At 59.3% G+C, this 56,341-nt stretch carries 52 protein-coding genes (1 of these 52 cut by a window edge); 26 read left to right on the forward strand and 26 right to left on the reverse strand.

The window, feature by feature from the left end:
• From folE2 to Q0Y02_RS14515, 6 genes are all read left to right on the forward strand, one after another.
• On the forward strand, positions 1-22 hold the final stretch of the coding sequence (folE2, locus tag Q0Y02_RS14490) for a GTP cyclohydrolase FolE2 (protein WP_232221982.1). 938 nt of this gene lie to the left of the window's left edge; the window shows 22 of its 960 coding nt (coding positions 939-960); its start codon lies beyond the left edge, outside the window; it ends in the stop codon at positions 20-22.
• Between the two features lie 294 nt (positions 23-316).
• Positions 317-2,947 carry a LuxR C-terminal-related transcriptional regulator gene (locus Q0Y02_RS14495; protein ID WP_297769968.1) on the forward strand — a complete coding sequence of 877 codons (2,631 nt, stop codon included), beginning with the start codon at positions 317-319 and terminating at the stop codon, positions 2,945-2,947.
• A 287-nt stretch (positions 2,948-3,234) separates the two neighbouring features.
• Positions 3,235-5,982 (forward strand): peroxidase family protein, encoded by a 2,748-nt coding sequence (locus Q0Y02_RS14500; RefSeq protein ID WP_297769970.1) that lies wholly within the window; start codon positions 3,235-3,237, stop codon positions 5,980-5,982.
• Positions 5,983-6,579: 597 nt separating this feature from the next.
• Positions 6,580-7,236, forward strand: coding sequence for a HEPN domain-containing protein (locus Q0Y02_RS14505; protein ID WP_297770830.1), 657 nt, complete (start codon positions 6,580-6,582; stop codon positions 7,234-7,236).
• Positions 7,237-7,294: 58 nt separating this feature from the next.
• Entirely contained in the window at positions 7,295-7,795 is a 501-nt protein-coding gene (locus Q0Y02_RS14510) for a hypothetical protein (protein ID WP_297769973.1), read from the forward strand.
• Positions 7,796-7,861: 66 nt separating this feature from the next.
• Complete coding sequence (locus tag Q0Y02_RS14515; protein WP_297769976.1) at positions 7,862-8,191, forward strand: Fis family transcriptional regulator; 330 nt, start codon at positions 7,862-7,864, stop codon at positions 8,189-8,191.
• Positions 8,192-8,342: 151 nt separating this feature from the next.
• Here Q0Y02_RS14515 and Q0Y02_RS14520 read toward each other — a convergent pair whose 3' ends face one another.
• From Q0Y02_RS14520 to yidD, 6 genes are all read right to left on the reverse strand, one after another.
• On the reverse strand, positions 8,343-8,864 hold the full coding sequence (locus tag Q0Y02_RS14520) for an outer membrane beta-barrel protein (RefSeq protein ID WP_297769978.1): 522 nt from the start codon (positions 8,862-8,864) through the stop codon (positions 8,343-8,345).
• Between the two features lie 51 nt (positions 8,865-8,915).
• Positions 8,916-9,650, reverse strand: a complete 735-nt coding sequence (locus tag Q0Y02_RS14525) for a metal ABC transporter permease (RefSeq protein ID WP_297769981.1) — start codon at positions 9,648-9,650, stop codon at positions 8,916-8,918.
• Complete coding sequence (locus Q0Y02_RS14530) at positions 9,647-10,582, reverse strand: zinc ABC transporter substrate-binding protein (RefSeq protein ID WP_297769983.1); 936 nt, start codon at positions 10,580-10,582, stop codon at positions 9,647-9,649. Before Q0Y02_RS14530 ends, Q0Y02_RS14525 begins: the two co-directional genes overlap by 4 nt.
• A gap of 10 nt (positions 10,583-10,592) precedes the next feature.
• Positions 10,593-11,894 (reverse strand): hypothetical protein, encoded by a 1,302-nt coding sequence (locus Q0Y02_RS14535; protein WP_297769985.1) that lies wholly within the window; start codon positions 11,892-11,894, stop codon positions 10,593-10,595.
• 127 nt (positions 11,895-12,021) lie between these two features.
• The gene (locus tag Q0Y02_RS14540) at positions 12,022-12,315 is read right to left on the reverse strand and encodes a hypothetical protein (RefSeq protein ID WP_297769987.1); all 294 of its coding nucleotides are present in this window, start codon (positions 12,313-12,315) and stop codon (positions 12,022-12,024) included.
• A complete protein-coding gene (gene yidD, locus Q0Y02_RS14545) occupies positions 12,312-12,557 on the reverse strand; it encodes a membrane protein insertion efficiency factor YidD (protein ID WP_290539378.1) in 246 nt (81 codons plus the stop codon). The genes Q0Y02_RS14540 and yidD overlap by 4 nt, the downstream gene beginning before the upstream one ends.
• A 260-nt stretch (positions 12,558-12,817) precedes the next feature.
• Here yidD and Q0Y02_RS14550 point away from each other — a divergent pair, with 260 nt between their 5' ends.
• The gene (locus Q0Y02_RS14550; protein WP_297769990.1) at positions 12,818-13,477 is read left to right on the forward strand and encodes a hypothetical protein; all 660 of its coding nucleotides are present in this window, start codon (positions 12,818-12,820) and stop codon (positions 13,475-13,477) included.
• A gap of 208 nt (positions 13,478-13,685) precedes the next feature.
• On the opposite strand, the gene cysS is transcribed toward Q0Y02_RS14550, so the two are convergent.
• From cysS to thrS, 3 genes are all read right to left on the reverse strand, one after another.
• Positions 13,686-15,068: a cysteine--tRNA ligase gene (cysS, locus tag Q0Y02_RS14555; protein ID WP_297769991.1), complete on the reverse strand. Its 1,383-nt coding sequence runs from the start codon at positions 15,066-15,068 to the stop codon at positions 13,686-13,688.
• Positions 15,065-15,493: a phosphoribosyl-AMP cyclohydrolase gene (gene hisI, locus Q0Y02_RS14560; protein WP_297769993.1), complete on the reverse strand. Its 429-nt coding sequence runs from the start codon at positions 15,491-15,493 to the stop codon at positions 15,065-15,067. Before hisI ends, cysS begins: the two co-directional genes overlap by 4 nt.
• Before the next feature lie 120 nt (positions 15,494-15,613).
• Positions 15,614-17,530, reverse strand: coding sequence for a threonine--tRNA ligase (gene thrS / locus Q0Y02_RS14565; RefSeq protein ID WP_297769994.1), 1,917 nt, complete (start codon positions 17,528-17,530; stop codon positions 15,614-15,616).
• A gap of 204 nt (positions 17,531-17,734) precedes the next feature.
• Here thrS and Q0Y02_RS14570 point away from each other — a divergent pair, with 204 nt between their 5' ends.
• Together Q0Y02_RS14570 and Q0Y02_RS14575 are read left to right on the forward strand one after the other, a co-directional pair.
• Positions 17,735-19,306: an HD domain-containing phosphohydrolase gene (locus tag Q0Y02_RS14570; RefSeq protein WP_297769995.1), complete on the forward strand. Its 1,572-nt coding sequence runs from the start codon at positions 17,735-17,737 to the stop codon at positions 19,304-19,306.
• Between the two features lie 211 nt (positions 19,307-19,517).
• Positions 19,518-20,330: a M23 family metallopeptidase gene (locus Q0Y02_RS14575; RefSeq protein ID WP_297769996.1), complete on the forward strand. Its 813-nt coding sequence runs from the start codon at positions 19,518-19,520 to the stop codon at positions 20,328-20,330.
• Positions 20,331-20,484: 154 nt separating this feature from the next.
• Here Q0Y02_RS14575 and Q0Y02_RS14580 read toward each other — a convergent pair whose 3' ends face one another.
• Positions 20,485-21,714: a GGDEF domain-containing protein gene (locus Q0Y02_RS14580; protein WP_297769997.1), complete on the reverse strand. Its 1,230-nt coding sequence runs from the start codon at positions 21,712-21,714 to the stop codon at positions 20,485-20,487.
• A 125-nt stretch (positions 21,715-21,839) separates the two neighbouring features.
• Positions 21,840-22,112 (reverse strand): Arc family DNA-binding protein, encoded by a 273-nt coding sequence (locus tag Q0Y02_RS14585; RefSeq protein ID WP_297769999.1) that lies wholly within the window; start codon positions 22,110-22,112, stop codon positions 21,840-21,842.
• Between the two features lie 351 nt (positions 22,113-22,463).
• Here Q0Y02_RS14585 and Q0Y02_RS14590 point away from each other — a divergent pair, with 351 nt between their 5' ends.
• Positions 22,464-23,411: a LysR family transcriptional regulator gene (locus Q0Y02_RS14590; RefSeq protein WP_297770000.1), complete on the forward strand. Its 948-nt coding sequence runs from the start codon at positions 22,464-22,466 to the stop codon at positions 23,409-23,411.
• Positions 23,412-23,655: 244 nt separating this feature from the next.
• Here the strand turns inward: Q0Y02_RS14590 and Q0Y02_RS14595 are convergent, their stop codons facing one another.
• On the reverse strand, positions 23,656-24,564 hold the full coding sequence (locus Q0Y02_RS14595) for a 6-carboxytetrahydropterin synthase (RefSeq protein WP_297770003.1): 909 nt from the start codon (positions 24,562-24,564) through the stop codon (positions 23,656-23,658).
• Between the two features lie 186 nt (positions 24,565-24,750).
• Here Q0Y02_RS14595 and Q0Y02_RS14600 point away from each other — a divergent pair, with 186 nt between their 5' ends.
• From Q0Y02_RS14600 to Q0Y02_RS14610, 3 genes are read left to right on the forward strand one after another with little or no spacing between them, the layout of a single operon-like run.
• Positions 24,751-25,089 carry a histidine triad nucleotide-binding protein gene (locus Q0Y02_RS14600; protein WP_297770006.1) on the forward strand — a complete coding sequence of 113 codons (339 nt, stop codon included), beginning with the start codon at positions 24,751-24,753 and terminating at the stop codon, positions 25,087-25,089.
• Positions 25,090-25,091: 2 nt separating this feature from the next.
• Positions 25,092-25,694, forward strand: coding sequence for a GNAT family protein (locus Q0Y02_RS14605; RefSeq protein ID WP_297770009.1), 603 nt, complete (start codon positions 25,092-25,094; stop codon positions 25,692-25,694).
• The gene (locus Q0Y02_RS14610) at positions 25,691-26,281 is read left to right on the forward strand and encodes an ACP phosphodiesterase (RefSeq protein WP_297770011.1); all 591 of its coding nucleotides are present in this window, start codon (positions 25,691-25,693) and stop codon (positions 26,279-26,281) included. The genes Q0Y02_RS14605 and Q0Y02_RS14610 overlap by 4 nt, the downstream gene beginning before the upstream one ends.
• A 2-nt stretch (positions 26,282-26,283) precedes the next feature.
• Here the strand turns inward: Q0Y02_RS14610 and Q0Y02_RS14615 are convergent, their stop codons facing one another.
• Positions 26,284-27,588 carry a sigma-54 dependent transcriptional regulator gene (locus Q0Y02_RS14615; protein WP_297770013.1) on the reverse strand — a complete coding sequence of 435 codons (1,305 nt, stop codon included), beginning with the start codon at positions 27,586-27,588 and terminating at the stop codon, positions 26,284-26,286.
• Positions 27,589-27,995: 407 nt separating this feature from the next.
• Here Q0Y02_RS14615 and Q0Y02_RS14620 point away from each other — a divergent pair, with 407 nt between their 5' ends.
• Complete coding sequence (locus Q0Y02_RS14620) at positions 27,996-29,705, forward strand: hypothetical protein (protein WP_297770015.1); 1,710 nt, start codon at positions 27,996-27,998, stop codon at positions 29,703-29,705.
• Positions 29,706-29,774: 69 nt separating this feature from the next.
• Here the strand turns inward: Q0Y02_RS14620 and Q0Y02_RS14625 are convergent, their stop codons facing one another.
• Both Q0Y02_RS14625 and Q0Y02_RS14630 read right to left on the reverse strand, forming a co-directional pair.
• The gene (locus Q0Y02_RS14625; protein WP_297770017.1) at positions 29,775-30,608 is read right to left on the reverse strand and encodes an SDR family oxidoreductase; all 834 of its coding nucleotides are present in this window, start codon (positions 30,606-30,608) and stop codon (positions 29,775-29,777) included.
• Positions 30,609-30,669: 61 nt separating this feature from the next.
• Positions 30,670-31,560: an alpha/beta fold hydrolase gene (locus Q0Y02_RS14630; protein ID WP_297770019.1), complete on the reverse strand. Its 891-nt coding sequence runs from the start codon at positions 31,558-31,560 to the stop codon at positions 30,670-30,672.
• Between the two features lie 3 nt (positions 31,561-31,563).
• Here Q0Y02_RS14630 and Q0Y02_RS14635 point away from each other — a divergent pair, with 3 nt between their 5' ends.
• Positions 31,564-32,016: a hypothetical protein gene (locus Q0Y02_RS14635; protein ID WP_297770021.1), complete on the forward strand. Its 453-nt coding sequence runs from the start codon at positions 31,564-31,566 to the stop codon at positions 32,014-32,016.
• Positions 32,017-32,079: 63 nt separating this feature from the next.
• Here the strand turns inward: Q0Y02_RS14635 and Q0Y02_RS14640 are convergent, their stop codons facing one another.
• Genes Q0Y02_RS14640 through Q0Y02_RS14650 form a run of 3 tightly spaced genes read right to left on the reverse strand, consistent with a single transcriptional unit; the run spans position 32,080 to position 35,208 of the window.
• Entirely contained in the window at positions 32,080-32,838 is a 759-nt protein-coding gene (locus Q0Y02_RS14640) for an SDR family oxidoreductase (RefSeq protein ID WP_297770023.1), read from the reverse strand.
• Positions 32,835-33,767 (reverse strand): alpha/beta hydrolase, encoded by a 933-nt coding sequence (locus tag Q0Y02_RS14645; RefSeq protein ID WP_297770026.1) that lies wholly within the window; start codon positions 33,765-33,767, stop codon positions 32,835-32,837. Before Q0Y02_RS14645 ends, Q0Y02_RS14640 begins: the two co-directional genes overlap by 4 nt.
• The gene (locus Q0Y02_RS14650) at positions 33,751-35,208 is read right to left on the reverse strand and encodes an NAD(P)/FAD-dependent oxidoreductase (RefSeq protein ID WP_297770028.1); all 1,458 of its coding nucleotides are present in this window, start codon (positions 35,206-35,208) and stop codon (positions 33,751-33,753) included. The genes Q0Y02_RS14645 and Q0Y02_RS14650 overlap by 17 nt, the downstream gene beginning before the upstream one ends.
• Before the next feature lie 102 nt (positions 35,209-35,310).
• On the opposite strand from Q0Y02_RS14650, the gene Q0Y02_RS14655 reads away from it, so the two are divergent.
• Positions 35,311-36,318, forward strand: a complete 1,008-nt coding sequence (locus tag Q0Y02_RS14655) for an AraC family transcriptional regulator (RefSeq protein ID WP_297770030.1) — start codon at positions 35,311-35,313, stop codon at positions 36,316-36,318.
• 90 nt (positions 36,319-36,408) lie between these two features.
• On the opposite strand, the gene Q0Y02_RS14660 is transcribed toward Q0Y02_RS14655, so the two are convergent.
• Both Q0Y02_RS14660 and Q0Y02_RS14665 read right to left on the reverse strand, forming a co-directional pair.
• Complete coding sequence (locus Q0Y02_RS14660; protein WP_297770032.1) at positions 36,409-36,870, reverse strand: LEA type 2 family protein; 462 nt, start codon at positions 36,868-36,870, stop codon at positions 36,409-36,411.
• Between the two features lie 279 nt (positions 36,871-37,149).
• Positions 37,150-37,905, reverse strand: coding sequence for an SDR family NAD(P)-dependent oxidoreductase (locus Q0Y02_RS14665; RefSeq protein WP_297770035.1), 756 nt, complete (start codon positions 37,903-37,905; stop codon positions 37,150-37,152).
• 125 nt (positions 37,906-38,030) lie between these two features.
• Here Q0Y02_RS14665 and Q0Y02_RS14670 point away from each other — a divergent pair, with 125 nt between their 5' ends.
• From Q0Y02_RS14670 to Q0Y02_RS14685, 4 genes are all read left to right on the forward strand, one after another.
• The gene (locus tag Q0Y02_RS14670) at positions 38,031-38,528 is read left to right on the forward strand and encodes a hypothetical protein (RefSeq protein ID WP_290510768.1); all 498 of its coding nucleotides are present in this window, start codon (positions 38,031-38,033) and stop codon (positions 38,526-38,528) included.
• 7 nt (positions 38,529-38,535) lie between these two features.
• Positions 38,536-40,404 (forward strand): tetratricopeptide repeat protein, encoded by a 1,869-nt coding sequence (locus Q0Y02_RS14675; protein WP_297770038.1) that lies wholly within the window; start codon positions 38,536-38,538, stop codon positions 40,402-40,404.
• Positions 40,405-40,517: 113 nt separating this feature from the next.
• Complete coding sequence (locus Q0Y02_RS14680) at positions 40,518-41,129, forward strand: LysE family translocator (protein ID WP_297770040.1); 612 nt, start codon at positions 40,518-40,520, stop codon at positions 41,127-41,129.
• A 70-nt stretch (positions 41,130-41,199) separates the two neighbouring features.
• Positions 41,200-41,727, forward strand: a complete 528-nt coding sequence (locus Q0Y02_RS14685; protein ID WP_297770043.1) for a transposase — start codon at positions 41,200-41,202, stop codon at positions 41,725-41,727.
• A 110-nt stretch (positions 41,728-41,837) separates the two neighbouring features.
• Here Q0Y02_RS14685 and Q0Y02_RS14690 read toward each other — a convergent pair whose 3' ends face one another.
• From Q0Y02_RS14690 to Q0Y02_RS14705, 4 genes are all read right to left on the reverse strand, one after another.
• Positions 41,838-42,812 (reverse strand): FAD:protein FMN transferase, encoded by a 975-nt coding sequence (locus tag Q0Y02_RS14690; RefSeq protein WP_297770045.1) that lies wholly within the window; start codon positions 42,810-42,812, stop codon positions 41,838-41,840.
• Positions 42,813-42,931: 119 nt separating this feature from the next.
• The gene (locus Q0Y02_RS14695; RefSeq protein WP_297770048.1) at positions 42,932-44,512 is read right to left on the reverse strand and encodes a general secretion pathway protein GspF; all 1,581 of its coding nucleotides are present in this window, start codon (positions 44,510-44,512) and stop codon (positions 42,932-42,934) included.
• Positions 44,513-44,533: 21 nt separating this feature from the next.
• The gene (locus Q0Y02_RS14700; RefSeq protein WP_297770050.1) at positions 44,534-46,984 is read right to left on the reverse strand and encodes a LamG domain-containing protein; all 2,451 of its coding nucleotides are present in this window, start codon (positions 46,982-46,984) and stop codon (positions 44,534-44,536) included.
• Positions 46,985-46,988: 4 nt separating this feature from the next.
• Complete coding sequence (locus tag Q0Y02_RS14705) at positions 46,989-48,173, reverse strand: hypothetical protein (protein WP_297770054.1); 1,185 nt, start codon at positions 48,171-48,173, stop codon at positions 46,989-46,991.
• A gap of 203 nt (positions 48,174-48,376) precedes the next feature.
• Here Q0Y02_RS14705 and Q0Y02_RS14710 point away from each other — a divergent pair, with 203 nt between their 5' ends.
• The 6 genes from Q0Y02_RS14710 to Q0Y02_RS14735 all read left to right on the forward strand — a co-directional run bounded on the left by Q0Y02_RS14710 (position 48,377) and on the right by Q0Y02_RS14735 (position 54,373).
• Positions 48,377-50,986: a hypothetical protein gene (locus tag Q0Y02_RS14710; RefSeq protein ID WP_297770056.1), complete on the forward strand. Its 2,610-nt coding sequence runs from the start codon at positions 48,377-48,379 to the stop codon at positions 50,984-50,986.
• Positions 50,987-51,131: 145 nt separating this feature from the next.
• Positions 51,132-51,875, forward strand: coding sequence for an outer membrane beta-barrel protein (locus Q0Y02_RS14715; protein ID WP_297770058.1), 744 nt, complete (start codon positions 51,132-51,134; stop codon positions 51,873-51,875).
• A 29-nt stretch (positions 51,876-51,904) separates the two neighbouring features.
• Positions 51,905-52,507: an outer membrane beta-barrel domain-containing protein gene (locus tag Q0Y02_RS14720; protein WP_290510777.1), complete on the forward strand. Its 603-nt coding sequence runs from the start codon at positions 51,905-51,907 to the stop codon at positions 52,505-52,507.
• 23 nt (positions 52,508-52,530) lie between these two features.
• Positions 52,531-53,022, forward strand: coding sequence for a TlpA disulfide reductase family protein (locus Q0Y02_RS14725; RefSeq protein ID WP_290510778.1), 492 nt, complete (start codon positions 52,531-52,533; stop codon positions 53,020-53,022).
• An 11-nt stretch (positions 53,023-53,033) separates the two neighbouring features.
• Positions 53,034-53,255 carry a DUF4266 domain-containing protein gene (locus tag Q0Y02_RS14730; protein WP_297770064.1) on the forward strand — a complete coding sequence of 74 codons (222 nt, stop codon included), beginning with the start codon at positions 53,034-53,036 and terminating at the stop codon, positions 53,253-53,255.
• The gene (locus Q0Y02_RS14735; RefSeq protein WP_290510780.1) at positions 53,246-54,373 is read left to right on the forward strand and encodes a DUF3570 domain-containing protein; all 1,128 of its coding nucleotides are present in this window, start codon (positions 53,246-53,248) and stop codon (positions 54,371-54,373) included. The genes Q0Y02_RS14730 and Q0Y02_RS14735 overlap by 10 nt, the downstream gene beginning before the upstream one ends.
• 366 nt (positions 54,374-54,739) lie before the next feature.
• Here Q0Y02_RS14735 and Q0Y02_RS14740 read toward each other — a convergent pair whose 3' ends face one another.
• Together Q0Y02_RS14740 and Q0Y02_RS14745 are read right to left on the reverse strand one after the other, a co-directional pair.
• Positions 54,740-55,834 (reverse strand): phospholipase A, encoded by a 1,095-nt coding sequence (locus tag Q0Y02_RS14740; protein ID WP_297770066.1) that lies wholly within the window; start codon positions 55,832-55,834, stop codon positions 54,740-54,742.
• Between the two features lie 53 nt (positions 55,835-55,887).
• Positions 55,888-56,076, reverse strand: a complete 189-nt coding sequence (locus tag Q0Y02_RS14745; RefSeq protein WP_290510782.1) for a Trm112 family protein — start codon at positions 56,074-56,076, stop codon at positions 55,888-55,890.
• Positions 56,077-56,341 lie beyond the last annotated feature (265 nt).

A 56,341-nucleotide genomic window follows, 5' to 3' on the forward strand; every position in this document is an offset into this window, starting at 1 on the left:
TGGCTACCTGCCGATTCCCTGATCCACCCAGGGAATGTTGAAAAAGCCTCCTTCCTTAACGGGAAGGGGGCTTTTTTTATGGTGAATGATCCGCGCTCTTCTCCGTTGGCGCCGCGCTCGTAAGGCGAAAGCGGGGCGTTCCCGTTGCCTTTTCCCCCTCAGCAAACGGCGTTGTGATTTGCGGCCATGGGGCTACCCGGTTGCTCAAGTTGTGATCAAATGCCGGGCCGGTCGTACCGATATCCGCTAGTTTGCATATCGGCACTGGCGTCCCAGCCCGGCCGACAACAATAAAAACACGCTAGGCAGACCAGAAATGAGTACGACTGATGCGTCCCGGCCCGCTGCGGGTCGGTTCTACCGGAAGGAACTGGTGGCATTGCTGGATCATTGCGCCCGGGTTCCACTGACCCTGTTGCTGGCCCCGGCCGGGGCCGGCAAATCCACCTTGCTCAGCCAGTGGCAGACCGGGGCCGAGCCCCGTGGGGTGGTGTCCCTGAACCTGCGCCCGGCGGATGATGATCCGGTGCGCTTTCTGCGCCGTTTCGCCGAGCAGACCCGGGCAGTGGTGCCGGCGTTTGATACCTCCTGGTTCATGCCCTTCGATGTGGCCGAGTTGCCACCATCGTCCATTGCCGATGCCCTGTTTGATGCTCTCGAGCAGGTCAGTGAGCCCCTGTTCATTGTCTTTGATGACTTCCAGCATATTCGCAGCCCGGAAACCCTCAGCGTCATCAGCACCCTGCTGGACCAGCCACCGGCAGACGTCCATCTGATTATTGCCAGTCGTACCCAGCCGTCCTTTGATGTCAGTCGTCTGCGGCTGGACGATGCTGTGGTGGAGATCGGCGCCGCCGACCTGAAGATACGTCGCGAGGAAGTTACCGCGCTTAATGAAGGCCTGGGTGGCACGGCCCTGGATGAGGACGAGCTGGCTCACCTGCTTACCATCACCGAAGGCTGGATGGCGGGGGTCAAGATTGCCCTGCTTGCGGCCATGCGTTCCGGTATGCAGACCCTGCAGGACTTTGATGCCAGCCAGCCGGAGTTGATGGAGTACTTCGGCCATGCAGTCTTGAAAGGCCTGCCCGATACCGCCCGCACCCTGTTCATGCAGAGCTCGCTGCTGGACAGTTTCAATGCCGAGCTGTGCGACCAGGTGCTGCACAGCGATCGCGCCGCCCGCCTGATTGAGGAGCTGACCTCCCGGGAGCTGTTTCTGATCCCGGTGCCCGGCAAGCCCGGCTGGTATCGTTACCATGCATTGCTCAAGGATTTCCTGCGCGCCCGGGTGGCCATCGACATGCCCGACTGCATCGCGCCGATTCATCGCCGGGCCACCCGCTATTTCGTGCGTCAGCAGAATTTTCGCCAAGCGGTGTGGCACGCTAAACGGGCCGGGGACGACACTCTGTTCATTCATTGCCTGGAGCAGGCCTTCGACTACTGGCTGCGCGAAGGCTACACCGCCCACATTCTCGACTGGGCGGAAACCCTGCCCGATAGCGTGATTCTCAGTCGCGACGAATTGTCCGCCCCCCTGATCAGCACCCTGACCCTGTCGCGCCGTTTTTTTCGTGCCCGCTATTACCTGGATGCCTTGAAAGAGGCGCCACGCAGTGGTGACGCGGCCTGGGGAAATCATGCCCGGGTGATCGATTTTCTGGAAATGCACCTGCAACTGTTCCAGCACGACACCGACTTCATGGAAGGCGCCAATCTGTCGCTACTGATGGAAAGCAGCGGGCACCGGGATATCCGCGCCTTCTCCCTGGCCATGGTGGCCTACTACCATTTGCAGCATGGCCGGCTGGAATCCGCGCTGGCGTTTTCCTGCCAGGCCCGGGACGTGCTGCTGCGGCTGGGGCATCATTTTACCGCCGGTTATGCCGGGTTGATTACCGCCCTGGCCAATCACCAGCTTGGCCACATCGGCGAAGCGGTCGCCTTTATCAACGAACACTTTCACGGCACCTCGCGGGATTGCCCCACCTGGTCCCTGTGGGCGACGGGCATGGTGGTAGTACTGTACGACCAGAACCGGCTGGAAGAAGCCCAGCAACTGTGCGAAGACTTGTTGCCCATGGTGTCGTCTGCCTCGGCCACGGAAGTGATCTCCACCGTCTACCTGACGCTGTCTCGGCTGCAGCACTTGCAGGGCAAGCAAAAGCCCTCCGAACGCATGCTGGAAAAACTGCTCGGCATCTTGCAGCTGGGAAATTACCAACGCTTCGTCAACATGGCGGTGCTGGAAATGATGCGCCAGGCGTTCACGACCGGCCACTGGGCCCGACTGGATGCGGTAGCGGAACGCTTCGACCTGGCCGGCTGGGTGGCTGACAACGCCACGCGTACCCCGGCCACCTACAGCCAGAGCTGGGAACGCAAAGGGCTTGCCGCGGCCTACTGGCTGATCGCCAATGGCCGTCTTGCCGAAGCGGAAGCCGTGTTGCAGCGGCTGCTGGCGGTAGTGAAGGCGGCGGGCATCATGACTCGGGCTTCCATCATCGAGGCCAACCTGTTGGTGATCACCGGCAAGGGGCTTTCTGCCAGCGAGCAGGCCAAGCGGGTGGATGAACTGATCACCCGTTACGGTTTGCTGAACATCAACCGATCCGTGTTTGACGAAGCGCCGGGGCTGGCCAGCCTGATGCAGGGGCTATGGGGCAGCGGTGCCCTGATGTTGCCGGATTTCTATACCCAGCTGTTCCCCACTGTGTTCGATGCCGCACCCGCCAACGATCCCCTGGCAGTGGATCCGGATTCGGTACTCACGCCGAAAGAACTGGAGATCTTCGAGCTGCTGCAGGGTGGCCTGAGCAATGCGGGCATCAGCGAAAAGACCGGCACCTCCATCACCACCACCAAGTGGCACCTGAAAAACATCTACAGCAAACTCGGCGTCTCCAGCCGCACCGAAGCCGTCCTGCGCGCCGCGCCGAGATGAGTTGAAAGTTCAAAGTTTAAAGTTGAAAAGCGCGACTGATCGCGGAGTGTTGTTGTTGGCCGTGCCCGCGTCTTGCCATTAAACGCGGGCACGGCCTGGTCGGTTGCAAGGTCCTGCCCGCGTTTCAACTTTAAACTTTCAACTTGTAACTGCTTTCCCCAAACCATGACCCGGTTCGCGATTTCCGCTTACCCCCTCCCGCAGGAGGGGGTGGAGGGGTCGACCCCGTTGCTAGAGTCCGGGCGTTGTCATCCGACATACCCGAGAACAAAAGACGGAGGCTTATCATGGCTATGACCCCCTGGGTTACCTGGCCGGCCCTCACCAAATTCGGCACCCTGGGCGTTATGGGTGCGTTGCTGGTACTGGCTGGGCAGCGGGAAGACCTGCTCGAAAACAACATGTTCGACATGGAAAGCTGGGACGAAAAGAACGCCAGCATTGTCTGCGACGAACGCAGTCTCACCGCCCGTACCGAAGACGGCACCTGTAATATTCTCGACAATCCGGCGGAAGGCTCCGCCCACGCCAACTTCGGCCGTAACGTAGACCCCGCGTCGGTGTATGCGGAAAACGCCAGTGGCAACCTGCTGACCCCCAACCCCCGGGAAGTCAGTAACCTGATCATGTCCCGTGGCGGTGATTTCAAGCCTGCCACCACCCTGAATTTTATCGCCACCTCCTGGATTCAGTTCATGGTGCACGACTGGTTCGACCACGGTCCGCGCACCGAGGCCAACCCGATTGAATTCCCGCTGCCGCCGGGCGATGTGCTGGGCGATGGCACCATGTCCGTGCAGCGTACCCGCCCGGACCCGGATGTCAGTGGCGATGAATCCATCGTCACCTACGAGAACATCAACACCCACTGGTGGGATGGCTCCCAGCTCTACGGTAGCGATAAGGACACCAACGACGAAGTGCGCTCGTTCGTGGACGGCAAGCTGAAAGTGGACGGCAACGGCCGCCTGCCCACGGAATTTCTCAGCGGCAAACCCATCACCGGCTTCAATGAAAACTGGTGGGTGGGGCTGAGCATGATGCATCATCTGTTCACCTTGGAGCACAATGCCATCGCCGACATGCTCAAGGCCAACAATCCGGGCAAGTCTGATCAGTGGCTGTTCGACAAGGCGCGCCTGATCAACTCCGCGCTGATGGCCAAGATCCACACCGTGGAATGGACCCCGGCGATTCTGGCCAACCCGGTGCTCGAGCGGGCCATGTACGCCAACTGGTGGGGCCTGGGCGGCGATCGCGACACCCGCGACAAATTCCAGGAAGACCTGGACGTGCTCAACAACAACCTGGGTCAACTGGGCAGCCTGTTTGATCTGGTCGGTATCGACACCGGCCTGGGCGACAGCCCCACCAGTTCCATCGAGCATGCCCTGGCCGGCCTGGTCGGCTCGCGCACCCCGAACAACTACGGCGTCCCTTACACCCTGACCGAAGAATTTGTCTCCGTGTACCGCATGCACCCGTTGCTGCGCGACGAGATCAAGGTGTACGACATCGGTTCCAACATCGTCGATCAGGAAATTCCTATTGAGGACACCCGTAACGGCGACGCGGAAGACCTGCTCGGCGACGTGGGCCAGGATCGCCTGTGGTATTCCTTCGGCATCACCCATCCGGGCTCACTGACCCTGAACAACTACCCGGACTTCCTGCGTAACCTGTCCATGCCGCTGATCGGTGACATCGACATGGCCGCCATCGACGTACTGCGTGACCGGGAACGTGGCGTGCCGCGCTACAACGAATTCCGTCGTCAGATCGGCCTCAAGCCCATCACCCAGTTCGAAGATCTCACCAGCGATCCCCAGCTGCTGGCAGACCTGAAGTCGCTCTACAACAACGACATCGAAATGATCGATACCCTGGTGGGGCAGCTGGCGGAAGAAACCCGTCCGGAAGGCTTCGGCTTCGGCGAAACCTCCTTCCAGATCTTCATCCTCAATGCCTCCCGTCGTCTGATGACCGACCGCTTCTTTACCACCGACTACACCGACGAGGTCTACACCGCCGGCGGGATCGACTGGGTGGAAGATCACACCATGGTGGACGTGATTCGTCGTCACTTCCCGGCGCTGGCTACCAGCCTGGTAGGCATGGACAACGCCTTCAAACCCTGGGGCCTGAACATGCCCGACGACTATCAGGACTGGTCCGCCCAGGCGAAACAGGACCACCTGTGGGTCAACGGCGCCCTGCGCACCAGCTACGAAGAAAGCGAAGTGCCCGCCATCGAACCCATCGACATCGGCGGCCTGATCAACTCGGTACTGTGGAAGAAAGTCCAGGATGTCACCGACGTGGCGCCCCCGGGCTACAGCAAGCCGATCCACCCGCGCGGTGCCCTGGCCAAGGTGCAGTTCCAGTCTGCCGCCGGCCATGATTACAGCGGCCTGTTCCAGGGCGCCGACCACGGCTTGCTGCGCCTGTCCGTCACCGGCGACCCGTCCGACCGTGGTTTCGCCCCCGGCCTGGCGCTGAAACTGCTGGTGGATGGCAAACGCTCCGAAAACGTGTCGGCGCTCTATACCCTCAGCGGGCAGGGCGACAACCACAACATTTTCGCCAACGAACTGTCCAACTACGTGCAGGCGGAAGTGAACGAAACCCTGGGCACCACCGCGCTGTTCTCGCTGGTATCCACCAAGCCGACGCTGCTGGTGATGAGCGACATGGCAAAAGTGAACCAGGACGGTAGCGCCGCAGGCAGCGTCAAAACCCCGACGCAGATCTACTTCGTGCCCAACCCGGATCTGAGAAACACCATCAGCACCGCCCCTCACGATTTCCGTGATGACCTCACGGCCATCCCGGCGGGCACCAAGGTGTACGACGTCTACGGCACCGACATGCAGATCCGCAAATCCATCTGGCCCTGGGTCACCGCCCGCTATGCCCGCGAGCGTCGCAACAGCGCCGTCAAAATCGGCGAACTGGTCACCCAGTCTGAGTTCACTCTGTCCCAATTCGGTGACACCGGCATCTTCTTCAAGCACCAGCGTTACGAAGACCGTTAAGGGAGAGCGGCGCTAACACCGCCACCACCGGCCCGGGCAGCCACAAGCTGCCCGGGCTTTTTTTATGCCCGCCACATCACCACTCAGTGGGAGCGGTCGTTCGACCGCGAAACCTAGTTGGCACTGCCGCCCCGGCACTTGGTAAACACTCTCCCTCCGTTGGAGCCATGCTCGCATGGCGAACCCTTATCCACAGGCAGCAACCCTCCAAAACCATCCGTGCTCAACAGAACGAACGATAAATTTGTAGGATATGGCTTACAGAAAAAAATAAACGGTTGAGATAAGGTGTTTTTCAGAAAGGGGCGATATCGGGAAAATCCAGGAAATAGGCCGCTCTTTCGAGTTTTTTCAGGTGAGAATGACTCCCATTTTTTTATAAGGCCCTAGCCTGGCGGCGCTTTTCTGTGCTTTGTGCGGGTGCCAGAAAATAATTATGTCCAGCCGTAAAAAGGAAATATTGTACCAATATCACCAAAAGATACTTTTGATTTCGCTTTCATGAGGGCTGAACATTTCTTAACTCTCTATGACATTGTCCACAATAGCAGGCAAAGGAATGGTAGGAGTGATTGGCTATCCTCGTTTAAGCGCTTTATGCACTGGCCTCGGCGGGAAAATATTGTCCGAATTGATGGGAAGGACAAGAATAGCCTTCTGATTCTTCGTGAGACACTTGGCATCAGCCGCGAACACTTTTCTCATGAGTACGCTTCGGAGTTGTTGAGGTCATCGATAGTCTGCTCAATTTCTGCTCTTGATAGATATATGCACGATGTTGTTGTTGATCGATGTTGGGCGCTTCTTTCTCAGGCAGAAAAAGATGTACCGAAAGAACTAAAGAAAGTCCGGCTTCCAGTGTTGGCAACAAAAAAAGCTTTGGAGAAGCTCAAATCTAACCCTAACTCAAGGCCTGGGACTCTTGTAAAAAAAGAAATTCAAAAAGCTATCCATATCGATTTTACTTTCCAGAAAAAAAGTGATATTGAAAAAGGCGCTAAACTATTAGGGGTTTCTGATTTTTGGAGAAAAATGGCTGCGGAAATGCCCGGTGGTCCCAGTCCAGGAGAGGTTCAAGAGGAGCTCACAAGAATCACTAAAAGAAGAAATCAGATAGTTCATGAGTCAGATTTGATTCTAAAGACAAGTGCGAAAGAAATATCGCAAAGAGAGATTTCTGGGTCTGATGCTCAGGATGCGGTTATGTGGATATCATCATTTGTCGAGGCTCTTGATAGTGTCTTCTACCCGTAACTGCATGCTAAAAGCGGATTATGGCGCGCGTTAGGCAGCTTCAGGATTAGGAGATTAAATGATAGATCAGCTATCTCAATGGATTGAGTCGCATCAGCTTCTCGTTATTTCAATATTTGTTCCGTTACTTAGTGCATTTTTTGCAGCGGCATCATCTTGGTATACAGCTCGTAAGGCGCTTAAAAAAGAACATCTAAAGATGAAATTTGATGGTGTTATGAAAATAGCTAATTACCGTCAAGCCTGGATAAACACCTTGCGTGACGAGATGGCTGAGTTTCAGAGTTATGGGGTGCTGCCTGATAGCGATCCAACTAGGGAAAGAGATTTTTACCGTCTAGGAACAAAAATTGAATTGCTTATGAATCCTGGCGATCCTGATTATGAAGAATTGCAGAATTATATGTATAACTTCCTTTTGGTCTCTGATGGGGGTGTCATTGATAAATATAGTAAAAACGCAGAGTTTGTTGAGTTGTGCCAAAAAATCCTCAAACGAGAGTGGGATAGGCTCAAGCTAGATATAGAAAAGGCGGTTAATCCCGGGGTGCTAAATTAATAAAGAATTAGCTGATCGCATCCGGCGATGGTTGTTTTAATCGCGCCGTTTATTGAGGTTATTAAAGTGAGAAAGACCGACAAAAAAATAGAAAAATCCCTGAGGGAGGCGCTGACCGAAGCTTGCGAGACAGCATTGGAGAGATACGAAGGATTCCAGTGGCTTACGCACTTCGTGAGCTATGACGATTTCCCTGCGTCACTATCGATTGTCTGTGTGTATGACACTAATGCCCATCTCGCCAAGACGAATAATGAAAGCATGCGTGCGCTTATCAAAGAAAAACTGGCGTCAATTGGTATCAAGATGAAAGATTGTCGCCAGCAGGTGCGCTTCGATACGGAAGAGGACTGCGACAATGACAATGATGGAAGATGGAATGAGCGTTTCAGATAGTCGTAGCCTGAAAAGTCAGAGCTGGGCCCGGCCTCGTTTTAGCCTGCTGACCTATTGCTAGTTCACTAGCGCGGGGCGATGCACAGGCCCAAACCAAAACGCCCACCTTCCGGTGGGCGTTTCTCGTTCAGCCTTCAGCCATCAACAGACCTCAGAACCGCCCGTTAATCCCGAAACCAAGGTTCGACACTTCATCACCGCTGCGATCCACTGCGCGCAGGTATTCCACGCTGAGGAAGATCTGGTTGGTGATGGTGATGTCGGCGCCCAGTCCCAGGGACAAGTCCTTGTAGTTTTCACCGTCGGAACCGCCGCCGGGGAAGTTGGCGGTGGTTTCGATGTAGGACACGCCGATCAGGCCGTAGGGGCGTACCGGCAGGGTGTTGGGGAACTGGCCGCGGAAGTAGGCGCCGTACATGCGGTCAATTTCCAGGTCCACGTTGTTGCTCAGTTCGTCATCGCCGACACCCAGGCCCAGGCGCAGTTCGCCGCCGAGGGTTTCATCCTTGTTGATCCAGGTGCCGAATTTGAATTGCAGGGCGTTCGGCTTGGCGGAGGAGCTGGTGTTGTCCGGCTCGATCTTGCTGCTGACAATTTCCAGACCGGCGTAGCCGCTGGCATTGGCCAATAGGGGTAGGCTGACAAGTGCAGCGATGAGTGTTTTTTTCAGCATTATTGAAGTGGTCCTTTCGCAGAGAGACATCTTGCTTTGATTGTAGCCAATTCACTGCCTGGCTGCGATGACTCGGATCACGGCGGCAAGAATGGCCGCTACGGCGAGGGTGGTGACGATGGCGGGACCGCTGGGCCAGTCCAGCCACAGGCTAGCGGCCAGGCCGCTGAGGTAGCCGGCGATGCCGACGGCACCGGCAATCAGCAATGGGCGCTGGCTGTGCCAGGCCGACAGGGCCGGGAAGATCAGTGAAGCAAACACCAGGTACACGCCCACGGCTTGTACCGAGGCGGTAATAGCGATGGCGAAGGGCAGGTAGAAGGCCAGTAATGGGTGGCGGAACAGGGCCATTGCGGCGCTGGCGGCGATGGCGCTGGCGGCCAGACCCTGCAGTTGCGAGGTGTCTACCCAGAGGATTTGTCCGGCCAGGCTGGCGCTGAGGTGTTCGCCGCCGTGGGGGTCGTTGGCAAGCATGAGTACGCTGGCGCTGGCCAGTACCACGAAGGTGGCGCCGATCAGGGCTTCCTGCACCCGGTGGCCGAGTTTTTCCAGCTGGTGCAGCAGCAGGGCAAAGCCCAGCGCGGTGGCGATGGCCACCAGCTGAAGCTGCCAGTCGCTTTCCACATGGGCGAAGTGACGCACGGCCAGCAGACCGGTGGCGGCGGCTTGCGCCACCGCCAGGTCGATAAAGATGATACCCCGTGCCAGTACCTGCCGGCCCAGAGGGATGTGGCTGGCGAGGACCAGCATGCCGGCGATGAACGCCGGCAGCAGGATATCAATCATGCATTCCCCTGCTTGCAGGTCTGATGGGCGCCAATCAGCCGCTGAATCAGGGTGTCATAGAGGCTGGCCAAGGTGTCGGTGCCTTCCTCTCCGGGAGACAGTGGCAGCTCCACGGCACAGGCCGGGGTGCGGCTGGCCAGCCAGTTGGCGGCGTCGTCTCCGTTGATGGGCCGGTAGAGGATCAGCTTCACCTGCTGCTTTTCTGTCTTGCTGACCAGCTTGGCCAGGTGCCCCGGTGTTGGCGGCAGGCCAGGCTTGGGCTCCAGTTCATCCGCACGGTGCATGCCCAGCCAGTCCAGCAGGTAGATCCAGGAACGGTGATGGGTAATCACGTTCAGTCCTTTCAGGCTGGACGCCTGTTGCTCCCATTCACCGATCTTCGGTTCGAAGTCAGCCTGCCAGACCTGTTGCTGCTGCCGGTACTGATCCGCGTTGTTTGGGTCCAGTGTGGCAAAGCGTTCGGCAAGCTGGCCCGAGAGGGTCAGCATTCGGCGCGGGTCCAGATGCACATGGGGGTTGCCCATCGCATGGACGTCACCGTCGGCCCGGTCCAGGGTGGTGGGGATTTCCAGGCGATCTACCTGTTCGGCGGCCATGAACAGGCCGGGGGCCTGGCGGACATCCGGGTTGCCTCCGCGGTTGAGCAGTACCGGCAACCAGCCGGCTTCCAGCCCGGCGCCGTTACACAACACCAGGTCGGCACGGCGTACTTGGGCGAGCAGGCTGGGGCGGGCCTGGATGTGGTGGGCATCCTGTCCTGGGGCGCTGGCGGTCTTGACGGTGACCAGGTCGCCGCCAATTTCCGTGGCCAGCTGGCCCCATTCCGGTTCACAAGCAAGAATGCGCAGGTCGGCCCGGGCGCTGAATGACGCCGCGCAAAGCGCGGCGACCAGCAGACGGAGGATCACTAGTGAGAGTGTCTGCAATTTCATGATGGCTTCCTCAGAATGAGTGCGCGCCGTGGGCGCCCAGGCTCAGGTTGTACTGCAGGAACACCTGGTTGTATTCCTCGTTGCCGTCTTCCCCGTGCACGTCGTTACGATTGAATTGCAGGCGTAATTTGGAGAACTCGGTGGCATACCAGGTAAGGGCGGCGCTGTGCTGGCGTGACAGGCGTACTTCCTCGGTTTCGTTGCCTTCGCTAAATTCGCCGCCAATGCCACTGGCGGCGGTGCGCAGGCCGATCTGCCAGCGTGGGGCAAATCCGTAGGTGGCTTCTACATAGGCGGCGCCCTGTTTGCTCTCCACAGGCAGACCCAGCTCCGCTGCGTCGCTGTGGAAGACCGCTTTCTGGTCGGAGTCGGCATGGAAGTACTCGCCGGTGACGCTCCAGCCGCCTTTGCCGTACTGACCGCTGGGGAAGTGTTTGTAGATTGCCTGGGCACCGAAGATATCGGTGTCGCCCTGGGTAACGAACAGTTCGCCGCCGCCTTCCTCGTGGAAGGCCTGGCTATCCTGGTGGCGTGCTGCAGATAAACCCAGCTGCACGGCACGGTGGGCGCCCAGGTCCGGCGCGTAGCGCAGGGTGAAGACGCCCAGTTGAGGCCCGTTCTGGTCGGCCAGGTTCAGATCTTCGGCGGTGACGTTGGCGCCCAGTTCCTCGCTGATGTCAGCAGCCACATCGTCGGCATCAATGATGCTGCCTACCGGCTCCAGATTGTCGCCCTGGACCACTTCCAGACCCAGTTGCAGGTAGCTGTCGGTGGGCGCCAGCCAGGTTAGCTGAACGCCGTCGCCGGCAACGCCGTGGTCGCCGAACAGGCTCAGGTAGGCCAGGTTCTGGTCGGCGAAGTTCCAGCTGTGAGGGTGCTTTTCGTTGTGGTAGCCGATGGCGCTGAGGAAGCGACCGGCTTTCACCTGCAGGCCGGCAGGGAGGGATTGGCTTCGGATCCAGGCCTCTTCCAGCTCGAATTCGCCGCCACTGCTGATGGCGGCGGAGAGCCAGGCATCAAAGTAACTGTCCACGCTGCCGCTCATGGTCAGCTCGGTTTCGTTCAGGTTGAAACCGCGTTTGATGTCTTCGTGGCCATGTTCTTCGTGACCGCCATGGCTATGAAAGGCGCTGTCGGCATCTTCCAGAAGAGCAGTGCCTTCTCCGTCTGCATTGTCGTGGTAGTACATGCCGTTGAATATCACCGAGAAGGCCGGGTTAAAGGCGGCCATGGGGTTACTGGCATTGTCGTCGGCAGCAAGCGCTGAAGAGGAGGCGGCCAGCATCGCGCTGGCGAGGTAGAACTTTTTCATGTCAGGTCCTGAATGTTTTGTCTCTATCGGCGACGGGCATGGGAAACGGGCGCACGGACCTCTTAAAAGGGAAAGAGGGCTGGGCGCTCACCACGACCGTTCATGGTCAAATCAGTGGATAGGGTATTCAGGCGTAATGCGGGGGAGCCCGGGCTTGTGCCGGCAGGGCGAAACAGGGGGGCAGGAAAGGTTGTGCGTGTGCCTGGCCGATTACCGGGGCGCTTGCCGGCATGGCCGGTACACCGTTGCTGGGCAGGGCGACAAAGCCGCCGTGGCCACACAGATCGCAGTCTGCCGCCTGCAGGGCCAGTTCATGGGGGCTGCTGGCCGGGTCGATGTGGCTGGGGGCGTGCCAGGAAAGGAACAGCTGGGCACACAGCAGCGACAGCACCAGGGTGAACGACAGGCGAGCTCGGATCATTTCGATGCCTCTGCGCTGTCATTGGGCTCGGTGCCCGGCACATAGTCAAAACCGCCGGGGTGCCAGGGGTGACACTTGCACAGGCGCTTCGCCGCCAGCGCGCTGCCGCGCAGGCTGCCATGGACTTCCACCGCCTGTCGGGCGTATTCCGAGCAGGTGGGGTAGAAGCGGCATTGGTTGCCGATCCAGGGGCTCAGCAGCTTCTGGTACAACCAGAGCATGCCGAGCAGAAGCGATTTCACGGTATCAAGACCTGTGTAGTGTCAACTCAACGGGGCATGATACGGCTAATTTGGTGGCGGATGCCACCTTGATGCGGGGGCGGGCTGATTCTGTCCCTGTAGGAGCTATGCTTGCATGGCGAACCGGTGGGGTGGTTCGCCATGCAAGCATAGCTCCTACAAGAAACGTTGGCCGGTTGTGCCAATCTGCGGGAGGGGCCTTGTTTGGCGGCAAGCGCGGTGCATACTGCGCCACGGAGATGATTGTGAGGAGTGTGTTTGTGAAAGCCATTGTTCTGGCGATGTTGATGTTGGCGGCACCCACCTGGGCGGCCGATTGGGAGCTGAACCACGAGGGGGCGCAGCGGGGTGAGGTGACCACCTATGTGCGTGAGGTGTCCGACAGCCCGGTGAAGGCCTTCAAGGGCGTGGTGGAGCTGCAGACCAGCGCCACCTCGGTGCTGGCGGTGCTCACCGCCGTGGATACTTTCCCGGAGTGGATATTCCAGAGCCAGGGTGCGGAGCGGCTCAGCATGGCAGAAAAAGAGCGTATTCACATGCGCTTCAATGGCATCTGGCCGGTGGCGGACCGGGATGTGGTGCTGGCCAATACGCTGACCCAGACCGCCGATGGCGAGATTCACCTGCACAGCGAGAACGCCGAGGGCTTCAAGGACAAGCAGCAGGGCTTCGTGCGCATCCCGGCCCTGGATAACCAGTTCGTGATCACGCCGCTGGCGGACGGCTGGGTACGGGTGAAATTCGAGACCTTCGTGGACCCGGGCGGCAACGTGCCGGTATGGCTGGCCAACCTGGTGTCTACCAGGGCGCCACTGGTGACTCTGGAAGGGTTGAAGGAGCAGTTGCAGCAGCCGCGGTTTGCCAACGCCACGCGGGAGGATCTGCCGGGGTTGCCGGGGATGGATGCGTTGAGGCTTTGAGTTGAAAGTTTAAAGTTCAAAGTTGAAACGCGAGTAGAGGCCAGAAGTGCTCAAGCAAAAGAGGCCGCGCCCAAACCATGGACGCGGCCTCTTGCGTTTTCGGTCATGAACACTTTCTGCCGGACTGCGGCTTGTGGCTGCAAGCTTGCCGCTATGGCGGCCGTTATCGCTAGCAGGTTCGCCATGCGAGCATGGCTCCTACAGGGGGTTAGCGACTCCAGCGGGTGCCTTCGCGGGTGTCTTCCAGCTGGATGCCGGCGTCGGTGAGTTGCTGGCGGATCTCGTCGGCGCGGGCGAAGTTCTTGTCTTTCTTGGCCTGGGTCCGCTCGGCGACCAGGGCGTCGATCTCTTCGTTGCTGAGGCCGTCTTCGCTCACGTTCTTGTTCTGGAACCAGGCGGTGGGCTCGACCGTCAGCAGGCCGAGCAGGTCGGCGGCAGCCAGCAGTTCGGCTTTCAGGGCTGGTTTGTCGGCCAGCTCGGCCTTGTTCAGTTCACCGGCGATGGCGTGCAGGGCGCTGACCGCTTCTGAGGTGTTCAGGTCGTCCTTGAGGGCTTCCAGTACCGGGTGGTTGTCCGGCAGTTGGTAATCCGCCTGCGGTGCCACGGTTTCGCCGCGACCCAGCAGGGCGTAGTAGAGGGTATCCAGGCCTTTCTCGGCATTCTCCAGCACGTCGGCGGAGAAATTCAGCGGCGAGCGGTAGTGGCTGGAGAGCAGGGCGAAGCGCAGGATTTCGCCGTGGTACTGGGTGAGCAGGTCACGGACCAGACGGAAGTTGCCCAGGGACTTGGACATCTTCTCGCCGTCGATATTGATGTAGCCGTTGTGCAGCCAGTAGCGCACGTAGTCGGTGCCGTGGGCGCAGCAGCCCTGGGCGATTTCGTTTTCGTGGTGCGGGAAGATCAGGTCCTGGCCGCCACCGTGGATGTCGATCACGTCACCCAGGTGCTTGTGGATCATGGCGGAGCACTCGATGTGCCAGCCCGGGCGGCCACGGCCCCAGGGCGACTCCCAGCCCGGTTGCTCGTCGGTGGATGGCTTCCAGAGGATGAAGTCGCCGGGGTGGCGTTTGTAGTCGGCCACTTCCACCCGGGCGCCGGCGAGCATGTCTTCCAGCTTGCGACCGGACAGCTTGCCGTAATCGGGCATGGATTCCACTGCGAACAGCACCTGGCCGTCGGCCTCGTAGGCGTGGCCCTTTTTCACCAGGGTCTCGATCATGGCGATCATTTCGCTGATGTGATCGGTGGCCTTGGGGATGATGTTCGGGGTTTTCGCGTTCAGGGACGCCATGTCCTCGGCGAAGGCAGCGGTGAAACGCTCGGTGAGCTCGCCGATGTCTTCGTTGTTTTCCGCCGCAGCCTTGATGATCTTGTCATCAATGTCGGTAATGTTGCGGGCGTAGACCACTTCCGGGTAGAGCCGTTGCAGTAGCCGGTACAGCACATCAAAGACCACCACCGGGCGGGCGTTACCGATATGGACGAAGTTGTAGACCGTGGGGCCGCACACGTAGAGGGTGATGCGGTTGGGATCCAGCGGAATGAAGTCGTCCTTTTGCCCGGTGAGGGTGTTGTGCAGTTTCAGGCTCATTTTTTGTAAAGCTCTTTCGGATCGATGATCGGCGTTTTGTCGATGGTTACGCTGTCGGCGTCGGCTTTCCAGTAGAAGCAGTCGCGGCGGCCGGTGTGGCAGGCGGGGCCGGTCTGGTCCACTTTCACCAGCACGGTGTCGGCGTCGCAGTCGATGCGCAGTTCTTTCAGCATCTGCACCTGGCCGGAAGATTCGCCTTTGCGCCAGAGTGTTTTCCGGGAGCGGGAAAAGTAGCAGACGCGACCGGTGGCCAGGGTTTCCTCCAGGGCTTCCCGGTTCATCCAGGCCATCATCAGCACTTCGCCGGTGTCATGCTGCTGGGCGATGGCGGCGATCAGGCCGTCGTCGGTAAGCTTCAGGTTGTCCAGGGCCTCCTGCAGAGGTACCTGGAAGCCTTCGGGCTGTTGTTCGTTGTCTTTGAACATGACGCCTCCGGGGCGGAGATTAAATCCGCTGTAGGAGCTCCTCTTGAGGGGCGAACTGTGCCTGGCAAAATTGTCGCAAGCAGGTTCGCCCCTCGAGAGGGGCTCCTACAGGTGCTTCGTTCAGATCGGCAGGCGGGTGGCGTTGGCCAGGGCGGTGACGGCGGCGTCCAGGCTGGTCGTATCGGTGGCCTGGGAGCCCAGGGTCCGGATGGCCACCAGTTGCTCGTCCGCTTCTTTCTCACCGATTACCCAGATCTGCGGCACCTTGGCGCGGGAATGTTCGCGCACCTTGAAGCCGATCTTTTCGTTACGCAGGTCCAGTTCCGCCGGGATACCAGCGGCTTCCAGCTTTTCCTTCACGCTGCGGGCGTAATCATCCGCCGCATTGGTGATGGTGCACACCGCCACCGGTACCGGTGCCAGCCACAGGGGCAGGTGGCCGGCGGTGGATTCGATCAGGATGCCCAGGAAGCGCTCCAGGGACCCCAGCACCGCGCGGTGCAGCATCACCGGACGCTGGCGGGAGCCGTCTTCGGCCACGTATTCCGCATCCAGACGCTCGGGCAGCACGAAGTCCACCTGCAGGGTGCCGCACTGCCAGTCACGGCCAATGGCGTCGCGCAGGACAAATTCCAGTTTCGGGCCGTAGAAGGCCCCTTCACCCGGGTTCAATTCGCATTCCAGGCCCAGGGATTCCACCGCTTCGCGCAAAGCGCCTTCCGCCTTGTCCCAGGTCTCGTCGGCACCGGCACGTTTTTCCGGGCGGTCGGAGAACTTGATGCGGAAGCTCTCGAAGCCGAAGTCCTTGTAGACCTCACGCAGCATGGTGATGAAAGCGGCGGTTTCCTCGTTGATCTGCCCTTCGGTACAGAAGATGTGGGCATCGTCCTGGCTGAAGGAGCGGGCACGCATCAGGCCGTGCAGGGCGCCGTGAGCTTCGTTACGGAACAGGGTGGTGAACTCGCCCAGGCGAATGGGCAGGTCCCGGTAGCTCTTGATGCCCTGGTTGAAGATCTGCACGTGGCCCGGGCAGTTCATGGGCTTGACCGCCATTTCCCGATGATCGTGGGTGCAGACGGTGAACATGTCATCGCCGTACTTGTCCCAGTGACCGGACTTTTCCCAGAGGATGCGGTCCATCATCTGCGGGGTGGCTACTTCCTGATAGCCGCCTTTTTCCATCTTGCCGCGGATGTAGTTTTCCAGGTTCTTGCGCATGCGCCAGCCTTTCGGGTGCCAGAACATGCTGCCCACCGCTTCCTGCTGGATATGGAACAGGCCCATTTCCTTGGCCAGTTTGCGGTGGTCGCGCTTTTCCGCTTCCTCAAGCTGTTTGAGGTAGGCGTTGAGTTCTTTCTTGTCGCGCCAGGCGGTGCCGTAGATACGCTGCAGCTGGGCCTTGCTGGCATCGCCGCGCCAGTAGGCGCCGGCCACTTTCATCAGCTTGAAGCCGTCGCCCAGCTTGCTGGTGCTGGGCAGGTGGGGGCCACGGCACAGGTCGATGAAATCGCCCTGGCGGTAGAGGCTCACTTCCTGGTCGGCGGGCAGGTCACGGATGATTTCCGCCTTGAATTCCTCGCCTTCTTTCAGGAAGAAGCTGACGGCTTCGTCCCGGTCCCAGACTTCACGCCGTATATCCTCGTTGCGGCGTACGATTTCCATCATGCGCTTTTCGATGGCCTTGAGGTCTTCCGGGGTGAAGGAATCTTCCCGGTAGAAGTCGTAGTAAAAGCCGTTTTCGATAGTCGGGCCAATGGTGACCTGGGTTCCCGGAAACAGCTCCTGCACCGCTTCTGCCATGACATGGGCAGCATCGTGGCGGATCAGATCCAGGCCGTCGTCAGTGTCGCGGGTGATGATTTCCACCGTGGCGCCATCGTCGATGGGCAAGTAAACATCGATCAACTTGCCGTCCACTTTGGCGGCAAGGGCCTGTTTGGCGAGTTTTTTACTGATACGCTCGGCGATGTCCAGGGCGGACGCCGGCTGATCAAACGCCATGGTTGCCCCGTCGGGCAGTTGATAGCTGACACTCATGAGAGGTAGGAATCCAGATTGGCTCGGAACCGGCAGATGGTAGGCAATCGCGCCCCCGGCTTCAACCGGAACCGGCGGTATATGCGCCGGTCGGAAGGAAATAGACGTATAGCGGTGTGTTTTGCCTGAAATCCCGGCTCAGCCTATGCTTGCTGGGTAAATACACGATTTTGTTACGGATGATCATTGGGAGCTGGATTGCTCATGAACTCCTCTTTGCCCGACACCGCACCGGTGGCGGATGAAAACCTGATGCCGCGACTGTTGCGGGTAGCGCAACATCTCAGCGAGCAGCGCGACGTGCCACGTCTGCTACAGGTGTTGCTGGATGAGGCCCTGTATCTGTGTGAGGCCGATACCGGCTGGGTGTGGCTGTATGCGGATGGCAAGCCCGAGCCGGGCCTGAGCTGCCTGTGCCGCCGGTCCGGTGATGCTTCCCTGCACGAGGAGGCCAGCCTGTTCTGCCCCATGGCGCGCAAAAGCGGTCTGCCCGAGCAGTGTTATGAAGACGGCAAGCCGCTGGCGGTAGATCTGTCGGAAAACGCCCTCAGCGAGGAGGACCAGCATTTACTGGATGCGCTGGCCCCGGATGCTGGCGGCTTACGACTGTGGCCCCTGCGCAACCACGAAGGGGTGGTCATCGGTGTGCTGCAGCTGGCCTATAACCGCGCGCTGCCGGCCCGGTTGCACCGGCTGGGCAAGCACAGCGACCTGATCTTCCAGTCCCTGCTCACCTATGCGGGCATTGCCCTGAGCAACCTGAGCCAGGTGCAGGAACTCAAGGAACTGCTGGATGCCTTTATCAAGGTGCTGGCCCAGGCCATTGATGCCAAGAGCCCGCACACCAGTGCCCACTGTCAGCGGGTGCCGGTGATCACCGAGATGCTGGCCCAGGCGGCCTGTGAGGATAATTCGGACTTTGCGGACTTTTCCCTGGATGAGGATGGCTGGTACGAGTTGCACGTGGCGGCCTGGTTGCACGATTGCGGCAAGTTGGCCACGCCGGACTCGGTACTGGACAAGTCCACCAAGCTGCACACCCTGCATGATCGCATCGATGAGGTGGCCAGTCGCTTTGCCGCCCTGCGTGCAGAGATCCAGTTCCGTTACGAAAAGGCCTGCCTGCTTGATCCCGCTGACGAGCCCGCCAGCCGGGAGCGCATGGAAGCGGAAATCGGCCAGTTGAAGGAAGATCTGGCGTTTCTGGAGCGGATCAACCGGGGCGGTGAAGCCATGGCTCAGGTGGATCAGCAACGGGTACGTGACATCGCTGCGCGGCGCTGGACCGATGCCTGGGGCCAGAAAAAGCCCCTGCTCACTGACGACGAGGTCTACAACCTGTGCATTCCCCGGGGCACCCTGACTCCGGAGGAGCGGCAAATCATCAATGGCCACATGGATGTGACCCTGGACATGCTCGGCTCCCTGCCGTTCCCGCCCAAGCTGCGCCAGGTGCCGGAATATGCGGGCGGCCACCATGAAAAAATGGACGGCACCGGCTTTCCGCTGGGGCTGACCCGCGACCAGATGTCGATTCCGGCGCGCATCATGGCCATCGCCGACGTGTTCGAGGCCCTGACTGCCAAGGAACGACCCTACAAGACGCCACTGAAACTCAGCGAAGCGCTTGGCATCCTGCAACGCATGCGCGACAACGATCACCTGGACCCGGATCTGTACCGGCTGTTCATCCGTTCCCGGGTGTGGCGCCAGTACGCCGAGAAACATCTGGATCCGGTGCAGCTGGATGTGGAGGATGGCAGCGCGTTTTTGTGACGGGTTTTCTGTAGGAGCGTCGCTAGCGAGGCGATAAGTCAGTCACGAGTCACGAGTCACGAGAAGCGAAAATCATCAGGCTTTACCGCGTTTTGGGGTTTGCCTTTCGAAACTCGCTTCTCGCAACTCGAAACTCTGGCTATCGCGCTGCCAACGACGTTATTCGCTACGCTCCTACAACAAGATTGCTGACTTTTTCTTGAGGTTTCCTGTGCGTATTTATTTTTTTGTAGTGCTCTGTCTGCTGTCACCTCTGTCGCTTGCCAGCGACTGGCTGCTATCCCTGGAAGGGGAGCGTACCCAGGGGGCGCTGTTGCGTGGGCAGGTGGCGCCGGAGGTGACGGTCAAACTGGGCGACCGGGCCGTGCGGACCACGCCGGAAGGTTTTTTTGCCGTTGGTTTCGGCCGTGATGACGCCCTTGAGCAGGTGTTGGTACTGGAAAGGCAGGGTGAGGCACAGCAGGTACCTGTGACGCTTAGCAAACGGGAATACGACATCCAGCGAATTGAGGGCGTGCCCAAGCGTACCGTGGAGCCGCCGCCGGAAGCGGTGCTGAAGCGGATCCGGCATGAAGTGGCCGAGATCAAGACAGCGCGGGATACCGACTCTGCCTTGCTGGCCTTCCTCAGTGATTTTCAGTGGCCTCTCACCGGGCGTATCAGCGGTGTTTACGGCAGCCAGCGGGTCTACAACGGCAAGCCGGGCCGCCCCCACTATGGTGTGGACGTGGCACGGCCCACCGGTACCGTGGTGGTGGCCCCGGCGGATGCGGTGGTGACCCTGGTGCAGGACGATAACTATTATTCCGGCGGCACCCTGATCATGGATCACGGCTACGGCGTATCCTCCACCATGATCCACCTCAGCGAGGTACTGGTGGAAAAAGGCCAGACCGTGAAGCAGGGCGACCCGGTGGCCAAAGTCGGCGCCTCCGGCCGCGCCACCGGCCCGCACCTGGACTGGCGGTTGAACTGGTTTGAGGTGAAGCTGGATCCGGTGACGGTGGTGGGGGAGATGCAGTGAACAGTTAATAGTGAATAGTTAACAGCTGCGCGATCCAGGGTTTTCATGTTTGAAACGCAAGAGGCCGCGCCCATTCTCTGGGCGCGGCCTCTTGCGTTTCAAAACCTATAGTCCGCAACCGCGTCGCTGTTAGCTATTCACTATTAACTGTTAACTAACTCAACATCTCCACCAACCCCTGACTGTTCATCAACGCCACCCGATTACGCCCGGCGCCCTTGGCCTGATAGAGGGCTTCGTCGGCCTGTTTGAGCAATTCGGCACTATTGCTGGCGCCGTGGTCGGAGCAGGAGACGCCCACACTGATGGTGACCACCTGGCTGACCCGGGAGCCGCTATGGGGCAGGCCCAGCTGCTCCACCCGATTGCGCATCCGTTCGGCAAACACCAGGGCGTCGTTGAAGCTGGAATCGGTAAGCACGATGACAAATTCCTCGCCGCCATAGCGCGCGACGAAATCGGTCTCTGCCTGAACCATGGAAAGGGGGACGTTGGATATTTTCTTCAGGCATTCATCCCCGGCCGGGTGGCCGTAGGTATCGTTGTACTGTTTGAAAAAATCGATATCGAACAGCAGCAGGCTGATGCGTTCCGGTGCATCCGGGTTACCCTGCTTGTGCAGATGGAACAGGTGATTGAGCCGGGACTCCATGCCGCGCCGGTTGATGCAACCGGTGAGGCCATCCACGGTGGCCTGGTTTTCCAGAACCAGGTTGGCGGAATGCAGTTCGTTACGATGCTGGTAAAGCACGTGTTCGGAGAGGAAGTGCTGGCGCAACAGCCGCTCGTACACATACTGGCCAAACAGGCTCATGCTGGCAAAGGCCATAGCCACCATAGTCAGAGTAGTAGCCTCGAAGGGGGTTCGTTCCGGGTTGGCGATCAGCGTGGCGACCATGGCGCTGATCATCACCGTGGAGCTGAGCAGAGCGGAGTAGAACGGCACACGAACCAGGATGCAGATCATGATGATCGACATCGGGGTGTGCAGGAAAAAGGTATAGGCAAGCGGGTGCTCGACATGCACGCCGAGATAATTGCCGGTCAGTGCGATGGCGAAAGCCAGGGCCAGCGTGGCCGGGTGAAGCCACTCTCGCCACTGGAGTGTGCGGGCGAGAATAACGCAGCCGCCGGCGAGCATCAGGGTGAATAACCGGGGGCGCCAGGAATTGGTGATCACATCCGCGCCGATCCAGGATTCGATCAGCATGGCGGTGGCGATCAGAATGGCGACCAGTCCCAGCGCCCAGGGTGCCACCTTCGACACGCTGGCCAGAAAATAAAGGCGAAAATCTTTTTCCAGCGGCTTTGGCAGACGCAGGTGCCACGGCAAACTGATGTCATTGCCGGTGGGAAGTGGGTTGTGGTTCTGGGGAGCTGTCACGGCCGATAAGGCTCCTTTCTGTCCGTGAGTCGGTGGCGGCCATGTTCCATCATAGAGTATGCCCGTTATTGAAAAAAATCACAGGCGGCCAACGGCACATTGTAAGGACAGAAGGTCGTCAGCGCTCAGTCCAGCAGGGCCAGAAGTGCCTGTTGTTTCCCTGCTGGCAGGCGCCGGAAGCGTTCCAGCAGGTACGCTTCTTCGTTGCCGTCAGGAATTGCTGTTTCGCCATGGGGCAAGGTAGCTGGCCAATTGCTGAGACTGTGCTGCAAGCGGGCAATGATCTCCGCATTCATGCTGCGATGGCTGAGGCCGGCGGTTTCCGCGACACTGGCCCGCATGCCATTGGGAAATCTAACCACGAACTTCTCGGCTCGCGTGGTTGCGCTGCTTGTCATAGTAACCTCTGAATCACACCTGCGAACGATAAATCAGCCTCTATATACAGGGCGGCTGTTCCAGACAACACGACAGGGTGTAGCGTTAACAGTGCATTAGACCTTACGCATTTTTTTGCCTTTAGGCGATACTGGCAGCTTGCCATTAAGCCTCAAACAGCGACCCGGTTAACACCGAAAACGGTAAAAATTGCTTTTACATTGCAATGTTTTCACGCAAATCTCACGCAGTGGCGGGATTTGCCCGGATATTGTCTGCTTTTGGAGGCGTAACTCATTGCCATGTGACACCTCGCATCCCGCGCTATAGAATCCATTTCGGTGATGTTTTCTTAGGTGGCGATTCATATCATGAATATTGGCGCGGCTGACCTGAACCTGCTCAAGTACCTGGACGTGCTGTTGCGCGAGCAGAATGTGACCCGGGCGGCGGAGCAACTGGGTATCACCCAGCCCGCCATGAGCAATTCACTCAAGCGATTGCGCGAACTGTTCGGCGATCCGTTGCTGATTCGTACCAGTGACGGCATGACTGCCACCGAGCGTGCTCAGGAGTTGCGCCCGCTGGTACGCCAGATCCTGTCTCAGGCCGAGCAGTTGTTTACCCCGGAAGATGTGTTCAAGCCCGCAGAAAGTCGCCGGGTGTTTCGCATCATGACCAGCGACTATGCGGAAGCTACCCTGGTGCCACATATCGTGCGGCGCTTGCGTGCAGAAGCGCCCAATGTGGTACTGGATTTTCTGACGCCGTCGGATGTGAGTTACCAGGACATGGAACAGGGCCGGGTAGACATGGCGGTGAACCGCTTCAACGAAATTCCCGGCTCCTTCCACCAGGTGAGCCTGTGGAAGGACTCCTTTTCCTGCCTGTTGAATCGGGATAACCCCATTGCCAAGGGGTTCAACCTGGACAGCTACCTGTCGGCACAGCACATCTGGGTATCGAAAACCGGTTTCGGGGTGGGGTTCGGCATGAACCCGGAAAAACTCGGCGGGCTGGGCTGGATTGATCATGCCCTGGAGCAGTTGGGCAAGAGCCGCAAGATCAGCATCTTTACCCGTCATTACCAGATGCCCGCGTTGCTTGCCATGAACAACGACCTGGTCGCCACCCTGCCCAGCCGCGTGGCGCGCATGCAGGCACAGAATGAACGCTTGCTGATCAAGGAGCCGCCCTTCGACATTCCCCAGTTCGAACTGAAAATGGCCTGGTCGTCGTTGCTCCACCACAACGTGGCCCATCGATGGTTACGAAGGCTGATTCAGGAAGAGGCGGAAAGCATTCTGGCGGAGGAGTAGCTACGAGCTACAAGCTATGCTCGTTGGATAGGGAAAGGGTAGAAAGTCCCCCAGGCGTCGGCATTTCTACGAAGCCGCTGTAGGAGTACCTCTTGAGGTGCGAACCGCGCTTGCGCGGAAATCGCCCGCAGGGCGATCAGGAATCTCAGCGCTCGACAGGTTTCAGAAAGAACGGCGGACGACAATCCTCTGTCGCCTCGCTACGCTCGGTTCGCCATGCGAGCATAGCTCCTACATAAAGGCCTCAAATCACCGCCGCGCCGCTGAGCCAGCCGCTGTGGGTCTTGCCGGGCATGTTTTCGCCGGCTTCGGCGATGGCTCCTTTGCCGATGCCTTCAAAGGCGCGCACGCGGAAGTGCTTGCCAGGGGCTTCGGCGGCCAGTTGTTCAGCGATGTGACCGGCCAGCTGTTCCACGGTGGTGTCGGTGTCCACCAGGTAGCAGTGGTCTTCCGGGATCACCAGTTCGAAGTGCCCCTGGGGGGCATCGTAGCGGAAGCGGTGGTGAGGGATCTCCTCGATGTAGTAGGTCCCTTCCAGATCTTCTTCGGTGCCCAGGTAGATATCTTCCCAGCGGTCCGCCCAGAGTTTTTCCCAGTAGCGGCTGCGTCGGCCATTCTCGAAGATATGGATGCCGGAGCGGTGGCCGTGGGCAATGCGCTGGCAATTGCCGTCGTGTTTCTTCAGACCATGGGAATAATGATAGAAAGGCGCGGTACCGGTATCTTCCTCGCGCAGCACGATGCGTACCTCGGCCACATTGTCCGGCACCACCTGTTGTACCAGGTCCATCAGGAACAGGGTCAGGTTGGCCTTGGAGACTTCCGGGCCGCTCATCAGCAGCAGGCTTTCGCTGGGTGCCACCATGCGGATGGTGCCGCCCCGGTAAAGCCACTCCAGACTGGTATTATTGTCCCGCTCGCTCACCGTGGCGTGCTCGCTGTCCACCGGCACCAGCAGTCGGTGGTCCACGTTGTCGTCGATGATCTGCTTGATGCGCTTCTTGATATGGCCGAAGTCGAACACCATGCCCTGATGATCCAGGTCGCCGGTCAGTTCCAGATCGACCAGCCAGGACTCACCGACCATGCCGCGCTTGGGGTGCAGGTAGGAGAAATCGGCGACGGTTAAATTTTCGACAAAAAGAGTGGCCATGCGGTTCCGGTGGAATAAGGTTGGGTTTCGACAGGCTGCTATAATGCCATTATTCTGGGCTGCCGCTAAGGTGTACGCCACATACAGCGGACATTTTACCCGCAGTTCCCGTGCGAGCTGTGAACCGGGGCACACACTTCGGGCCTGAAAACTGCTCGCCATTGCCTATCCGGAGCGATTCGAACCATGGCTGAAACCCTTTTTTCCAAGATCATCGATCGCGAGATTCCCGCCGATATCATCTTTGAAGACGACCAGTGCCTGGCCTTCAGGGATATTAACCCCCAGGCGCCCACCCACTTCCTGGTAATCCCCAAGAAGCCCATCCCCAAGTTGTCTGATGCCGAAGAGTGCGACCAGGGCCTGCTTGGCCACCTGCTGCTGGTGGCAAGCCGGGTTGCCGAACAGGAAGGGCTGGAGGATTTCCGCCTCAACGTGAACAACGGCGCCGGCGCCAGCCAGACCGTGTTCCATCTGCATGTGCACGTGCTGGGTGGCCGCCCGTTCAGCTGGCCGCCGGGTTGAACATGGCTCGACGCTGGCTGGAACCGGTTACCTTGTCCGGCACCCGGGTGGTGCTGGAGCCGCTGTCGCAGGCGCATGTGCCCGGGTTGGCCCGGGCCTGTGATGACGGCGAGCTGTGGCGCCACTGGTACACCCTGGTAGCCAAGCCGGACGCCATGGATGCCTACGTGGAGCAGGCGTTGCGCCAGCACCAGGAAGAAGGGGCATTACCCTTTGCGGTGCGCCATGCGGCTACTGGCGAGCTGATCGGCTGCACCCGTTTCTTTCGGGTGGATGAGGACAACCGGCGCCTGGAGCTGGGCCACACCTGGTATGCGAAACGTCACCAGCGCTCCGGAATCAATAGCGAATGCAAGTTGCTGTTGCTGGGTCATGCCTTTGACGCCCGCGATGCCATCGCGGTGGAGCTGCGCACCCACTGGCACAACCGCCAGTCGCGCCAGGCCATTGCCCGGCTCGGCGCCAAGCAGGATGGTGTGCTGCGTAACCATACCGTAAGCCCCGGGGGGATTTACCGGGACACGGTCGTGTTTTCCATCATCAACCAGGAATGGCCGGCGGTGCGGCAAAATCTGCGTTATCTGCTGGAGCGTGGTGGCGGATGAATTACTTTGCCCACCTGACCCTGGCGCAACCCACTGCGGCGTCCAAGGTGGGCAATCTGTTGGGTGATTTCATGCGCGGGGTGGACGAAGCCTCGCTGCCGCCACCCGTGCGGTTGGGATTACGCAATCACCGCCTGGTTGACCGTTTTACCGACATGCACCCCCGGGTGCGCGAGAGTCGATGGCTGTTCTCGCCGCATCGCCGCCGGTTTGCCGGGGTTGCGCTGGATGTGCTGTTTGATCATTTTCTGATTCGCCATTGGTCGCGTTTCTATACGCAATCGCTGGATTCTGTCATTACCCGCGATTATGCCCTGCTGCGGCAAGGCGAAATTCTCATGCCTGAACCCATGCGTCGTACCACTGAGCGTCTGGTGACGCTGGATATTTTTCGTCGCTATCAGGATCTGGATCAATTGGGAGAGGTGCTGGACCGCATTGCCGCAAGAATCCGTTTTGCCAATCAGTTTGCGGGCAGCATCGAGGACATTCGTGCGCACTACGGTGAGCTGGAGCAGGTGTTTCTGGCCGTGTATCCGCAGCTGCGGCGGGTGGTTCGCGGTGCCTGCGTGGAGCGAGGACGATAACATCAATGTCGTGCCGGTAGTTGGTACTTGTCCAGCTTGCGATACAGGCTGGAGCGGCTGATGCCGAGAATCTGAGCGGCTTGCTGCACATCACCACAGCATGCCTGCAAGCAATGCTGCAGGTGTAGTTTTTCCTGTTGTTCTCGAAACTCGCGCAAGGTGCAGCATGCGGCGGGTGTTGATAGCGGGGCTGCCAGGCCAAGATGAGCGGGATCAAGCCTGCCGTTATGACTGAGTACTGCCGCCCGCCACAGACAATTGCGCAGCTCCCGTACATTCCCCGGAAAATCATGGCCCTTGAGCGCGTTTATGGCGTCCTCGTTGAGTGGATGCTGGCCGGGCAGCTGCGATAGCAGGGCGTTGGCCAGTTCAGGAATGTCATCGCGATGTTCCCTTAAGGGCGGAAGCGATTGGCACAACACATTGATGCGGTGATACAGGTCCAGCCGAAACCGACCTCTATCTACATCCTCGGCAAGCGGCCGATTGCTGGCGCAGATGATTCGGGCCGGGGAGTGATATTCCCGGTTACTGCCCAGCGGGGAATAGTGGCCGGATTCCAGAAAGCGCAGCAGTGTGGTCTGGCTGGATGCATCCATGTCGCCGATCTCATCCAGAAAGAGCGTGCCATTGGCGGCGTCATGGACTCGACCCCGTCTTGCCTGGGTCGCCCCGGTGTAGGCGCCTTTTTCATGGCCAAACAACTCGGCCACGAACAGGCTGTCGGGGATGGCCGCACAGTTCACCGCAATGAAAGGTTCGCGATGTCGGCTGGAAGCCTGGTGAATCATGCGGGCTGCACATTCCTTACCGGTGCCGCTTTCTCCTTGTAGCAGAACTGGCAGGTCGGATTGGGCGAAGCGCCTGAGGCGTTGGCGTACTTGTTCCATCTGGGCGGATTGCCCCAGCAGCAGAGGTTGTTCGGCGCATACGCTGGTGTGGCAGAGGGCGCTCATGCCCAGTACATGCCCCAGCGTGTTGTGCAGGTGGGTCAGGTTGCAGGGCCAGGTGAAATAATCCCGAAAGCCGTTTGCCACCAGGTGTTGCATGCCCTTGCAGCGCATGGCGCTGTTATCCGTGATTGCCAGGTAGTGACCACGCTTGAGCTGGCCGAGAAAAGGCGCCAGCTTTTCCCGCTGTTCTGTCGTTCGTAGTTCCAGAATGCCCACTGAGGGCCATGCCTGAGGCTTCAGGCTGGTCAGGGGTTGCTGCACCAGATGCCAGCCTTGCTGGTGCAGGTGTTGGGCCAGGGGGGATAGCGTCTGGCTTTCCCAGGCAAACAGGGCCTTGCGGACCAGGGCGTTCATGGTGCTGTCCCGGTTTTGCGACTCCCTTCGCGTTATTGGGAATGGGCGTCGCGTCCTGCGCGTTCGCTAACCTCCTGTTTCTGCCCTCCATCACCAAGATTTACACCATCGGTTGTCTGCTTATATCCGGGCTTTGCAACAAAACGTTGTTGGCATGTAACGCTGTCAAACGGGTGGCGCCTGCATCATCGCAGGGTAATGGCAAGAAGGGAGAGCAACTATCTGAAATTGTTGGTTTTGTTTTTTCCGTTCAAGGCATGGCCGTATTGGCGTCCCGAAATTGGGAAAAAATACGGCAAAAAAATAAGCGTCTTTTTCCAAGTCGTTCAAAAACAACCAATAAAAATCTGGCCCGTTTTTTTCAATGTTGCCTCTGGTATACGCGTATTTATCTGGAGGACGGTCCCATGAAACGATTAGCAGTCTGGCAGCGCTGTTGCTGCTTTCTGATAGCTTTTTTTCTGGGGGTGACGTCCCCGGCAATGGCCAGCAACTTCATCGAAATGGACGGTGATGCAATTGATAATGCCGACCAGGATTGGCAAACCTTCCATAATGGAAACGATAACGGCTCGGCAGCCTTCAGCGGCATCATTGCTGATCCGGCTCCCCTGAGTATTTTTACCGGCGGCGGCTCCAAGGACATCAACGATATTCCCAGCTGGAAGTACCGTGACGGTTCGGTGCCCGACAAGAATGATCTGACTAACGGGTATGCAGCCGGCAAGTTGGTCAATGGTGATCTGGTGCTGCATTTCGGTGCCGACCGTTATGCCAACAATGGCGATGCCATTATCGGCTTCTGGTTTTTTCAGGATCAGGTCGGCCTGGGCGAGCGAGGGGCCTTTGTCGGTGAGCATCAGGAAGGGGATATTTTCGTGGTAATGGAGTTTCCCCAAGGCAGTACCAGCACGCCATATGTGCAGGTGATGCAGTGGGTGAACAGTGGTGGCAACATCAGCAGCAATTTGCAGGAATTGTTTTCCACGGGTGATCCCAAGGACCCGGGTTTTATAGGAGCACTATGCGGCGGCAGCAACGATGATGTGGCCTGTGCCATCACCAATGAGATGTCCGAGACAAGCCCATGGCCTTATCTGTCAAAGACAGGCGAGACGGACTTTCCGCCGGAGTCTTTCTTTGAAGGTTTTCTGAATGTATCCGCCGCCTTGCAGCTGGCAGGCCAGGCTGGCGCGACTCCCTGCTTCTCCAGCTTCATGGTGGAAACCCGTTCTTCCCGCTCGGTGACCGCCCAACTAAAAGACTTTGTGCTCGGCCGCTTCCCGTTGTGTGGCATTGATGTCAGCAAAACCTGTGATGTCACCCGTCTGGCTACGGTGAATGACGATACCGACCGTACCTATGTGGTGGATTTCCAGGGGCTGGTTACCAACAGCGGTGCGGGCACCTTCCCGGCTGGTGAGACGCTTACGGTGATTGATGATGCCGGTACCCCGGACGATACCAGTGACGATGTCACGCTGACGCAAACGCTGCTGTCTGCGTTCGCCCCTGGGCAGACGTTGCCTTTCAGCGGAAGCTTCTTCAGTAACGAAAACCCGCCAACCAATACGGTGGATGCCAGTCTCACCTTTGGTGCCGCCACTGTGTCTGCTGACCCGTACTCCATCCAGTGCCAGTCTTTGCCACTAACGCCAGGGCTCTGGGTCGACAAGGATTGCAGTTCCGGTCTTGTGGCTGAAAGCGGGCAGGTCGTGTTGCAGGTCGGGTATGACATTGCCGTGTGCAATACCGGTGAAGTGCCGCTCAGTGTCGAGCTGGATGACCCTACCGCGGACTATATGAATACGGTCCTGCTGGATGCGGGTCTGCTTTGTGAGACGGATGCGGACTGTGCTGAAGGCGTGGTATGCCGAGGTGTCGGCATGGGGGAAGGAGAGACCGTGGTGAAAGGGGTTTGTGATGCCACCGGCGACATCCTGGGCAGTGATGTCTGCTTTGATGTCAGTGGTGATTACCAGCCGAGCACGGTGCCTTCCGGTGATCGCTACCAGTCCAGCAATACGGTCACTGCCACGGGCAGCAACAGCGAGATTCTGGATGAGGACATCGAAGCCAGCGCCTCTGACCAGTGCAACCTGTGCCCGGGAGGTTAATGAAAATCTGCTTTGTGTGAGGTGAACCTTCAGGGGCCCGTTGGGGGCCCCTTTTTTATGTCGTTGAACTTACAGCGTAGGCAGATCCAGCTCCGCCATGGTGTCGTAATACAGCTCTTCCGCCAGCTTTGCATTGCGTGCCCGTGGCGAGCGCAGTGCTGGTTTGTGATTGGCGAAGTATTCGCCGGTAACCTCGGCGTACTGCGGATCCAGGGCCAGACTGACGGGCAGGGTGGCGGCCTTTTCCGGGGTGGTGAGGGTCGGGCGAATCAGGGCCATGGCGGCCTTGGGCACATGTCGGAAAATGGGCGTGTCCACGCCTCCCGGGTGCAAGGCGTTGCTGGTAATGCCGAGTTCCTGCAGGTGCTCGGCGAGCACATTGCTGAACAGGATGTTGCCCAGCTTGGATTGACCATAGGCATCCATGACCAGATAGGGCTTGCGGCCGCGCCAGGTCTTCTTGTTGATACGCCCCAGCCAGTGCGCCACGGACGCCACATGCAGAATGCGTGGCTGATTGCCTTTCTTCAGCAGCGGCAGCATCAGGTGGGTGAATAGCACCGGGGCCAGATAATTGACCCCGAACTGCATTTCGTAACCGTCGCGGGTAAATTCCTGCTGGGTCGGCACCACGCCGGCGTTGTTGATCAGAACGTCCAGTTCACCCAGCTCCCGGTAGATGAGGGCTGCGTTGTCGCGCACATTTTCCAGGTCGGAAAGATCCAGGGGAAACAGGCGCACTTTGGCGTCGGGATGGCGGTTCTTGATGCGGGCGATAGCGGCCTGACCTTTGGTCTGGTCGCGACAGGCCAGGGACACTTCCGCGCCATGGCTGACCAGTTGCTCGGCGGTACAGTAGCCGATGCCGGAATTGCCGCCGGTAATCAGAACGCGCTTGCTCATGGTTTACTCCGCTGGGGTTTTCGCCAGCTTACCAGTATGAGTGTGTCCTGTGAGGCCAATCTCAGTGCGGGGTGCGGGCAATCCAGTCGAGAATATGGTCCGCCACAAGCTGCCACTGAGGCCCTTGCAGCAGCAGGTGGGGGGCCTGGGGGTAGAAGCGGTACTCGCCCCGCTCTGCCAGGTGGTCGTGTAGATGGCTGATGCCGGTGGCGGGTACGGAGTTGTCCTTGCCGCCATAGAGCAGCAGTGACGGCGTCTGGAGTGATGGCGCCTGGTCGCTGGCACTGTCGGCCAGCTGGATCAGACCCCAGTAGGCATCCATGCGTACGTTGCGGATCACCCGGGGATCCTCGGCCAGTCGCCGGGCACTGTGGGCCGCCAGGTTCGGGTCATCGGGCTGGCGATCCACGGTCAACTGGTAACCGGGGGCAATGAAGGCGGCGCTGGCAATGGCGGCATTCCAGCCGTAGCGCAGGCGGATGCCCTCGCGCACGGCAGGCCCGGCGAGCACGATGCCGGCGACTTTGTCAGGTGCTTGCAGCGCTGCCAGGATCGCCACAGCACCTCCCAGACTTTCCCCCACCAGGAACACCGGGCGCTGATAGCGTTCATAGAGTTGCTCGATCTGATAAACCGCTTCTGACACCAGTTGCTCTTCCCCGGCCCATTGCCCTTGCTGGGTGCGTTCGCCGAACCCGGCCTGGTCATAGCTGACCAGCAGGTGTCCGTTGTCGGCAAAGTAGGGGCCCATGGCGTCAAAGGCAGCGCCGAAGTCGCCGAAGCTGTGCAGCCCAAGGACCACCGCATCGGGATTGCCGGCGGGTTGCCAGTGGCGCAGGGTGTCGGTGAGGGCTGCGGGCGCAGCCGTGTCCTCCGCCCTCTTGTCGGAAACCAGGTTGCAGGCCGACAGCAGACCGTGAAGCATAATAAGAGTGACCAGACGGAGAATCATGCCATGAGCCTAGCAGTCAGCCCGCAACGGCGGGTGAATGCCGCCACGTTTACCCTGGTACTGGTGGCGGCCACCTGGCTGGTGGCGCGGTGTGAGGCGGATCAGACCAAGCCTGCCGCGCCGGACCCGGTGACCATGACGGTCACTGCCACGGCTTACAATTCCCTGCATGGCCAGGGGGCGGGAGCGGACCATGCCCTGGCCGCCTGGGGCGATCGCCTCACACCGGGGATGAAGTCCATTGCGGTGTCGCGGGATCTGATTCCCATGGGGCTTGGGCATAACGCGCAATTGCAGATCGAAGGCCTGCCCGGTACCTGGGTGGTGAAGGACAAGATGCACTGGCGCTGGAAAAAGAAGATCGATATCTATATGGGCGAGGATGTGCAGGCGGCGCGGAACTGGGGGCGGAGGAAGGTGAAGATTACATTTACGGCGACTCAATCAGAGCAATAGCCCTCTATGCCCACTTTGTAGGAGCGGGGCACAGAGAGCGCCGCTCCTACAGAGGTGGGAGGGTCAATCCCGGCTCAAAAAGCGCATCAACAACCGTGTCGATGCACTGGGCAGGGCCTTGTCGAGGAGCTTGATCAATTTAAAGGTGAGGCCCACCGGGTTGTGTACCGGCACGTTTTCATTGGCGGCCTGCCAGACCGTGTTGGCCACATCGTCGGCATCCAGGTTGACGCCCATGCGGTCAACCACCGGCGCCCGGACGCTGGCCTTTTCCACCATGGGGGTCTTCACGAACGGCGGCATGATATCGACGACGCGAATCCCCTGACGGCCCCATTCGATATTCAACGACTCGGTGAGCGAGCGCACCGCGAACTTGCTGGCGGAATAGGATGCCAGGTGTGGCACCCCGTACAGGGCCGAGGCGGAACTCATGTTGATCACCGCAGCGGCCTTGCTTTCCTGCAGGAAGGGGTGAGCGGCCAGGCTCATGTTGATCAGGCCGGTCACGTTGATGTCGATGATCTGCTTGTGCTGTTCTGCGGTGATGGATTCGAAGCGCCCCATGCGCAGGATGCCGGCACAGTTGAACAACACGTCGATGCCGCCGTCTTCGGCAAACTCCCGGCAGGCATGCTCACAGGCAATGCTGTCGGTCACATCCAGAGGTCGGTACCAGCTGTTGTCCAGCTCTCTCGCCAGCCGCGCCAGGGCGGTTTCATTGACGTCGGTCAGGCCCACCCGCCAGCCCTTCTCGTGGAAGCGCTTGGCGGTGGCCAGGCCGATGCCGCTGGCGGCGCCGGTGATCAGGATGCGTTTCATGCGGCGAGCTTCCAGTGTTGGTGGATAAAGCGGGCGCAAGTCATCAGTGCCTGATCCGCATCGGCCAATACGCCAGCGTGGAGTTGAAAATCATGCCAGCGCTGTGGGTGTACCTGCAGACGGGCCGGGGTGCCAGCGTCGTTCAGGGCGGCGCACAGGCGGTGGCTGTCGTTGAGCAGGATCTCGTCGCCGCCGGACTGGATCAGTACCGGGGGCAGGCCCGACAGGTCCCCATTGAGAGGGGAGCAGGCCGGGCGAGCCGGATCATCACCGCCATAGGCGCCAGCGCCACTGGCCAGCCAAGCGTGGCTGAGCATGATGTCCCGGTCAGTGTCGAACAGGTCGTTGAGGCTCAGGTCCACCCAGGGAGAAATCAGAATGGTGCTGCTGGGCAAGGCGATCTTTTCCGCCTTCAGTGCTTGCAGGGCGGCCAGGGCAAGACCGCCGCCAGCGGAGTCGCCGGCGATGACCAGGGTGGCCGGGTCCACGCCCTCTGCCAGCAGGGCTTTATAGACTGCCACGGCATCCTCAATGGCGGCGGGGCAGGCATGCTCCGGCGCCAGCCGGTAGTCCGGTACGACCACGCGGGCATTGGCGAATTTTGCCAGGTGGGAGGTAACCGACCGGTGGCTTTCCGGGCTGCCGGCCACATAGCCGCCGCCGTGCAGATAGAGCACGGTGCCCTGGGCATTCAGTGGCGCATAGTGACGGCAGGGGACGCCGCCCAGCGGGGCGTCATGGCTGGGCACATCCTGGGCGACCAGGGTGGTCTTGGCCATGATGTCCATCCAGCGGCGCTGGGCCTTCACGCTGAAGCGCGGGTTGGCCACCGGTTTGAAAAGCATGGCCAGGGACTGGCGCAGGACGCCGGCCAGCAATTGCTGGGTGCCGGACTGGGCCCGGCTGATTCGATCAACGAAGGAGGTCATAGTCACTCAGATCCAGGGTCCGTGTCTGGCGGCGGTAGTCGAAGGTAAAGCCGGGCCAGTTGTTGGTGTTCTTGCCACTTTCGGTCTTGTACCAGCTATGACAGCCCTTGTCCCAGACGGTATTGCTGATTTTGTCCTGCACCGTCTTGTTGAAGTCTTCCTGAACCCGGTCGCGGACTTCCAGTGCCTTGATGTCCTGTTCGTCCATCTCTGCCACACATTGCAGGATGTAGTGAATCTGGCTTTCCAGCATGTAGATGATGGAGTTGTGGCCCAGGTTGGTGTTGGGGCCATAGAGCATGAACAGGTTGGGGAAGCCGCGTACGGTGATACCCAGGTAGGCTTCGGCGCCATCTTTCCACACCGCGTTCAGGTCTGCCCCGTCACGGCCGGTGATGGTCATGGGGGTGAGGAAATCGGTGGCCTTGAAGCCGGTGCCGTAGATGATCACATCCACGTCGTGATGGGTGCCGGTGCTGTCGGTGAGGCCGCTCTGATCCACCGAGCTGATGCCGTGATTGATGACCTCCACATGGTCCTGTGCCAGGGCCGGGTAGTAATCGTTGGACATCAGAATGCGCTTGCAGCCCATGGGGTAATCCGGGGTCAATTTCTCGCGCAGTTCCGGATCGTTGATCTGTTGCTTCAGGTGACGACGGAACAGCCACTCGTACACCTTCATGGCCTTCTGGAAGGTGGTAAAGCCCAGGGCCCGTGATTCGTTGGTGGCATAGATGCGCAGGCGGTCCAGGGTCTGGGTAATGGGTGCCTTGCTCAGCACCTGGTGTTCCAGTTTGCTGTAGGCGCGATCCGGTTTGGCAATCACATGGGCGGCGGAGCGCTGGAACAGTTTTACCTTGCCGGCCACCTTGGCCACTTCCGGCACGAACTGGATGGCGCTGGCACCGGTGCCCACCACGGCCACGGTCTTGCCGGTCAGGTCTACGTCGTGGTCCCAGCGGGCACTGTGGAAATGGGCGCCGCCGAAATCCTCGATACCGGACAGCGGCGGGTAGGCGGGCTGGTTGAGCTGGCCGGTGGCGGTGATCAGCACCCGCGTGGTCAGGGTGTCGCCGTTGGTCAGGGTTACTTCCCAGATGCCGTCTTCGTCCCGGTAGCGAGCGTCGGCCACTTCCGTGTTGAAGCGGATATGCCGGTACAGGTCGTACTTGCGCGCACAGTATTGCTGGTAGGAAAAGATTTCCTGCTGCGGCGCGAAGCGGCGGCTCCACGGGTAATGGCGCTCGAAGGAAAAGGAATACAGGTGCGAAGGCACATCGCAGGCGGCGCCCGGGTAGGTGTTGTCACGCCAGCAGCCACCCACGTCGTGGCCTTTCTCAATCATCAAAATATTCTCTTCGCCCTGGGCTTTCAGGCGAATGGCCATACCGAGCCCGCCGAAGCCGGCACCGATAATCACCACGTTGTGGGTTACTTGCATGGTAAACATCCCAGTAATCTTTTATTGATGGTTACTCTAACGGGACAGATACGTCTTGTTTATGGCATTCTGGGACAGAAAATTGTGGGAAACGGACATTTCATGGATGTACGTCGAGCCATCACCAGTGTGCGCCTGCAAATGGCCTACGCCGCCGAACAGGGTCTGGACGCGGGGGCCTGTCTGGCAGGCAGCGATATTGACCCGGCAATGTTGCACCGACCGGAAGCGACCATCGAGCGGGCCCAGGAGCGCCGGGTGGTGGAGAACCTCTGTGCGCAGCTTGACGATCCGGTCAGACATGGCCTGGCCATGGGGCAGCGATATCACCTGAGCAGTTACGGGGTGTGGGGCTTTGCCCTGCTCAGCAGCCCTACCTTCCGGCAGGCGGTGGAGCTGGGGGTGCGCTATCTGGATCTGACCTTTGCCTTCCTGGATATCCGTCTTGAGGAAGAGCAGGGGGAGGCGGTGCTGATGCTGGACGACAGCGGGCTGCCGGAAACCATTCGCCCCTACCTGCTGGCTAGGGATGCCAGCGCGGTGATGATGGTTCAGGAAGAATTGTTCGCCAGCCGTATTCCGTTGTCCTCCCTGGTGCTGCGCCTGCCCGAGCAGGACCCGGCGCCGTTTACTGCTATCTTCGGGTTGGCGCCCCGTTTCGATCAGTCGCACAACCAGGCCCGGTTTGTCGCCGGTTTGCTGGATATGCCCTTGCCCCAGGCCAACCCGGTCACCGCCCGACTCTGCGAAGAGCAGTGCCAGCAATTACTCGTGCAGCGCTATCGACAAGGTGGGGTGGCGTTGCAGGTGCGCCGCCGCCTGCTCAGCCAGCCGGGCCGCTTTCCGGATATGGAGGCCATGGCCTCAGAGCTGGGTGTCACCAGTCGCACCCTGCGTCGGCAACTGCGCACGGAGGGCACCGGTTACCGGGAGCTGCTGGATGAAGTGCGCCGGATGCTGGCGGAGCAGTGGTTAATCCTGGGCGGGCTGGGCATGGAAGAGATCAGCGATCGGCTGGGATTTTCCGAGCTGTCCAACTTCAATCACGCTTTCCGCCGCTGGACCGGCCAGACCCCGGCCCGGTTTCGGCGCGAGCGTCAGGGTGGATGATTTTTACCACAGAGGGCACAGGTAACACCGCTGTTCTATCTCGGTGTTACCTGTGCCCTCTGTGGTACAACAATGCTTTTCAAAGAAGGGTCAAGGCATCGCCGGCAGGGTCATTTCGCCTTCCTTGTCGAAGGACAGGGGTAGCGGCACCCCGGCGACGCGGGCCTTGCCCACCAGTCGGTACTGCAGCGGCTTGTCCTGTTGCTGCTGGATTTTCTGCAACTGTTTGAGGCTGCCCAGCAGGCTGGTGGTGATGGTGGTGGTCACCTGGGCATCGCCCATGGCGGGCAGGGTGACGCTGTCGCCGGTGAGGCCGCGGGCGAACTTTTCGCCGTTGATGAAGATTTCGTAATCCAGGCTCTTCAGCGTCAGCTCCCGGTCATTGGGGTTGCGGGCACGCAACGTGAGTCCCCATTCCTGTTCAAACAGGCTGATACTGTTGAGGGCAATGCCGGATACGCTGACTTCCGGTGCCTCCAGCGACCCCAGTCGTTGACAGCCCGCCAGCATGATGGCGGCGGTGATCAGCCATAGCGAAAGTACTTGTTTCATTCCTGAACTCCTTGGCATTGGCTCTGTTAGAGGCAAGCATAGCGGGAAAGTTGCATGAATGAAGGGGGAGATGATTTGTTGCGGGGATCAAGCGGGATAGGTGCATGCCGAACGGCCCGATCTCCCGCCACGCCACCGCGCCCCTGATGGGGCGCGCATGGCGCGGCATCCTGACCGGGCCGCCGGCATGGGTGCCAATACACATTGTGCATCAGCCCGTCGATAGTGGCTTGGGCGGGCAGGGTATGGCAAGCGACAAGTGTGGAAAATTTGTATCTGCTACCAGGGTAGCGGGTCCCCCCGCCAGTTAATAAAACTGCCGCTCTGTTCCGGTGTTGCCTGGTCCAGCTGCAGCGTCAATTGCTCTGCCACCCAGTCTGCAGAAAACAGCTTCTCTTCCGGGACCCGGGACTGGAAGGGCGCCGACAGAGGGGTGTCAGTGGTGCCTGGGTGCAATGCCAACAGGGTGAGATGAGGGGCCCGGCGGTGGGCCTCCACGGCGAAGGTGCGCATCAGTTGGTTCAGCGCCGCCTTGCTGCTGCGATAGCTGTACCAGCCGCCCAGATGGTTGTCGGTAATGCTGCCTACCCGGGCGGAGATGACAGCGAAGGTGGCCGGCTGTCGGCGTAGCTGTGGCAGCAGACTCCGGGCCAGCAGCATCGGCGCCCAGGCGTTCAGGCGGAAACTGTATTCCAGGTTCTCCAGCGACAGATCTTCCAGCCGTTTTTCCGGTGACAGATTCCGGCTGGTGTCGTGTAGCACACCGGCACAATGAATCACTCTCGAAAGATGCTCGCTGAGCGTTTTGATTTCCTCGGCGAGCCCTGCAGGCCCCTGGGGATCGGTCAGATCCGCTGCCACCAGCGTCAGCGTGTCGTGCCGGGTGGCCAGTGCTGCCAATGGCGAGCTGCCAGGATCGCGGCTGCTGGCAATAACCTGGTCTCCGCGCGCCAGATGAAGGCGGGTGAGTGCCAGGCCGATGCCTGAGCTGGCACCGGTAATCAGTACCGGATAGGGAAGCGATGGGGATGTCATGGGCGAAGAATCGCCGTTGATCGGACAAGTTAACGTGAAGAGCGGATCAGGTGTGACGATCGCAACAGTCAAAGTCGCATGGCTATGGTAGATTGCCAAAAAACCATCGGGATTGGGGGAGCGCAATGCGCCAAGTAGTAGTGTTGCTGTTGATGCTGGTTGCCAGCCAGCTTCAGGGGGCCGAGCTGGATCAGGAGCTGGCGGACTTCAAGCGCGACGTGCTGGAAGTCAATAAGCGTCTGCTACTGCTGGAGGAGGAACTGCTGTTTCCTGCCGATACCCAGGTAGGCATCTATGTGTCCCTGGATGTGGGGCATTACTTCCAGCCGGACAGCATTACCCTGGAGCTGGATGGCGAAGTACTGGCCAGCCATCTTTACACCGAACGGGAAATTCGGGCCTTGAAGAATGGGGCGGTGCAGCGACTGGCGCTGGCCAACGTGAAAAACGGCGAGCACGAAATCACTGCCTTTGTGACCGGAATGGGGCCTGAAGATCGGGAAATCCGACGGGGTGTCACCGGGCAGTTTGAAAAGCGCCATGGCCGCCATTTCGTCCAGCTGCATATTGAGGATGACAAGGCCAAACAGCAGCCTCGTCTCCTGTTCCGTGACTGGCGCTGAGGCGAACATGCTGAAGTGGTGTGGCGTGGTGTTGTTGCTGATCAGCTCACTGGCCTGGGGGCGTTTGGACAAGCCGCATCAGGTGCAGGAGTTGGCCTATGGGGAAGTGGCGTATCTGTACCTACAGGGAGATTACTTTGCTGCCCTGACCCGGGCGCAGATGGCCCTGGAGCGGGGCGAGGTGGATGTGCACCGGGCGGACCTGGAAGTCCTGCTGGGCGCCATGTACAGCGCCTACGGTATGCCGGAAGATGCCGAGCGGGTGTTCAGTGCCTTGCTGGACCAGCAGGTCAGTGGTGAAGTGGCCCAGCGCGCCTGGATTCATCTTGCCGGACTTTATTACCGACAACAGAAATATCCCCGTGCGCTGGAAACCCTGGAGCAACAGGCCGGTCCGCCGCCTGAGGATCTGCAAGAGGTTTACCACAGCCTGAGGGCGCGGGTGCTGATGCGCCTGGGCCGCTATGAAGAAGCGGCGGAATCCCTGGATGCCTTTGCCGCCAATCATCCGCTCAATGCCTACCTGCGCTACAACCTGGCGATCAGCTGGATCAACGGCAAACACCCGGGTCTGGGCCAGGAATGGTTGTGGGAACTGGCCAATATGCCGCCCGGCGCGCCAGAGGTGAACGCGATCAAGGACAAGGCCATGCTGGCGCTGGCAATTTACATGCTGCGTAGCGACCAGGAGGACCGTGCTCTGCAATTATTGCGCGATGCCCGCCTGGAAGGGCCCTTTGCTGATGTCTCCCTGCTGCTTTACGCCCGCGCCCTGCTGATCGAGAACCAGCCGGGCAGGGCGTTGCCAGTGCTGCAGCAGCTGGACAGTAAATCGATCCAGCGTTCCACCGTGCAGGAAGCGCAGCTGGCGATCCCCTATCTGTACGAACAGATGGGCGATCAGCGTTCCGCTCGTCAGGCTTTTCAGACCGCGCTGGAGCGCTTCGACGGTCTGGAGCAGTACCTGCTGGAGGTGGAGGCGCGGATTGCCAATGGTGACTGGTTTGCGGAAATGGTCGGTGAGCCACGCTGGTCCACCGCCATGGACCCGGTGCCCCCGTTTTTACCAAAACGGGTGAAGAGTTTTCCGACTTTCTACGAATGGTTTGCCACCACGGAATTCCAGCATGGCTGGCACAACTACCATGAGCTGATGCGTCAACGGAATCTGCTGACCCAATGGCAGAATACCTTGCCCGCCATGCAGACCATGCTCGACGCCCATGAGCGCAAGCATCAGGAAGTCAGGCCCCAGGCTCAGGCCCTGCTGCGGGAATTGTCACAGCAGGATTTCCAGGGTCGCCTTACCCGCCTGCAGGGTGATTATCGGGCCGCTGTATCGGATCAGGACCCGTTGCCTTTTGCCACTGACGATGAGCAGCGTCTTTGGCAGGCTCAGCAGGAGGCCGAGCGCAAAACCCGGAGTTGGGGCAAACGTAAACGGCCGGATATGACCGCCAAGCTGGATTTTTACAAGGGGGTTCTGTTGTGGGAAATGCAGCAGGATATCGTGCCACGCCAGTGGCAACGCCAGCAGGAACTAAATGACATCAGCGCCATGCTGGACCAGACCCGAAAATTGCGTAGCCGGGTAATGGTGGCGAGCAATCGGGTCCAGCGGCTGGATTTTTTCCGCCAGGAACTGCCCGCACTGGAGCAGGAGTTGGCCAGTTTACAGCAGCGCGGCGAGCGGCTGATGCGGCGTCAGCAATATTCTCTGCAGGCGTCCGCGTTTGAGCAGGTCACGGTGACCCGCAAGCGGTTGAAGCGTTTCAGTGCGGCAGCCCATGAAGGCCTGGCGGATCTGTATAACAAGGCGTTGCGCAATGGGCGTGAGCCGGCGGCGAGCAGTGACTCGGCGCCGCTTGTCGAGTAACAAGGGCCGCTGTTTTCTTTGCCTTGCAAGCCAGGCGCTAACCGCGACGTTGTGTTGAGAGCAACGATGTCGTGGGAGTCTTGTTCACAAGGTAACGGGGCGAATCGCAGGGCATGACCATGGATGGATACGGGTTGCTGTTACTGATTCCGGTGATGATGGTGCTGGCGGCACTGCCTAGTACCAGCGTTGCGCTGGTGGTGGTGCGTTCTGCCCGGCTGGGCGTAGCTCACGGTCTCTGGGTGGCCGCCGGTATCGTGGTGGCGGATTTGCTGTTCGCCGCGCTTGCCCTGTGGGGGATGACCGAGCTGGCCCAGCAACTGGGCGGGGTTTTCACACTGGTCCGCATTGCCGCGGGGGTCTGGCTGGTGTGGTTCGGCATCACGCTTATCCGCAGCCGTGGCACGGCCTTAAAGGCAGAGTCGATCACTGGTAGCAGCAAGACGGTCAGTTTCCTGGCCGGGCTGGCGGTGACCCTGGGCGATATCAAGGCCATTGTTTTCTACGCCAGCCTGTTCCCCCTGTTTGTGGATATGCACACGCCGGATGCAATGGATCTTGTCGCGGTGCTGCTGATTACCGTTTTCAGTGTGGGCGGCGTCAAGGTGGTGTATGCGTTGCTTGCGCAGCGGATTTCCCGCCATGGCAATCCCCGCTTGCAACAACCCCTGAACGCAATCGCCGGCTGCGCCATGATCGGCGCCTGGCTGGTAACTCGCCCATAGAAACGTAGGGTGGATTAGTCGAAGGCGTAATCCACCATCCAACCATACATGCAATCACAAGGATGTGATCATGCCCCAATATCGTCGTCTTCTCGAAGGCGGACAGACTTGGTTCTTTACCGTGAACTTGCAGCAGCGTCGCAGCACCCTGTTAATCGAGCGGGTGAACAATCTGCGTGATGTGGTTGGTCGCGTTCGCCGTAAATACCCTTTCATGATCAATGCTTGGGTGGTGTTGCCGGATCATATGCATTGTGTGTGGACGTTGCCCGATCTGGATGATGATTTCTCGTTACGCTGGCGCTTGATCAAAACGGGCTTTGCCAAGCAACTGCCGAGACAGGAAAGCATCAGGGAAAGCCGTTTGCGTCGGGGCGAAAGAGGTATCTGGCAACGCCGTTTCTGGGAGCACCAGATCAGAAACGAGCAGGACTATAGCAATCACGTGGAGTACTGCTACATCAATCCGGTCAAGCATGGCTATGTGTCAGCGGTAAAGGAGTGGCCGTACTCCAGTTTTCACCGGGATGTGAGGAAAGGGTTGTTTGCGGAAGATTGGGCCGGGCCGGTAAGGGATGTGGCGCTGGAGTGGGAATAGGTGTTTGAAGGTGGATTACGCCTCCCGGCTAATCCACCCTACGTTCCGTTCTTGTGTAGGGTGGATTAGCTGAAGGCGTAATCCACCTTCCTCGCAGGCATAATTCACCGTTATTCCGGTGTCGTTAAATCGTCGGAATAAAAAACGTTACCGCCGCGGTCGATGATGATGGCGGAGGTATCCGCTAACCGGTTGATCAGCGCCAGACCTTTTTCTACGCCCAGCACGAAGACACTGGTGGAGAGTGCATCTGCATCCAGACTGTTGTTTGCCAGTACGGTGACGCTGGCCAGGCCATCGATGCTCTTGCCGGTTTGTGGTGACAGGATGTGATGGATACGACGACTTTCCTGGATGAAGTAGCGCTGGTAGTCGCCGGATGTGGACATGGCGATGTTGCTCATGGGTAAGCGCATGGCGACTTTTTTCTGGTCGCGGGGGTGTTGGATGCCCACTTCCCAGGGGCGGCCGCGGTGGTCGCCGAGCACATAGCTGTCACCCCCGAGAGCTAGCCAGGCATGTTCAACGCCGGAGGCTTTCAGCAGTGCGATCCCCTGGTCGATGGCATAGCCTTTGGCGATCCCGCCAAGATCAATGCGGGTGCCTGATGTGTGAAATTGCACCTGGTTATCGGCGAGCAATTCAATCCGGTCGGCACCGATATGTCGGGCGGCTATTTCCAGTTCCTGATCATGGGGCGCCTTGCCCTCCCGGTAGTCGTAGAGGTGGCCGGCACTGGCAAAGGTGATGTCGAAGGCGCCGTCGGTGAGCTGATAGTAGTGCAGGGATTGTTTCAGCAACCGGTAGAACTCGGGGCTGATGGCTTGCGGTGCTTCGTGGCCTTGCCGGTTGAGTCGGGCCAGCTCGCTGTCGTCTATCCAGGGTGACAGTAACTGGTTAAGCCGCTCCATCTCCGTTTCCAGTTGCTGGAACAGGGGGGCGGCATCGTCCTCGGACCACAGGGAGATGCTGGCGCGGGTACCCATCACATCCCAGCTGTGTTGTTGCCAGTCGGCGTGTACGGGGAACGATAGCAGCAGTGGCAGGCAGACAAGCAGTGACAGAAGCGGACGGGGGCAATGCATCGGTGTATCCGGGGCCAGTGTGTGGAAGTTGGAGCTTTGCTCGCAAAGCGAAGGGGGATAAATCACCCCCGATGCTTTCTGAAATCTTCGCTTTGCGAGCAAAGCTCCAACGGGAGTTGTCAGGTAATGGTACCACTGACGATGGGCTCGAAGGCGGTGAGCCGGTCCATGGAGTCGCTGTTGCCCAGACTGTGATTGGGGAACTTCTCCGAGAACAAGTCTTGCTCACCATGAAGCGCCATGTAGTTCAGCCACACGGTTTCCGCCAGCAGGTTCACGTTGTTGGCGGCCGGGGTGCCAGCGGTTTCCACCGAGGCATCCGGGCGCATCCAGCCCAGCTGTTGATGTTGTTCCGCCGTGCCGCCCGTCGTATTGAGGGTGGGGCGGCCATTGGGATCGTAGACCAGAAAGAAGGACGCTGCGGTCGAGGAATTATCGCCAGTCCATTCGCCCTTGCCGCGCCCCTCGGCAGAGTCATCGATGCGTCCGTTGCTGGCCACGGAGCCATCGCTGAACACATAAATCATCAGTGGCACTCCCTTGCGGCGAGCGTATTCCAGGCAGGCGCCCATGCAGCGGCCAGCACGGCGGTCACGAATTTCACCGGTTCCCCGTTCGCCGGTGTGATAGTCAAAGCCGCCCATGCTGATACAGCCGGCGCCCGCGTAGCCGTTGACCACCAGTTTCATCACCGAGGCCGTTTTTTCAAACTCCCGGTCGTTCAGTTCGGCGTCCGAGAAGATGCCGAGTATGTCCATGTCCTGGCGGATATCCAGGGTCGATGGATCGCCATAGCGGTCGGTGATGTCTGCGGCTTCCACATAACCGCAACGCAACAGGTTGCGCAGGTTGTCGCGGCGATTGGTGTCGGTAAGGCCGCTGTCGATACGATCAATGCGCTTGTGGCTGATGCGGGCGATGGACTCCATCACTGATACCGCATCCGCCTGATCAAGCAGGCCGACCAGTTTGCCGGTGTCTACCAGGCCGGTGACATCGGAGCGCCGGTCTACCTTGGTGGGGCGGGCTGAGGCAATGATGGACGCATCCGGGGACATGGAATTGCCGCCCGACATGGAGCTGCGAGAGCCAATCAATGACAGCAGTTCGCCGTCGGCGCCGGCATTGAAAATACCGTACATGGGATTGTGCGGATTGTTGGCGGTATCGTTTTCCGAGCGCGCCGGAATCACGCAACCATTGGTGTTGGCGGTGGCGTTCGGGGCCTTGTCGAGAATCCCGAGCAGGAAGGGGGAATCACTGTGAAAGGCCAGTCCCAGATCCGTGTTGATGGTAGTTGGGTCATTATTGGGCGCCATGTTGCCGGGCAGGCCCAGTTTCGAGTAGCCAGCACTGCTGAGAAGATCCTGTTGTCCGCCCTGGCCACCCACCAGTACGTTGGAGCCGGCAATGTTAGCGCCACCGGCCAGATCAAAACAGATGAAGGGGATCTTGCCGGCCCCGGCGGCGGCGATGCCGCAGTCGGTTTTCATGCCTTCCAGATCACCGGACAATGCAGCCATGGCGTCGCGAGGATTACTGAACAAACCAAACATGCCGACGCTGCCGAACGCTGCGCCGGTGAGCAAGCCGCGGCCCAGCATGTCCCGGCGGCTGACCGGTTTACCGTGGCCCAGATTCAACAAGGGAGCATCCGGATGCAGGGGCGGGTTACGTTTTTTTAGAAAGTTACGTTTCATAATTCTGTCCCCAAACAGGCTCTATTGCATCAGCATGGTGGCACTGCCGAGCATGGCGGCACAGGCCGCCTTTGCCGCGGTGGCGGTGCGTTCCACGCAGTCACTGCTGCACTGTGTCAGATTGGTGTCGAACAGCAGGTTCTCCAGTTCCCCTTCCACATCCGCCCGCGCTGGCTGGTCGGCCTGACCATTGCCGACCATGCGTTCAAACAGCGGTGAAATGACCCAGTCCCGCCATTGTTGCTGGGTAATGGTGTCGGCACCCGCGTTGTAGTTCAGCCCTGCGAACAGGGGAGTGATGCTGCCATCATTGTTGCGCTCGGCTTCCACCAGGGCGTTGCAGTACTCAATGGATAGCTGCGCCACGCCTACCTGATGCGCGGTAAGGAAGGCTTCAATATTTTCCTCGCTGGGCAGCTGGGTGCGCAGGCGCTGATAGGTATCCGGTACCTCTCCATAACCCTCCGGCACCCCGGTGAGCACACTCATGGTGGCGTTGATTTCGGCAAAGTTGCGCAGCCCGGCCAGGGGTTGCTCACCGTATTCGTTGGGACTCAGGGGCAAGGGCTGCGGCTCGGTATGCACATGGGTATGGCTGCCCAGGCGTTCGAAAGTCAGGAAGAATTCATCGTTATCCTGGCCCTGTTCCACTGGCAGCAAGGTGCCCAGGCGGGACAGGGTTTCTCCCTGTTCGCTGTAGCCGTCGCCGCCGATTTCGGTGTCCAGGGTGGCGAAGGCTTGCGCCACATCCGGTACCTGGCCATTGATGCCCAGGCGCAGGCCGGCCAGGGGCACTTCCTCGCTGACGATATCCTGCTCCAGGTTGATGAAGTAGGGCGCGGCGAACAGATAGCTGAAGTTATCGAAACGGGACACTTCGAACACCACATAGGCGCCGGGCTGATCGATCAGGTGACCGATGAAGAAGGGCAGAAAATAACGTTCGCCAACGCCGGCGTCGAAGTTGGTACGAATCTGTTCTTCAGTGAGTGCCCGGTTGTGGATGGCGGCAAAACGGATCACGCCTTCCCAGGGGCGATCACTGGACGCTTCGTTGCCCAGCACCAGGGCAAAGGTATCGTCCCAGGTGTTGAGCAGGGCGGGGCTGACCGGGTCAGTGGCGCCGTTGCGGGCACCATTGATATAGATCTGCCGACCGTTAACCGGGTCGAAGGTCACCGCCACGTGCTGCAGACTGGCCTGCAGCGGATCGTCAGCCGTTTCCAGCACCGGTTCGCCGTTGCCGTCAGTGGCTTCACCGATACGCTGGAACAACTGATAATTGCTGCCGCTTTGCGCCAGTGTCAGGTTGCGGGCATCCGGGCCGGCGGAGTAACTGATGATATGGGCATCATCCTGGCCGGTGCTGGCGGGCACCAGCCAGGCTTCCAGGGTCAGTTCGCCGGTGGTGCGTATCATGTCACTGAGCTTCTTGCTGGTGGCGGTGCTGCCCTGGGCCTTGCCGTTGTTGAGACGAATGCCCCAGCCGCCTTCCCAGGTGACGTCGCCGTTGAATTGCAGGTGAATGGCCGGGTCTACCCCGGAGCTGTCGAAGGCGGTGAGGCCTTCGCCGGTCTTGAATTCATAGCGGGCGATGATGTTGCTCTCGTAACGGCCGCCGCCGGCGGCCAGGGTGCCATCGTCCACATTGAGTGATTTGCTCAGCACCAGATCGTTGTCGGGGGCGGTAGGGACAATGGCGTTCGCCATGGCGCGAATGGCATTTTCCATGGCCAGGGCATCACTGTCGCAGTTATCGCTCCAGCAGTTGTGGCTGTCTTCGCCGAGACGCTCTACCAGACGGCTCAATTCAGGGCTGTTCAGGTCGATCTTGCTGCGCACGGCCGTGTATGCCTCGTTCACATCATCTGCGGCCAGGTAGGGGCCCTGAGGGGTGTTGGCATCACTCTGGTGGCAGTCGCTGCAATGGTCGTCCAGCAACGGGTAGACATGGGTCTGGAACAGGCTCGGGTCCTGGGGGAAGTTCTTGCTGTTGCCCGGGTCCTTGATCGGCGGTTCTTCCAGTTCCGTGGTGCCGCCCCCCAGCCCCAGACTTTCGCCAGCCCAGGCGCTGATCCAGGTACTGATCTGATCGGCGCAGAATTGCGAATCGGATTCCCAGCAGTTATGTCCTCCAGCGACTTTCTGCACCATCTGCGAGGACGCAGGCTGGTTGAGGTCGATCAGCGGGTTGGCTGCTGCATAGGCCTGGTTGATATCGCCGGTCTGCAGGAAGGCCGGCTGCTGATCGCGGTGACAGGCGCCGCAGCGTTGCTCGCTGACCAGATTGTTCCAGAGATAGATCTTGAAGGCGGAAACGTCGGCATTGCGCGGTGCAGGGCCGTCATAGGTGACGTTGTTGTTGCCGCCACCATTGTTAACGTTCGGCGTGGTGTCGGAGCCGCTGCTGCTGCCACCACAGCCGCTGATCAACGCGGCCAGGAGAGCACTGACAAGTGGTAAGTATCGCATCGCCTCAGTCCCCCATGCAGTAGGTGGCCGCATCGGCAAACAGTGTCTTCATGCGGTAGTTATCGTTTTTGAACTGGTTTGTCATGCTCTCCAGTTGAGAGGTGTCGGCACTGTCTGCGGGTTTGCGCAGGCACACCGACTGAAAGACCTTTTCCGCCTGGCAGGTGGCGAACACGTCGCTGTGGGCCAGTTCCCGGCCCAGGCTGGCGGCGCCGCTGCCACTGCCGTTGAGATTCGGGTCCCAGCCCAGATTGGCATTGGGGCCTTTTCGCCAGTAGTTGTCCCAGTTGTCGTTCGGGGTGATGTAGCCCCAGGGGAAGTTGTTGCTGTTGATCAGGTATTTGCCCTGCACCCGGGTGCCGGTATCCGGGTCGGTGCTGGTGTTGTAGACCATGCGGCCACCGTCGCCTTCCTGAGGGCCTTCCCAGTCATAGTAGGCAAAGCCCTGGGCCAGCGGGTCCATGCCACTGTGACAGCTGATGCAGTTGTTGCGGAAAATACGGCTGTCGCCGCCGGGGCTGCGGCTGACATCCTGACGGATGCGGTCGGAGGGGCGAGTGGTGTCCTGCACCTGTTCCAGGTCACGGCAGAGATGGTTCATCAGGGTGAAACGCAGCATGGCGCGGTTGGTGCCGGCATAGAAAAAGGCATTGGCAGCGGCACGAGTGGTCAGCACCCCGGCAACGGCCTGGGACGGCGTGCCGTACTGGCTGGCCTGGCTGCTGGCGGAGAGCACATCCGCCAGATTGGCGTGCTGACTTTCCAGGTTGCGATAATGGGCATTGCTGTCCGCAGACGCCGCCGGGGTGACGTTGCCCACGTAAAGCAGGTCATCGTAGAGGATTCGCCGAAAGTCCAGATCGTCGCGAATGGCACCGATTACCGTGGCGGTGTAGTCATTCAATGGCGCGAACACATCCTGGGCCTCATTGGTCCACGGTGTGGCGAACTGCTTGAGAGTGACGTTATAGAACGCCGGGTGGTCCATGGCCAGTTCCGCTGCGTCACGGGGGCCGCTGGTAGGGTTGCCCTCGATCAGGTTGGCCATGGTAGTGAGTGTGGCGGCATCCGCCGGTACACCCGCCAGCCGATTGTGAATGCGTTGTGCCTGGTCGCGACTGTTGGCCATGCCTGTCACAGGCAAGCTCAGAGTCAGCGCCACCAGAAAGATCCCCCGATAGCCTTTCATGGCTGTATCCTTTTTCTTTGTTACGCTGTCGTCTGTCTGTCATTGATTGGCAGTATAGATCGACCGTTTAACAGATTTCCCGTTTCCCGCAGTCATTGTCCATGACATTCTGCATCAGGCTCTGTGATTTGGGGCCCAGAAAATCAACAACAGATTCGCGATACTGACACAAACCAGAAAAAAACGGACGAACGGTGAAAATAATGAGGGTACCTGTCCTGCTGGGCCTGCTTGTGGGGATAAGCGGCTGCGGTGGCATGGACGGGGGGGATCAGCAGAAAGACCCCACGGTAACCGATATCCCGGTGGCGTATGTGCAGCGTTCGCTGCCCAGGGATGACGACGGTGAGATTGTGGTTGAGTCCCTGGAAGAACCGGCAGCGTTCCAGGCCGGGGCCAGGCTGATGGTGCGCGACAGCGCTTCCTCCCGTGCTGTGGCGCGTGATGTCACCACGACAATTTTCGGTTCCGGCCACGACGTTCGCGATCTCACCATGAGCTACGACGGCAGTCGTCTGCTGTTTTCCGCACGTGCGCCGGAGATTGTCGATGCGGACGAGGATGAGCAGCCCACCTGGAACCTGTGGGAATACGATTTTCAAACGGGCGTCGCGCGGCGGCTGATCAGCAGCGACCTGCGCGCAGAAGAAGGCCAAGATCGCTATCCGGCCTATTTGCCCGATGGCCGTATCGTGTTTGCCTCAACCCGCCAGCGCCAGGCACGGGCCAGGTTGCTGGATGAGGGAAAACCCCAGTTCACCCCGCTGGAAGAAGGCCGTGACACCTATGCCTTCGCCCTGCACGTGATGAGTGCGGACGGCGTGGAGATTGAGCAGATCACCTTCAATATGAGCCATGATGTGGCGCCCCTGGTGGGCCGCGATGGGCGGGTGATCTTCCTGCGCTGGGACAACAAGGATAACGATAACCGCTTTGATCTGTACCGGGTCAACCCGGACGGAACGTCGCTAACCCCCCTCTACGGGGCCGATAGCCATGACGCCGGTAATAATCGCACTCGGGAATTTCTGCCTCTCTCGCTCATGGGCGATGGCCGTCTGCTCACCGCTGCCCGTCTGCGCGAGGCCGGAGCCGGGCAGATGCAGCCGCTGGCCATCGATATTGGCAACTTCGTGAATCGTGACGGCCCACTGTTTGGTCGGGTTGGTAGTCAGGCTGAACAGACGTTGCCGGGCCCCGCCAGCTCCCTGACTGATGCCGTGGCGGTGGAAGGGCGACTGGCGGATTTGGTGAGCATGGATGATGGCTCCGGTCGTTTTCTGATGGCCTGGTCTCCCTGTCGCCTGCTGGAGGGGCAAACCCTGCGGCCCTGCACCGCCGAGTATCTGAATCAGGGACTGCCGGAAGCTCCGCCTGCCTTCGGTTTGTGGATTCTGGACCCGGCCGAGGGCACTCAGCGGCCAGTGGTGACCCCGCAGGATGATCTCTGGGTCACAGAACTGGCAGTGGCAACGGCGCGAAGCTTGCCCTCGCAGGCCCTGGACAGTGAGCGTGACGATGCCCTCGCGGAAGACAATCTGGCACGGCTGGATATTCGCAGTGTCTACGACATGGATAGCCGGTTTGTCAGTTTCAATAACCCACGGCTGCCAGGTATTTCCACGCTTGAACAGTTTCGGGACCCCTCACTGGTTACCCCGCAGGAGCGGCAGGTGCGCTTCCTGCGTATCACCAAGGGTGTATTGATACCCGACGACGATGTCCGGGATATTGCCGGGGCCCAGTTCGGGCGGGCGGCGAATTTCGGCATGCGCGAAATTGTCGGCTATGTGCCGGTAGAACCGGACGGCTCGGTGCGTGCGCAGGTGCCCGCTGACGCACCGCTGGGCCTGCAATTGGTCGATGCCACGGGCAAGGCGGTATACAGCCGTCACGGTGCCTGGATCAACCTGCGCCCGGGAGAAACCCTGCAGTGTCAGGGGTGCCACGCCAACAATTCGCCATTACCTCATGGCCGCAATGATGGCATGGCACCTTCGATCAATGCGGGCGCTCCCCTTACCGGGCAGCCTTTCCCAAACACCCGCACCGATGTGGTCGGATTTGCCGATGCCGGCGAAACCATGGCCCAGGCGCTCACCCGTCTCTATCCGGAGCGGGAAATTCCTGCCATTGATATGCGCGACTTTGATGCCTGGAGTGATCCGGCTCCGGCCGAAGACCTGTTGCTGGCCTATGCGGATCTGCAGACCCTGGCGCCCGCCCTGGTGCCCTGTCAGCAGCAATGGCAGGCGGAATGCCGAACCGTGATCCATTATCAGGACCATATCCAGCCGCTTTGGGATCTGCCACGCCAGGCTGATGTGGGCGGCAACCTGGAGGATGTTACCTGCTCTTCTTGCCACAATCGTCGGGATGCCATGAATGCGTTGCAGGTGCCGCCGGCACAGCTGGAACTCACCGGTGAGGCGTCTGCAGATCAGCCGTTACAGCCCACCAGCTACCGGGAACTGCTGTTCAATGACAACGAGCTGGTGCTGGAAGACGGCGCCCTGGTCGACCGGCTGGAGATCGTCACTGACGGTGATGGCAACGTGGTTTACCAAACTGATGAAGACGGCGAGCTGATTCTGGATAACATGGGTAACCCTGTTCCGGTGACGGAAACCGTGCCGGTCTCGGCGCCCATACGGGCTGGCCAGGCGCGCAATTCCGACGCATTCTTTGATACCTTTGCCCAGGGTGCTGTCCATGACAGCTGGCTGACGGTGGAAGAATTGCGGTTGCTGGCGGAATGGGCCGACCTGGGGGCGCAGCTCTATAACGACCCGTTCCGGGTGCCCGAAAACTGATAAAGCGCCAGTCCTGTGTAACCTGACTGGTGCCGTTGGAGCCTTGTTCACAAGGCGAATGGCGTAAATGGCTTGCCATGAAAACAAGCCCGGACTCGACATGCCGGGCTTATTTGATGTCCGATTGAAAGGGGAGACGCACCCGTTGCGCCTTGTAGTTGTGTTGTTATCCATGCTGGTGCTGTTACCGGTAAAAGCGGTTTCATCCGAACCGTCACCTCCCTTGCAAGTCAAGGTTGCGGAGCCCTACGTGGATATCCATACCGGGCCCGGTCGCGGTTACCCGGTTTTCCATGTGGTAGAGCGCCATGCGCCGCTGACATTGCTGTTCCAGCGCGCCGGCTGGATCAAGGTGGAAACCGCCCGGGGTCGCATTGGCTGGGTGCCTCGCAAGGCGCTGCTGTCCACCCTGGACGGCAGCGGTGAGACGCCGGAACTGCAGAATCTGGGTCACGAGGATTTTACCGGTGGGCACTGGCAGGCATCGGTGCTGGCGGGAGAGCTTGAAGGCGTCACCTCGCTGGCGGTGGGGCTTGGCTATCGGTTCACAGAAAACCTCACTGCCGAGGCCATGTTCACCCAGGCCAGTGGGAATTTTTCCAATACCAAGTTGATTGATTTCAATCTTCAGCATCAGCTGTTTCCGCGCTGGAGAATCTCTCCCTATACGATGCTGGGAACTGGCCGTGCCAGTATTGAACCGCGGGCGACATTGGTGCGCCCGGAAGATCGTGACGAGACGCTGGCTTTTGCCGGCGTCGGGTTGAAGGCCTACCTGGCTCGCGGTTTTGTATTACGGGGTGAATACCGAAGTTATGTGCTGTTCACCGAAGAAAACGACAACCGGAATCTGGAAGAATGGAAACTCGGTTTCTCCCTGCTGTTCTGATCCTGCCGCTATTGCTCCCGACGGCAGCAATGGCTGAAACGGCAGACGACACATCCGCTGTGCGCGACGCAGACCCGGAATCGGTACTGGATCCGCAAATTGAGCGGCGTCGTATCAAGGAAGCAGATATTGATAGCGAAAACTTTGAGGCGGGGGTGTACGCAGGCATCCTCTCGATTGAAGATTTTGGTGCCGAGCCGGTGGTGGGCGTGCGGCTGGATTATCATTTGTCCGAGGATGTTTTTTTCGAGGCCGTGCTGGGGCGCGCCGAGGCTGGGGAAACCAGTTTCGAAACCCTTAATGCGGGGGTGCGTCTGCTGAATGATGATGAACGTGAGTTCACTTATTACCAGGCGTCGGTGGGGTACAACCTGCTGCCCGGCGAGGCCTTTCTATCTGGCGGGCGAACGTTCAATAACGCCCTTTATCTGCTTGGCGGAGCCGGGATTACCGATTTCGCCGGTGACGAGCATTTCACCCTGGGTGTCGGTGTGGGGTACCGCCTGCTGGTCAATGATCTGATCGCCGTGCGGGTGGATATGAAAGACCATATCTTCAATCTGGATGTGCTTGGCGAGGACAAGACCACGCATAATCTGGAGCTGACCGCTGGTGTCAGTCTGTTTTTCTGAAAATAAGAAATGGGGGAGCAACAATGAAAAAGACACTGACAATGATGATAGGCGCGTTGGCGCTGATTTTTTCCAGCAATGCGCTTGCCACAGAGGGGGCGCCAGCACCGGACTTTACGCTCAAGACTCTGGATGGCAGCAACCTGAAGCTCAGCGAACAGCGGGGCACGGTGATCCTGCTGAATTTCTGGGCCTCCTGGTGCGGACCCTGCCGTACCGAAATGCCGTTGCTGGACGATCTTTATCAGGAGTATCGCGACTACGGCTTCACCGTGCTGGGCGTCAACCTGGATGAGAATCGCGACCAGGCGGATCGCCTTTTGGACAAGATTCCAGTGACCTTCCCGGTGCTGTTTGATCCGCAGAACAGTACCAGTGAAACCTATGGCGTGGATGCCATGCCCACCACCGTACTGATTGACCGCAATGGCGTGGTCCGTCATCACCACCGTGGTTACAAGGACGGCTACATGGATAAATACGAAGACCAGGTGAAGGCGCTGGTGCTGGAATGAATAGAGCGGCAATGATGCGTCTCTGCGGTCTTGTTCTATTGCTGGCGTTTACCGCCAGCGGCTGCGCAGTGAAACCTTGGCTAAAGCCCTATGAGCGTGCCCGCCTGGCGGATCCGGTGATGAATGTGTCCGCACACCCAGTGGCAGAAAGCTACATGGGCCATGTGCATCAGGCGAGGGAAAGCATGCGTGGGGCGGAAGGCAGCGCCGGTGGAGGCTGCGGATGCAACTGATGCGTGCGCTGCTGGCGGCCGTACTGGTCTGTTCAAGCGCGTTGCTGCAGGCCTCGGTATTGCCAGAGGATCGGCTTGATGTGCTGTATCACCAGTACGAAGGTGGCGGCATGAAAATCAATGGTCCGTCCGTGCTGGTAAGAAAGTCCGTGGCCGACAAGGTGGCGGTGCATGCCAATTATTATGTGGATGAAGTCTCCGCGGCGTCCATTGATGTGCTGGTCAGTGCCAGTCCCTACTCGGAAGAGCGCACCGAGAAAAGTGTTGGCGTGGATTATCTGCATGGCAAGGCCATCTATTCGTTGAGTTACGCCAACAGCGAAGAAAATGATTTCGAGGCGAACTCGGTGCACTTTGACATGAGCCAGGATTTCTTTGGCGACCTGACAACTCTGAGCTTTGGCTATTCGAAAGGCTGGGATGAAGTGTTTCGTAGTGACGATAACACCTTCGCCGAAGAAGCCGATCGGCAGCATTTTCGGATCAATGTATCGCAGATTCTTACCCGCAATCTGAGGGCCAGTCTGGGCCATGAGCTGATCACCGATGAAGGCTATCTGAACAACCCCTACCGTTCCGTGCGGTATCTGACATCGGGTGGCAATTACAGTTTTGAGCCAGAGCGCTATCCAGAAACCCGCACCAGTGAAGCTACCTCACTACGGCTGTCCTACTACTTGCCTTGGCGGGCCGGTCTGCATGGCGAGTACCGGTTGTATAACGACTCCTGGGGCATTGATGCCAATAGCTGGCAATTGAAGCTGATACAGCCGCTGGGAGGAAAGTGGACTCTTGAGGGGCGTTATCGGGCCTACCAGCAAGGCCAGGCGGATTTTTATGCCGATCTGTTTCCATTCCAGAATGCCCAGAATTTTCTTGCCAGAGACAAGGAGCTCAGCGAATTCAGCTCTACCGTGGTGGGGGTAGGGATTGGTTTCGAATTCAGCAAATCGAACTGGGATACCTTCGACCGGGCAGGGCTAAATCTGTGGGTGGATCGCTTCAGCTTTGACTACGAGAACTTCCGCGATATCCGCGTCGCTACCACACCGGGCACCGAACCGCTGTACAGCTTTGATGCCACGGTAACCCGACTGCTGTTTACGTTGTGGTATTAGCTACGAGCTACGAGCTACGAGCTACGAGCTACGAGCTACGAGCTACGAGCTACGAGCTACGAGCTACGAGCTACGCTGGTTGGATAGGGAAAGGGTAGAAAGTTCCTCGGACCTCGGTATTTCTACGAAGCTGCTGTAGGAGCCCATGCTTGCATGGCGAACCGCGCTTGTGCGGAAATCGGCCGGAGGGCGATCAGGAGTCTCAGAGCTCGACAGGTTTCAGAAAAGAATGGCGGCTAGGTTGATCTCTGCCGCCTCGCTACGCTCGGTTCGCCATGCAAGCATGGCTCCTATAGCGAAGCCCGGTTCTTTCGCCTGAATCGCGCCGCGAGCGGCGCTCCTGCAAAATTTTTCCGGCGTTGTCTCTTACAACGAATCCGTCAGCAAAATCCCGAAGCTGAAACGGTTTTCGTAATCGTCGTAGTTGATCAATGAATCCCCGTAACCACTGAATACCTGTACCAATCCTTTAAAGCGTTTGCTGAGCGGGAAAGAATAGTTGATGCGGCCGGCGCCCTTGTTGTCGGAGCGCAGGTTGTTGCGCACCATCAGCTCGAGCACGTGGTTGCGGAACGGGTAGGCCACTTCCAGCTCGAAATTGCCCATGAACTTTTCTATGTCCGGATTATCATCACCGGAGGTATCCAGAGGGTCGTCTTTCTCTTCTTCGGGAATCCGGTACCAGGGTTTCACGGACCAGTAATAGTCGCCGGTCTTGAAGACGTAATTCATGAATACCCGGTTCCAGCTTCGCGATACCGGTACATCGCGCCCATTGGACTGGTGGTTGAAGCCGGCCACCAACAGCTCGGAATCCAGCGGGCCGATCTGCCAGTCGACAGGCTTGGAAATGAAGATTTCCGGCTCGTAATTGGTTTCCCGAAACGGCGCGGAGATCTCGCTGTTATAGGCCTGCCAGAAGAAGGTGCCGGTGAACGCCATCCACAAGGTTACATCGTCGACGATGTTTTCCTTCAGGGGCGCCTTCAGGGATAGCTGGAACTTCACCTCGTTGGGCTGCAGGTCCCGATCATCCTTGTCGGGGTCATTCCACTGCCGGTTGGACCAGTAGCTGTACGGCAGCAGGTAATTGCGGCGATGCGGGGTAATCACAAAGGGATTGCCGCGGGTGGTGTTTTCCAGCGCCAGGCGAGCGCGCAAGGCATCCTCATTGGTGCGCTCCCCGGGTAGCTCCTCGCCGTTCTGGCACCAGCCGCGCAGCTCTTTCAGGGTGACCTGCTCATTGGCGGTCTGCGCACTTCGCAACAGACAGTCGTTCTGCTGTTGGGCCTTGCTCATGCTCCCCACCGACTCATCGGGCACCGGGGCGCTATCACCCTCGGAGGCCCGGGCTTCTTCTTTCTCTCGTTCGGATGCTGGCGGGGTTTCTTCGGCGTGGAGGGTGGCGGCACAGAGAGAGGCACTTATCAGTGTCAGGGCCAGCACCAGGGACTTGTACATGCAGTGATCCTTTTACGTTGCCGATGTTTCCGTCTGGCACGGCCAGCATCCAGTTACAGGTTGCTGACTTCCTCATTGCTCATTGAGCGAGCCTGATCCTCCAGCATGACAGGAATGCCATCACGGACCGGATAGGCCAGACCACTGGCCTTGCACTTGAGTTCGCAGGCCTTGTCGTCATAGATCAGTGGTGCTTTGCTGACCGGGCAAACCAGGATGTCGAGCAGGTTGGTATCAATCATTGGCGGGTTCCTAAGCAGTCATTCAGCCGTCTTTGGCGAGTATACCCAATGTCCACGGCAGGGGAGAGGATACCACCGCAACTCCGAGCTGTTTTTACGAAAAACCTGTTAAAACAGTTAACTAGAGAGGCAAACGGTAGTTTCAAACGCTTGTTTGACTCGCGGGTCACAAATAGGGGTAGAGCGGTGCAGGAGCCCTGACCTAAGATTAGCGTCCCAAATTATGGCGGGCCCATGGCCCGCCTCATTGTCACCGTTTCTTTAG

The sequence above is a fragment of the uncultured Alcanivorax sp. genome (assembly GCF_947258575.1).
In the GTDB taxonomy this organism is placed as follows: domain Bacteria; phylum Pseudomonadota; class Gammaproteobacteria; order Pseudomonadales; family Alcanivoracaceae; genus Alcanivorax.

Excerpts from the sequence above, each read along its gene's own strand:
- Q0Y02_RS14495 (WP_297769968.1), top strand. The coding sequence starts at position 317 with ATGAGTACGACTGATGCGTCCCGGCCCGCTGCGGGTCGGTTCTACCGG.
- Q0Y02_RS14500 (WP_297769970.1), top strand. The coding sequence starts at position 3,235 with ATGGCTATGACCCCCTGGGTTACCTGGCCGGCCCTCACCAAATTCGGC.
- Q0Y02_RS14505 (WP_297770830.1), top strand. The coding sequence starts at position 6,580 with ATGCACTGGCCTCGGCGGGAAAATATTGTCCGAATTGATGGGAAGGAC.
- Q0Y02_RS14510 (WP_297769973.1), top strand. The coding sequence starts at position 7,295 with ATGATAGATCAGCTATCTCAATGGATTGAGTCGCATCAGCTTCTCGTT.
- Q0Y02_RS14520 (WP_297769978.1), bottom strand. The coding sequence starts at position 8,864 with ATGCTGAAAAAAACACTCATCGCTGCACTTGTCAGCCTACCCCTATTG.
- Q0Y02_RS14525 (WP_297769981.1), bottom strand. The coding sequence starts at position 9,650 with ATGATTGATATCCTGCTGCCGGCGTTCATCGCCGGCATGCTGGTCCTC.
- Q0Y02_RS14530 (WP_297769983.1), bottom strand. The coding sequence starts at position 10,582 with ATGAAATTGCAGACACTCTCACTAGTGATCCTCCGTCTGCTGGTCGCC.
- Q0Y02_RS14535 (WP_297769985.1), bottom strand. The coding sequence starts at position 11,894 with ATGAAAAAGTTCTACCTCGCCAGCGCGATGCTGGCCGCCTCCTCTTCA.
- Q0Y02_RS14540 (WP_297769987.1), bottom strand. The coding sequence starts at position 12,315 with ATGATCCGAGCTCGCCTGTCGTTCACCCTGGTGCTGTCGCTGCTGTGT.
- cysS (WP_297769991.1), bottom strand. The coding sequence starts at position 15,068 with ATGAGCCTGAAACTGCACAACACCCTCACCGGGCAAAAGGACGACTTC.
- hisI (WP_297769993.1), bottom strand. The coding sequence starts at position 15,493 with ATGTTCAAAGACAACGAACAACAGCCCGAAGGCTTCCAGGTACCTCTG.
- thrS (WP_297769994.1), bottom strand. The coding sequence starts at position 17,530 with ATGAGTGTCAGCTATCAACTGCCCGACGGGGCAACCATGGCGTTTGAT.
- Q0Y02_RS14570 (WP_297769995.1), top strand. The coding sequence starts at position 17,735 with ATGAACTCCTCTTTGCCCGACACCGCACCGGTGGCGGATGAAAACCTG.
- Q0Y02_RS14585 (WP_297769999.1), bottom strand. The coding sequence starts at position 22,112 with ATGACAAGCAGCGCAACCACGCGAGCCGAGAAGTTCGTGGTTAGATTT.
- Q0Y02_RS14590 (WP_297770000.1), top strand. The coding sequence starts at position 22,464 with ATGAATATTGGCGCGGCTGACCTGAACCTGCTCAAGTACCTGGACGTG.
- Q0Y02_RS14595 (WP_297770003.1), bottom strand. The coding sequence starts at position 24,564 with ATGGCCACTCTTTTTGTCGAAAATTTAACCGTCGCCGATTTCTCCTAC.
- Q0Y02_RS14600 (WP_297770006.1), top strand. The coding sequence starts at position 24,751 with ATGGCTGAAACCCTTTTTTCCAAGATCATCGATCGCGAGATTCCCGCC.
- Q0Y02_RS14605 (WP_297770009.1), top strand. The coding sequence starts at position 25,092 with ATGGCTCGACGCTGGCTGGAACCGGTTACCTTGTCCGGCACCCGGGTG.
- Q0Y02_RS14610 (WP_297770011.1), top strand. The coding sequence starts at position 25,691 with ATGAATTACTTTGCCCACCTGACCCTGGCGCAACCCACTGCGGCGTCC.
- Q0Y02_RS14615 (WP_297770013.1), bottom strand. The coding sequence starts at position 27,588 with ATGAACGCCCTGGTCCGCAAGGCCCTGTTTGCCTGGGAAAGCCAGACG.
- Q0Y02_RS14620 (WP_297770015.1), top strand. The coding sequence starts at position 27,996 with ATGAAACGATTAGCAGTCTGGCAGCGCTGTTGCTGCTTTCTGATAGCT.
- Q0Y02_RS14625 (WP_297770017.1), bottom strand. The coding sequence starts at position 30,608 with ATGAGCAAGCGCGTTCTGATTACCGGCGGCAATTCCGGCATCGGCTAC.
- Q0Y02_RS14630 (WP_297770019.1), bottom strand. The coding sequence starts at position 31,560 with ATGATTCTCCGTCTGGTCACTCTTATTATGCTTCACGGTCTGCTGTCG.
- Q0Y02_RS14635 (WP_297770021.1), top strand. The coding sequence starts at position 31,564 with ATGAGCCTAGCAGTCAGCCCGCAACGGCGGGTGAATGCCGCCACGTTT.
- Q0Y02_RS14640 (WP_297770023.1), bottom strand. The coding sequence starts at position 32,838 with ATGAAACGCATCCTGATCACCGGCGCCGCCAGCGGCATCGGCCTGGCC.
- Q0Y02_RS14645 (WP_297770026.1), bottom strand. The coding sequence starts at position 33,767 with ATGACCTCCTTCGTTGATCGAATCAGCCGGGCCCAGTCCGGCACCCAG.
- Q0Y02_RS14650 (WP_297770028.1), bottom strand. The coding sequence starts at position 35,208 with ATGCAAGTAACCCACAACGTGGTGATTATCGGTGCCGGCTTCGGCGGG.
- Q0Y02_RS14655 (WP_297770030.1), top strand. The coding sequence starts at position 35,311 with ATGGATGTACGTCGAGCCATCACCAGTGTGCGCCTGCAAATGGCCTAC.
- Q0Y02_RS14660 (WP_297770032.1), bottom strand. The coding sequence starts at position 36,870 with ATGAAACAAGTACTTTCGCTATGGCTGATCACCGCCGCCATCATGCTG.
- Q0Y02_RS14665 (WP_297770035.1), bottom strand. The coding sequence starts at position 37,905 with ATGACATCCCCATCGCTTCCCTATCCGGTACTGATTACCGGTGCCAGC.
- Q0Y02_RS14670 (WP_290510768.1), top strand. The coding sequence starts at position 38,031 with ATGCGCCAAGTAGTAGTGTTGCTGTTGATGCTGGTTGCCAGCCAGCTT.
- Q0Y02_RS14675 (WP_297770038.1), top strand. The coding sequence starts at position 38,536 with ATGCTGAAGTGGTGTGGCGTGGTGTTGTTGCTGATCAGCTCACTGGCC.
- Q0Y02_RS14680 (WP_297770040.1), top strand. The coding sequence starts at position 40,518 with ATGACCATGGATGGATACGGGTTGCTGTTACTGATTCCGGTGATGATG.
- Q0Y02_RS14685 (WP_297770043.1), top strand. The coding sequence starts at position 41,200 with ATGCCCCAATATCGTCGTCTTCTCGAAGGCGGACAGACTTGGTTCTTT.
- Q0Y02_RS14690 (WP_297770045.1), bottom strand. The coding sequence starts at position 42,812 with ATGCATTGCCCCCGTCCGCTTCTGTCACTGCTTGTCTGCCTGCCACTG.
- Q0Y02_RS14695 (WP_297770048.1), bottom strand. The coding sequence starts at position 44,512 with ATGAAACGTAACTTTCTAAAAAAACGTAACCCGCCCCTGCATCCGGAT.
- Q0Y02_RS14700 (WP_297770050.1), bottom strand. The coding sequence starts at position 46,984 with ATGCGATACTTACCACTTGTCAGTGCTCTCCTGGCCGCGTTGATCAGC.
- Q0Y02_RS14705 (WP_297770054.1), bottom strand. The coding sequence starts at position 48,173 with ATGAAAGGCTATCGGGGGATCTTTCTGGTGGCGCTGACTCTGAGCTTG.
- Q0Y02_RS14710 (WP_297770056.1), top strand. The coding sequence starts at position 48,377 with ATGAGGGTACCTGTCCTGCTGGGCCTGCTTGTGGGGATAAGCGGCTGC.
- Q0Y02_RS14720 (WP_290510777.1), top strand. The coding sequence starts at position 51,905 with ATGGCTGAAACGGCAGACGACACATCCGCTGTGCGCGACGCAGACCCG.
- Q0Y02_RS14725 (WP_290510778.1), top strand. The coding sequence starts at position 52,531 with ATGAAAAAGACACTGACAATGATGATAGGCGCGTTGGCGCTGATTTTT.
- Q0Y02_RS14730 (WP_297770064.1), top strand. The coding sequence starts at position 53,034 with ATGATGCGTCTCTGCGGTCTTGTTCTATTGCTGGCGTTTACCGCCAGC.
- Q0Y02_RS14735 (WP_290510780.1), top strand. The coding sequence starts at position 53,246 with ATGCAACTGATGCGTGCGCTGCTGGCGGCCGTACTGGTCTGTTCAAGC.
- Q0Y02_RS14740 (WP_297770066.1), bottom strand. The coding sequence starts at position 55,834 with ATGTACAAGTCCCTGGTGCTGGCCCTGACACTGATAAGTGCCTCTCTC.
- Q0Y02_RS14745 (WP_290510782.1), bottom strand. The coding sequence starts at position 56,076 with ATGATTGATACCAACCTGCTCGACATCCTGGTTTGCCCGGTCAGCAAA.